The sequence below is a fragment of the Streptomyces sp. V1I1 genome (assembly GCF_030817355.1).
GTDB lineage: Bacteria > Actinomycetota > Actinomycetes > Streptomycetales > Streptomycetaceae > Streptomyces.
This window is the reverse complement of sequence record NZ_JAUSZH010000001.1, coordinates 4433174-4487405: the sequence shown is the minus strand read 5'-3', so window position 1 is coordinate 4487405 and position 54232 is coordinate 4433174. Positions and strand designations below refer to the sequence as shown.

The 54232-nt window shown below is 69.1% G+C and carries 59 protein-coding genes, 1 tRNA gene and 2 pseudogenes (2 of these 62 cut by a window edge); 32 read left to right on the top strand and 30 right to left on the bottom strand.

Annotated features, from left to right (window positions below):
- Together QFZ67_RS21225 and QFZ67_RS21220 are read right to left on the bottom strand one after the other, a co-directional pair.
- Positions 1-84: the beginning of a GNAT family N-acetyltransferase gene (locus QFZ67_RS21225; RefSeq protein WP_307662651.1), read on the bottom strand. 387 nt of this gene lie to the left of the window's left edge; only the first 84 of its 471 coding nucleotides appear in the window; it begins with the start codon at positions 82-84; its stop codon lies beyond the left edge, outside the window.
- 25 nt (positions 85-109) lie between these two features.
- Positions 110-1007 (bottom strand): annotated as a pseudogene (locus tag QFZ67_RS21220) (aminoglycoside phosphotransferase family protein).
- 117 nt (positions 1008-1124) lie between these two features.
- Here QFZ67_RS21220 and QFZ67_RS21215 point away from each other — a divergent pair.
- Positions 1125-2522 (top strand): FAD-binding oxidoreductase, encoded by a 1398-nt coding sequence (locus QFZ67_RS21215; protein WP_307662650.1) that lies wholly within the window; start codon positions 1125-1127, stop codon positions 2520-2522.
- A 120-nt stretch (positions 2523-2642) separates the two neighbouring features.
- Here QFZ67_RS21215 and QFZ67_RS21210 read toward each other — a convergent pair whose 3' ends face one another.
- From QFZ67_RS21210 to QFZ67_RS21200, 3 genes are all read right to left on the bottom strand, one after another.
- Entirely contained in the window at positions 2643-4352 is a 1710-nt protein-coding gene (locus tag QFZ67_RS21210) for a VCBS repeat-containing protein (protein ID WP_307662649.1), read from the bottom strand.
- Positions 4353-4492: 140 nt separating this feature from the next.
- Positions 4493-5779, bottom strand: a complete 1287-nt coding sequence (locus QFZ67_RS21205; protein WP_307662648.1) for a VCBS repeat-containing protein — start codon at positions 5777-5779, stop codon at positions 4493-4495.
- Positions 5780-6179: 400 nt separating this feature from the next.
- On the bottom strand, positions 6180-6323 hold the full coding sequence (locus tag QFZ67_RS21200; RefSeq protein WP_307662647.1) for a hypothetical protein: 144 nt from the start codon (positions 6321-6323) through the stop codon (positions 6180-6182).
- Between the two features lie 513 nt (positions 6324-6836).
- Here QFZ67_RS21200 and QFZ67_RS21195 point away from each other — a divergent pair.
- Positions 6837-8240, top strand: coding sequence for an MFS transporter (locus QFZ67_RS21195; protein ID WP_307662646.1), 1404 nt, complete (start codon positions 6837-6839; stop codon positions 8238-8240).
- Positions 8241-8712: 472 nt separating this feature from the next.
- Here QFZ67_RS21195 and QFZ67_RS21190 read toward each other — a convergent pair whose 3' ends face one another.
- The 3 genes from QFZ67_RS21190 to QFZ67_RS21180 all read right to left on the bottom strand — a co-directional run bounded on the left by QFZ67_RS21190 (position 8713) and on the right by QFZ67_RS21180 (position 11817).
- Positions 8713-9264 carry a tellurite resistance TerB family protein gene (locus tag QFZ67_RS21190; protein ID WP_307662645.1) on the bottom strand — a complete coding sequence of 184 codons (552 nt, stop codon included), beginning with the start codon at positions 9262-9264 and terminating at the stop codon, positions 8713-8715.
- Between the two features lie 632 nt (positions 9265-9896).
- Positions 9897-10505 (bottom strand): hypothetical protein, encoded by a 609-nt coding sequence (locus QFZ67_RS21185; protein WP_307662644.1) that lies wholly within the window; start codon positions 10503-10505, stop codon positions 9897-9899.
- A gap of 844 nt (positions 10506-11349) precedes the next feature.
- Positions 11350-11817 (bottom strand): NUDIX hydrolase, encoded by a 468-nt coding sequence (locus tag QFZ67_RS21180; RefSeq protein WP_307662643.1) that lies wholly within the window; start codon positions 11815-11817, stop codon positions 11350-11352.
- 18 nt (positions 11818-11835) lie between these two features.
- On the opposite strand from QFZ67_RS21180, the gene QFZ67_RS21175 reads away from it, so the two are divergent.
- The 14 genes from QFZ67_RS21175 to QFZ67_RS21110 all read left to right on the top strand — a co-directional run bounded on the left by QFZ67_RS21175 (position 11836) and on the right by QFZ67_RS21110 (position 19918).
- The gene (locus tag QFZ67_RS21175; protein WP_307662642.1) at positions 11836-12615 is read left to right on the top strand and encodes a GntR family transcriptional regulator; all 780 of its coding nucleotides are present in this window, start codon (positions 11836-11838) and stop codon (positions 12613-12615) included.
- Positions 12616-12753: 138 nt separating this feature from the next.
- The gene (locus tag QFZ67_RS21170) at positions 12754-13086 is read left to right on the top strand and encodes a hypothetical protein (protein WP_307662641.1); all 333 of its coding nucleotides are present in this window, start codon (positions 12754-12756) and stop codon (positions 13084-13086) included.
- Between the two features lie 3 nt (positions 13087-13089).
- Positions 13090-14436 carry an FtsK/SpoIIIE domain-containing protein gene (locus tag QFZ67_RS21165; protein ID WP_307662640.1) on the top strand — a complete coding sequence of 449 codons (1347 nt, stop codon included), beginning with the start codon at positions 13090-13092 and terminating at the stop codon, positions 14434-14436.
- Between the two features lie 4 nt (positions 14437-14440).
- Entirely contained in the window at positions 14441-15064 is a 624-nt protein-coding gene (locus tag QFZ67_RS21160; protein WP_307662639.1) for a DUF2637 domain-containing protein, read from the top strand.
- Positions 15065-15076: 12 nt separating this feature from the next.
- Positions 15077-15319: a hypothetical protein gene (locus tag QFZ67_RS21155; RefSeq protein WP_307662638.1), complete on the top strand. Its 243-nt coding sequence runs from the start codon at positions 15077-15079 to the stop codon at positions 15317-15319.
- Between the two features lie 14 nt (positions 15320-15333).
- Positions 15334-15522 carry a mobile element transfer protein gene (locus QFZ67_RS21150; protein WP_307662637.1) on the top strand — a complete coding sequence of 63 codons (189 nt, stop codon included), beginning with the start codon at positions 15334-15336 and terminating at the stop codon, positions 15520-15522.
- Between the two features lie 20 nt (positions 15523-15542).
- Positions 15543-15698: a hypothetical protein gene (locus QFZ67_RS21145; protein WP_307662636.1), complete on the top strand. Its 156-nt coding sequence runs from the start codon at positions 15543-15545 to the stop codon at positions 15696-15698.
- Positions 15699-15721: 23 nt separating this feature from the next.
- Complete coding sequence (locus tag QFZ67_RS21140) at positions 15722-16009, top strand: SpdD protein (protein WP_307662635.1); 288 nt, start codon at positions 15722-15724, stop codon at positions 16007-16009.
- A gap of 85 nt (positions 16010-16094) precedes the next feature.
- Positions 16095-16652 carry a GGDEF domain-containing protein gene (locus QFZ67_RS21135; protein WP_307662634.1) on the top strand — a complete coding sequence of 186 codons (558 nt, stop codon included), beginning with the start codon at positions 16095-16097 and terminating at the stop codon, positions 16650-16652.
- Between the two features lie 96 nt (positions 16653-16748).
- On the top strand, positions 16749-16946 hold the full coding sequence (locus tag QFZ67_RS21130) for a hypothetical protein (protein ID WP_307662633.1): 198 nt from the start codon (positions 16749-16751) through the stop codon (positions 16944-16946).
- The gene (locus tag QFZ67_RS21125; RefSeq protein WP_307662632.1) at positions 16946-17164 is read left to right on the top strand and encodes a hypothetical protein; all 219 of its coding nucleotides are present in this window, start codon (positions 16946-16948) and stop codon (positions 17162-17164) included. Before QFZ67_RS21130 ends, QFZ67_RS21125 begins: the two co-directional genes overlap by 1 nt.
- Positions 17161-18582, top strand: coding sequence for a replication initiator protein RepSA (repSA, locus tag QFZ67_RS21120; RefSeq protein WP_307662631.1), 1422 nt, complete (start codon positions 17161-17163; stop codon positions 18580-18582). Before QFZ67_RS21125 ends, repSA begins: the two co-directional genes overlap by 4 nt.
- Positions 18579-18767, top strand: coding sequence for an AlpA family transcriptional regulator (locus QFZ67_RS21115; RefSeq protein ID WP_307662630.1), 189 nt, complete (start codon positions 18579-18581; stop codon positions 18765-18767). The genes repSA and QFZ67_RS21115 overlap by 4 nt, the downstream gene beginning before the upstream one ends.
- The gene (locus tag QFZ67_RS21110) at positions 18767-19918 is read left to right on the top strand and encodes a site-specific integrase (protein ID WP_307662629.1); all 1152 of its coding nucleotides are present in this window, start codon (positions 18767-18769) and stop codon (positions 19916-19918) included. The genes QFZ67_RS21115 and QFZ67_RS21110 overlap by 1 nt, the downstream gene beginning before the upstream one ends.
- Positions 19919-19986: 68 nt before the next feature.
- Here QFZ67_RS21110 and QFZ67_RS21105 read toward each other — a convergent pair.
- Positions 19987-20063: transfer RNA gene (locus tag QFZ67_RS21105), tRNA-Thr, on the bottom strand.
- 176 nt (positions 20064-20239) lie between these two features.
- Here QFZ67_RS21105 and QFZ67_RS21100 point away from each other — a divergent pair.
- The 3 genes from QFZ67_RS21100 to QFZ67_RS21090 all read left to right on the top strand — a co-directional run bounded on the left by QFZ67_RS21100 (position 20240) and on the right by QFZ67_RS21090 (position 22806).
- A complete protein-coding gene (locus QFZ67_RS21100) occupies positions 20240-21376 on the top strand; it encodes an ABC transporter ATP-binding protein (RefSeq protein WP_307662628.1) in 1137 nt (378 codons plus the stop codon).
- Between the two features lie 211 nt (positions 21377-21587).
- Positions 21588-22010, top strand: coding sequence for a hypothetical protein (locus tag QFZ67_RS21095; protein WP_307662627.1), 423 nt, complete (start codon positions 21588-21590; stop codon positions 22008-22010).
- A 73-nt stretch (positions 22011-22083) separates the two neighbouring features.
- Entirely contained in the window at positions 22084-22806 is a 723-nt protein-coding gene (locus QFZ67_RS21090; protein WP_307662626.1) for a nucleotidyltransferase family protein, read from the top strand.
- 118 nt (positions 22807-22924) lie between these two features.
- Here QFZ67_RS21090 and QFZ67_RS21085 read toward each other — a convergent pair whose 3' ends face one another.
- From QFZ67_RS21085 to QFZ67_RS21060, 6 genes are all read right to left on the bottom strand, one after another.
- Positions 22925-24700 carry a DoxX family protein gene (locus tag QFZ67_RS21085; protein WP_307662625.1) on the bottom strand — a complete coding sequence of 592 codons (1776 nt, stop codon included), beginning with the start codon at positions 24698-24700 and terminating at the stop codon, positions 22925-22927.
- An 85-nt stretch (positions 24701-24785) separates the two neighbouring features.
- Positions 24786-25736, bottom strand: coding sequence for a 23S rRNA (guanosine(2251)-2'-O)-methyltransferase RlmB (gene rlmB / locus QFZ67_RS21080; protein WP_307662624.1), 951 nt, complete (start codon positions 25734-25736; stop codon positions 24786-24788).
- A gap of 115 nt (positions 25737-25851) precedes the next feature.
- Positions 25852-27252 (bottom strand): cysteine--tRNA ligase, encoded by a 1401-nt coding sequence (gene cysS, locus QFZ67_RS21075; protein ID WP_307662623.1) that lies wholly within the window; start codon positions 27250-27252, stop codon positions 25852-25854.
- A 149-nt stretch (positions 27253-27401) separates the two neighbouring features.
- Positions 27402-27887 (bottom strand): 2-C-methyl-D-erythritol 2,4-cyclodiphosphate synthase, encoded by a 486-nt coding sequence (gene ispF, locus QFZ67_RS21070; RefSeq protein WP_307662622.1) that lies wholly within the window; start codon positions 27885-27887, stop codon positions 27402-27404.
- Entirely contained in the window at positions 27877-28623 is a 747-nt protein-coding gene (ispD, locus tag QFZ67_RS21065; protein WP_307662621.1) for a 2-C-methyl-D-erythritol 4-phosphate cytidylyltransferase, read from the bottom strand. Before ispD ends, ispF begins: the two co-directional genes overlap by 11 nt.
- Before the next feature lie 287 nt (positions 28624-28910).
- Complete coding sequence (locus QFZ67_RS21060) at positions 28911-29393, bottom strand: CarD family transcriptional regulator (RefSeq protein WP_003953493.1); 483 nt, start codon at positions 29391-29393, stop codon at positions 28911-28913.
- 587 nt (positions 29394-29980) lie between these two features.
- Here QFZ67_RS21060 and QFZ67_RS21055 point away from each other — a divergent pair.
- The gene (locus tag QFZ67_RS21055; protein WP_307662620.1) at positions 29981-30670 is read left to right on the top strand and encodes a DUF461 domain-containing protein; all 690 of its coding nucleotides are present in this window, start codon (positions 29981-29983) and stop codon (positions 30668-30670) included.
- A 97-nt stretch (positions 30671-30767) separates the two neighbouring features.
- Here the strand turns inward: QFZ67_RS21055 and QFZ67_RS21050 are convergent, their stop codons facing one another.
- Positions 30768-31448, bottom strand: coding sequence for a response regulator transcription factor (locus QFZ67_RS21050; protein ID WP_142217884.1), 681 nt, complete (start codon positions 31446-31448; stop codon positions 30768-30770).
- Positions 31445-32719 (bottom strand): cell wall metabolism sensor histidine kinase WalK, encoded by a 1275-nt coding sequence (locus QFZ67_RS21045; RefSeq protein ID WP_307662619.1) that lies wholly within the window; start codon positions 32717-32719, stop codon positions 31445-31447. Before QFZ67_RS21045 ends, QFZ67_RS21050 begins: the two co-directional genes overlap by 4 nt.
- Before the next feature lie 211 nt (positions 32720-32930).
- On the opposite strand from QFZ67_RS21045, the gene phoU reads away from it, so the two are divergent.
- Positions 32931-33608, top strand: a complete 678-nt coding sequence (gene phoU, locus QFZ67_RS21040) for a phosphate signaling complex protein PhoU (RefSeq protein WP_307662618.1) — start codon at positions 32931-32933, stop codon at positions 33606-33608.
- Between the two features lie 114 nt (positions 33609-33722).
- Positions 33723-33872: a hypothetical protein gene (locus QFZ67_RS21035; RefSeq protein ID WP_307662617.1), complete on the top strand. Its 150-nt coding sequence runs from the start codon at positions 33723-33725 to the stop codon at positions 33870-33872.
- An 89-nt stretch (positions 33873-33961) separates the two neighbouring features.
- Here the strand turns inward: QFZ67_RS21035 and QFZ67_RS21030 are convergent, their stop codons facing one another.
- A complete protein-coding gene (locus QFZ67_RS21030) occupies positions 33962-34723 on the bottom strand; it encodes a phosphoglyceromutase (protein ID WP_307662616.1) in 762 nt (253 codons plus the stop codon).
- 122 nt (positions 34724-34845) lie between these two features.
- Here QFZ67_RS21030 and QFZ67_RS21025 point away from each other — a divergent pair, with 122 nt between their 5' ends.
- The gene (locus tag QFZ67_RS21025) at positions 34846-36183 is read left to right on the top strand and encodes an MFS transporter (RefSeq protein ID WP_307662615.1); all 1338 of its coding nucleotides are present in this window, start codon (positions 34846-34848) and stop codon (positions 36181-36183) included.
- Between the two features lie 38 nt (positions 36184-36221).
- On the opposite strand, the gene QFZ67_RS21020 is transcribed toward QFZ67_RS21025, so the two are convergent.
- The 3 genes from QFZ67_RS21020 to mshA form a co-directional block, all read right to left on the bottom strand.
- Entirely contained in the window at positions 36222-37916 is a 1695-nt protein-coding gene (locus QFZ67_RS21020) for a glycosyl hydrolase family 28-related protein (RefSeq protein ID WP_307662614.1), read from the bottom strand.
- A gap of 126 nt (positions 37917-38042) precedes the next feature.
- Positions 38043-38558, bottom strand: a complete 516-nt coding sequence (locus QFZ67_RS21015; protein ID WP_307662613.1) for a YbjN domain-containing protein — start codon at positions 38556-38558, stop codon at positions 38043-38045.
- Positions 38551-39891: a D-inositol-3-phosphate glycosyltransferase gene (gene mshA / locus QFZ67_RS21010; protein ID WP_307662612.1), complete on the bottom strand. Its 1341-nt coding sequence runs from the start codon at positions 39889-39891 to the stop codon at positions 38551-38553. The genes QFZ67_RS21015 and mshA overlap by 8 nt, the downstream gene beginning before the upstream one ends.
- A gap of 157 nt (positions 39892-40048) precedes the next feature.
- Here mshA and QFZ67_RS21005 point away from each other — a divergent pair, with 157 nt between their 5' ends.
- The 3 genes from QFZ67_RS21005 to QFZ67_RS20995 all read left to right on the top strand — a co-directional run bounded on the left by QFZ67_RS21005 (position 40049) and on the right by QFZ67_RS20995 (position 43571).
- Positions 40049-40831, top strand: coding sequence for a trans-aconitate 2-methyltransferase (locus tag QFZ67_RS21005; RefSeq protein ID WP_307662611.1), 783 nt, complete (start codon positions 40049-40051; stop codon positions 40829-40831).
- A gap of 205 nt (positions 40832-41036) precedes the next feature.
- Complete coding sequence (locus QFZ67_RS21000) at positions 41037-42095, top strand: C40 family peptidase (protein WP_307662610.1); 1059 nt, start codon at positions 41037-41039, stop codon at positions 42093-42095.
- A gap of 237 nt (positions 42096-42332) precedes the next feature.
- Positions 42333-43571: a PP2C family protein-serine/threonine phosphatase gene (locus QFZ67_RS20995; RefSeq protein ID WP_307662609.1), complete on the top strand. Its 1239-nt coding sequence runs from the start codon at positions 42333-42335 to the stop codon at positions 43569-43571.
- A gap of 57 nt (positions 43572-43628) precedes the next feature.
- Here the strand turns inward: QFZ67_RS20995 and QFZ67_RS20990 are convergent, their stop codons facing one another.
- The 5 genes from QFZ67_RS20990 to QFZ67_RS20970 form a co-directional block, all read right to left on the bottom strand.
- A complete protein-coding gene (locus tag QFZ67_RS20990) occupies positions 43629-43967 on the bottom strand; it encodes a DUF2516 family protein (RefSeq protein WP_307662608.1) in 339 nt (112 codons plus the stop codon).
- 197 nt (positions 43968-44164) lie between these two features.
- Entirely contained in the window at positions 44165-44782 is a 618-nt protein-coding gene (locus QFZ67_RS20985; protein WP_307662607.1) for a hypothetical protein, read from the bottom strand.
- 32 nt (positions 44783-44814) lie between these two features.
- Positions 44815-45252 carry a helix-turn-helix domain-containing protein gene (locus tag QFZ67_RS20980; protein WP_307662606.1) on the bottom strand — a complete coding sequence of 146 codons (438 nt, stop codon included), beginning with the start codon at positions 45250-45252 and terminating at the stop codon, positions 44815-44817.
- Positions 45253-45551: 299 nt separating this feature from the next.
- The gene (locus tag QFZ67_RS20975) at positions 45552-46220 is read right to left on the bottom strand and encodes a class I SAM-dependent methyltransferase (RefSeq protein ID WP_307662605.1); all 669 of its coding nucleotides are present in this window, start codon (positions 46218-46220) and stop codon (positions 45552-45554) included.
- Between the two features lie 195 nt (positions 46221-46415).
- On the bottom strand, positions 46416-46628 hold the full coding sequence (locus QFZ67_RS20970) for a hypothetical protein (RefSeq protein WP_307662604.1): 213 nt from the start codon (positions 46626-46628) through the stop codon (positions 46416-46418).
- A gap of 614 nt (positions 46629-47242) precedes the next feature.
- Between QFZ67_RS20970 and QFZ67_RS20965 the strand changes: the two genes are divergently transcribed.
- From QFZ67_RS20965 to QFZ67_RS20955, 3 genes are all read left to right on the top strand, one after another.
- The gene (locus QFZ67_RS20965) at positions 47243-47734 is read left to right on the top strand and encodes a VOC family protein (protein WP_307662603.1); all 492 of its coding nucleotides are present in this window, start codon (positions 47243-47245) and stop codon (positions 47732-47734) included.
- Positions 47731-47943 (top strand): bleomycin resistance protein, encoded by a 213-nt coding sequence (locus QFZ67_RS20960; protein ID WP_307662602.1) that lies wholly within the window; start codon positions 47731-47733, stop codon positions 47941-47943. The genes QFZ67_RS20965 and QFZ67_RS20960 overlap by 4 nt, the downstream gene beginning before the upstream one ends.
- A 483-nt stretch (positions 47944-48426) precedes the next feature.
- Positions 48427-48885: a hypothetical protein gene (locus QFZ67_RS20955; RefSeq protein ID WP_307662601.1), complete on the top strand. Its 459-nt coding sequence runs from the start codon at positions 48427-48429 to the stop codon at positions 48883-48885.
- Positions 48886-49185: 300 nt separating this feature from the next.
- On the opposite strand, the pseudogene QFZ67_RS20950 reads toward QFZ67_RS20955, so the two are convergent.
- Positions 49186-49540: pseudogene (locus QFZ67_RS20950) on the bottom strand (transposase); the annotation flags it as partial.
- Positions 49541-49635: 95 nt separating this feature from the next.
- Here QFZ67_RS20950 and QFZ67_RS20945 point away from each other — a divergent pair.
- Positions 49636-49875 carry a hypothetical protein gene (locus QFZ67_RS20945; RefSeq protein WP_307662600.1) on the top strand — a complete coding sequence of 80 codons (240 nt, stop codon included), beginning with the start codon at positions 49636-49638 and terminating at the stop codon, positions 49873-49875.
- A 254-nt stretch (positions 49876-50129) separates the two neighbouring features.
- On the opposite strand, the gene QFZ67_RS20940 is transcribed toward QFZ67_RS20945, so the two are convergent.
- Positions 50130-51353, bottom strand: a complete 1224-nt coding sequence (locus QFZ67_RS20940; RefSeq protein WP_307662599.1) for a S9 family peptidase — start codon at positions 51351-51353, stop codon at positions 50130-50132.
- A 302-nt stretch (positions 51354-51655) separates the two neighbouring features.
- Positions 51656-52306 carry a TMEM175 family protein gene (locus QFZ67_RS20935; protein WP_307662598.1) on the bottom strand — a complete coding sequence of 217 codons (651 nt, stop codon included), beginning with the start codon at positions 52304-52306 and terminating at the stop codon, positions 51656-51658.
- 216 nt (positions 52307-52522) lie between these two features.
- Here QFZ67_RS20935 and QFZ67_RS20930 point away from each other — a divergent pair, with 216 nt between their 5' ends.
- Positions 52523-53119: a dihydrofolate reductase family protein gene (locus QFZ67_RS20930; RefSeq protein ID WP_307662597.1), complete on the top strand. Its 597-nt coding sequence runs from the start codon at positions 52523-52525 to the stop codon at positions 53117-53119.
- Positions 53120-53311: 192 nt separating this feature from the next.
- Positions 53312-53668: a YciI family protein gene (locus QFZ67_RS20925; RefSeq protein ID WP_307662596.1), complete on the top strand. Its 357-nt coding sequence runs from the start codon at positions 53312-53314 to the stop codon at positions 53666-53668.
- 235 nt (positions 53669-53903) lie between these two features.
- Here the strand turns inward: QFZ67_RS20925 and QFZ67_RS20920 are convergent, their stop codons facing one another.
- Positions 53904-54232, bottom strand: the 3' portion of a protein-coding gene (locus QFZ67_RS20920; protein WP_307662595.1) for a carboxymuconolactone decarboxylase family protein. The gene runs 127 nt beyond the window's last position; the window shows 329 of its 456 coding nt (coding positions 128-456); its start codon lies beyond the right edge, outside the window — the gene reads right to left on this strand; it ends in the stop codon at positions 53904-53906.

The window sequence follows — 54232 nt, the reverse complement described above, 5'->3', positions numbered from 1 at the left end:
TTCCAGGGCCTTCTCGTACTCGGCGAGTTCGCGGATCATGCGGTGGATCTCGGGGACATCGGCGGGTGTGGCGTGACGAATCATGTGGCCAGGATGGATGCCGACCCGGCTACCGTGCCAGCAGCTTCCGACCGATGGACACCTGTTGCTCCTGGAGACGGGTCTCTCCGCCCTTCACGTCCCACAGGCTGTTCTGCAGAACGCGCCCGAGCGTCCAGGCCCGCGCCGTCTCGCGGTCGAGGCCCAGCACCTCCGTCATCAGATCGAAGCGCCACAGGACTTCCGCCGGGTCGAAGCGGTTGCCGAGGGCGGGCAGCAGATCGAAGCCCGGATCGCCGGCGAGCGGCTTGGGGTCGATGGCGAGCCATGGCTCACGCGCGGATCCGGGGTGCAGCGGCCAGCACGTTGTCGTAGTGCAGATCCCAGTGCAGCAGCCGGTCGCCGGGCTCGTCGGCGACCTCCCGTACCGCCGCCGCGCAGTCCCTCAGCAGCCGCCGCTCGTCCTCGTCCGCGAGGGCTGTCAGCGCGCGCGGCACGCCGTCGAGCATCCGGGCCGCGATGTCACCGAGCCGCCGCAGCCCGTCCGGCGCCGGTACGGACGTCAGCCGGGCCAGCAGCTCGGCGAGGATCCGCACCGCCTCCCGGCTCTCGGCCACGACGGACAGATGACGCGATGAGTCCAGCCGCTCCAGCAGCAGTGTGCCGGTCTGCTGCTCGTACTCCAGCAGCCGTACGGCCCCGTCCCCGTCCCAGGTCCGCAGCGCGAGCGGCTCCCCCTCGCTCTCCTCGTCGACGGCCTGGAGCTTGAGGGCGGCGGGCATACCGTCCGCGCGCTCCACCGGCAGGACGAGCGCGCACCAGCCGTGCATGGGGCGGCCGGTCTGCCGCAGCTCCCAGCGGTCCAGGAAGTCGGCGGCACGCTCCGGCAGCGCGGCGAGGAAAGCACGGCCCGCCTCACCGCCGTACTTGATCTGCGTGGCCGTCAGTTCTTCCGGAATGTCGATCACGCCCGGATCCTACGACCGTGCGGAGACCGGTCCTGGGTACGACCATGAAAGGGCCTACGAGTACCCTCCCGCCACAACAGGCGCACAGTGGCGGCCGGATCAAGCAGCAGGGACATCATGAGCACCAGCACCGTCAACGGCGGCATATCGTTCTGGTACGCGCAGGACGGCACCCCCGTCCCCCGGGAACCCCTCCCCGGAGACGCCACCGCGGACGTCTGCATCGTCGGCGGCGGATACACCGGTCTGTGGACGGCCTACTACCTCAAGAAGGCCGTGCCCTTCTTGAACATCACGGTCCTTGAGGGCAAGTTCTGCGGCTACGGCGCCTCCGGCCGCAACGGCGGCTGGCTCTACAACGGCATCGCCGGCCGCGAGCGCTACGCCAGGCTCCACGGCCACGACGCCGCCGTCCGCCTCCAGCAGGCCATGAACGACACCGTCGACGAGGTGGTGCGCGTCGCCGCGGAAGAGGGCATCGACGCCGACATCCACCAGGGCGGCGTACTCGAAGTCGCCCGCACCCCCGCCCAGTTGACCCGCCTCAAGGCCTTCCACGCCGTCGAGATCGCCTTCGGCGAGAAGGACCGCGTACTGCTCGGCGCCCGCGAGACCGCCGAACGCGTACGCGTCACCGGAGCCGTCGCCTCCACCTGGACCCCGCACGGCGCCCGCCTGCACCCAGTGAAACTCGTCAAGGGCCTGGCGGCGGTCGTCGAAGCACTGGGCGTCACCATCCACGAGTCGACGCCCGTCACGGAGATCAAGCCCAAGCACGCCATCACGCCGTACGGCACGGTCCGCGCCCCGTACATCCTGCGCTGCACCGAAGGCTTCACCGCGAACCTCAAGGGCCAGAAGCGAGACTGGCTCCCCATGAACTCCTCCATGATCGCGACGGAACCCCTCCCCCGGTCCGTCTGGGACACCATCGGCTGGGACGGCCACGAGACCCTCGGCGACATGGCCCACGCCTACATGTACGCGCAGCGCACCGCGGACGACCGCATCGCCCTGGGCGGCCGGGGCGTCCCGTACCGCTTCGGCTCGAAGACCGACAACGACGGCCGCACCCAGCCCGCCACGATCGAAGCCCTCCGCGAGATCCTGGTCCGCTTCTTCCCGACCACCGCGGGCGTCCGCATCGACCACGCCTGGTCGGGCGTCCTCGGCGTCCCCCGCGACTGGTGCGCCACGGTCACCCTGGACCGCTCCACCGGCCTCGGCTGGGCGGGCGGCTACGTCGGCTCCGGCGTGGCCACCACCAACCTCGCGGCCCGGACCCTGCGCGACCTGATCCAGCAGGACTCGGGCCAGGCGGGCGGCACCGAACTCACCTCGCTGCCCTGGGTGAACCACAAGGTCCGCAAGTGGGAGCCGGAGCCGCTGCGCTGGCTGGGCGTGCAGGGCATGCACGCGGCCTACCGCGCGGCGGACCGCCGCGAGGCGGGGGCGCGCACGGCGGAGACCGACCGCATCGCCCGGGTGGCGGACCGGATCGCGGGCCGGCACTAGGGAGTTGCCCGGCCGCCTCAGACCTCCAGCGGGGCGCGTTCGGCACTGAGCGCACGAGGGCCCCGGACGCATCGTCCGGGGCCCAGTCGGCTGCTCAGCGGCCGTACGTCAGAACAAGGATCAGAGCAGGCTGTTCAGCGAGCGCCCCTCGACGCCGCCCCAGCCCGTACCCACCTTCGTACGAGCCGAGAACGGCGCCGTCGCCTTGCCCGTGCCCTTGTAGAGCCAGAAGACCCCGGCCGCGTCCCGCGCGATCAGGTCCGCCCGGCCGTCGTCCGTCAGGTCGCCCGGGCCCGACAGCAATGCGTACGCACCCCAGCCGGTGCCGACCTTGGTGCGGGCGGCGAACGGGGACGCCGCGTTGCCCGTGCCCTGGTACAGCCACTGCGCGCCCGACGCGTCCCGCGCGATCAGGTCCGCCCTGCCGTCACCCGTCAGGTCACCAGCGCCGGTGAACTGGTTGTAGACGCCCCAGCCGCTGCCTACCTTCGTACGCGCGGCGAACGGCGCGGAGCTGCTGCCCGTGCCCTTGTACAGCCACAGCACACCCGCACCGTCGCGGGCGAGCAGGTCCGCCTTGCCGTCACCCATGACATCGGCGACGCCGGTCAGCGAGTTGTAGACACCCCAGCCCGAGCCGACGCGTGTCCGCGGGCCGAAGGCCGGGTAGTAGTCGCCGCTCATGCGGTAGTGCCACAGGACACCCGTGCTGTCCCGGCCGACGACGCCCGCGCCCGTGTTCTGGACGGTCAGCGGCGAGAGCTTGGTCAGCGCGTTGTACGCGTTCCAGCCGCGGCCCATCGGCTCGGCGAAGTCCCCGAACGGCTCCGTGGCCTTTCCGGTGCCCGAGAAGGAGTGGAGCGTGCCGCCGGTGTCCCGGGCGAAGAGGGTGTGGTGCGTGGGGACCGGGCGCGAGCTCTGGACCGCGAAGGTGCTGCGCGCCTCCGGGTTGCCCGTGCCGAACGTGTAGACGTTGTAGACCGCGTTGACGTCGATCTTCCAGGCCGCGGCCGTGGCGGCCGCCTTCAGCGTGTACGAGACGGTGACGTCGCCCGGCGTGACGGCGCAGGTGACGCCCCCGTAGCCGAGGTCGCCGAGCACATGGTCACAGGTCGCGGTCGGACCGCCGGTGGCGGAGGTGATCTCGACCTGGAGCTCGCCCTCCTCCCACCAGCGCTGGCCCTCGGACGGCTCGAAGAACACCTCCAACTCGCCCTTGTCCACGGCGTGGACGGTCACCGACTGGGTGACGGACCCACCGGCCGGCAGCGCCGGGGTGTCCAGTTTCAGGGTGTTCTGGGCGACGTGCTCGGCCGACCTCACGGTCACGGTACGGGCGGCGTGCCGGCCGTCCTCCGGAAGGCTGCCGACCGTCTGCGCCTCCTTGACGGCCTTGTTGATGTCCGCCCCGCGGGCCGCGTAGACGACGCCGTAGTGGAGCGTCGTGTCGTGGGCGGCGGACGCGGCGGCCTCGACGGTCAGCCCCGGGAAGGGGTTGTCGTCGTTGATGGGGCAGGTGTAGACCCCGACGACTCCGGCCGCAGGCTTGCAGACCTCCTGCGCCTCCGCGGTGATGCCGGCCGGCAGCCCGGCCCCGCTCCACGTCGGGTCGGTCAGTTCCTTCTTGCTCAGGGCGAACACGAGCGTGCCGTCCGGAGTGCCGTCAAGGCCGGTCGGAGTCAGCTCGCCCCAGCCGTCGCCGGGCTGCAGAACGATGTCGTCGATAGTGAAGCCGATGAACTCGTCCGCGGCGACGGCCGGTCCGGCCGTGCCCACGACGGCGGCGACCAGCAGGGCCGCGCTCCCCCCGAAGGCGAAGAGTCTTCGCATGAAGCGGTTCCTCAAGATGAAAAGGCGGCACTGTGCTGCCGCGGCAACGCCAGGCATCCCCCCATGGCGTTCCCGGAACGTACAGCACAAGGGCCCCCGGCGATCCGCCAGGGGCCCCGTGCACCACGGACTGCCTGCGTCTACGTCAGCGCGTCGAACCGGTCCCAGTCCCTGGCGGCCTGGGCCCGCGCCTTGAACGGCAGTGCCGCGTCACCCGTGCCCATGTACATCCACATCACCCCGGCCGCGTCCCGGGCTACGAGTTCCGGATGCCCGTCGGCGTTGATGTCACCGAGCGGCACCAGCGAGTTGTAGATGTTCCAGCCGTTGCCGATCTTCGTACGCGGCTTGACCGGCAGGGATCCGTCCCCCGTGCCCTGGTACAGCCACAGGTCACCGGCGCTGTCCCGCGCGATCAGATCCGGTTTTCCGTCACCCGACACATCGATGCCGCCGGTCAGCGAGGTGTAGATGTTCCACCCGGTCCCGATCTGCACCCGCGCGGCGAACGGCGTCGCCCAGCTGCCCGTGCCCTTGTAGAGCCAGAGCGCACCGGAGCCGTCCCGCGCGATCAGATCCGCCTGGCCATCGCCGTTGAGATCACCGGCGCCGCGCAGCAGGGTGTACGCATTCCAGCCGCTGCCGACCCGTACCTCCATCCGCATGGGGGTGTTCATGTCCAGACCGGGCATCTGGTAGTGCCAGAGCACGCCCTCCTTGTCCCGGGCGACGACGCCGCCGCCGAGGAACCACTCCTTGATCGGGGAGAGTTTGGTGAACGCGTTGTACTTGTCCCAGCCGTTCAGGCGCCAGAAGTAGCGCTCGACGTCGAGGCCGTGCACTCCGTACGCGCCATGCATGGTGAGAGCGCCGGTGCCCTTGTCCCGGCCGAGGACGAGGTAGTCATCGGCGACCGGGACGGAGCTCTGGACCGCGAAGTCGCTGGTCGCCGAGCCCAAGAGGTCCGAGCCCACGCTGAAGACGAGGTGAGCGGTGAGCTTCCAGGCCGGAGTGTTCGCTGCCGCCTTCAGGGTGTACGCCACGGTGGTGGTGCCCTCGGGGAGCCTGCAGTGCAGGGACTCCTCCACGACGTCCGACGGGTAGGAGCAGTCCGCGGTCGACCCGTCGACGGCGGCGACGCTGAGCCCAGTGCCCCACCGGTCCTCCTCGCGCCAGGAGCGCTGCCCCTTCTCCGTCGTGAACCGCAGGTCCAGATCGCCCGCCATCGTGGTCCGCACGGTGACCCGGTGGGTGACCGTGCCACCGGCCGCGACGTCCGGTGCCTCCATCGTCAACTCGGCCGATTCGTCCACCACCGTCGACGCGGCGGCTGTTCCTGCCAGTCCGGCGGCCAGCAGCGCCACCGCCCCCGCCATGGCGGCAAGGCGTCGTCCGCCCCCGCCCAAGAATCCACGCGTAGTACGCACAGCACGTCCCCCTGTCGCTCCCCGATGGGCGGCATCCCCTGCCGCTCCCGCACCAGGCGTCCCCCCGGCGCACATATGAACGTATACGCGAAAGTCCCGGAGCGAGGTTCGCTCCGGGACTTCCCGTACGCCGAGCCTCCTGTCGGGTTCGAACCGACGACCCCCGCTTTACAAGCGAGGTGGGGCGATCACGGGCGTGACCTGCGGAATGCCGATCTCGGTGGATGCTGGCCGCTGCCCCTGCCGGTCACTGGAGTTCCCCGTGATTCCCCGCCTGATCTGGCGCGGTTGTGGCACGGGTGCTGAGTCACCCGATCAGGTGCCGAGTTGAGAGGCTCAGTGTGACGGCCTCCCGACAGACCGGCAGGCCGTCACAGAGTCCACCGGCCGAGGGCGCTGCCTACGGCGCGACCCACTCCGCCTGGAGCTGCGGAGCAACGACTTTGCCTCCAAACACGGCGAGCGACGAGGCGTTGCTTCCGGTGGTCTGGATGGCGCTGAGGGAGATCACGTCACCGGCATTCAGCTGAACAATCGTGGACACCTCCTGCGAAATTCCAGAACCATCGCTCGCGATGTCTGCGGTGTCCTGCTCGTCGAAGGCGAAGGGACTGCCGTTGACCTCGACGGCTAGGTCACGCCCCCGGAGTCGGAGTGAAGCTCCAGAGAAGTCTTCCCTTGAGGAGGTAGCGCCCGGCAGTGTTGACCACCAGAGTGTCGGACGCGTCATCGAACATCGTGTCCGTTGTCGTAGTCGGCGCCGTCGAAAGCGATCTGGATCTGCTACTGGCAGACTTGCCAAGTGAGATGGCCTCGAAGACCGGGGCGCGTGAGCGCCGTCCGACGAGCGTGGGTCGTTGACGGGACTGGTGAGGGCGAGCTGTATAGGGTCCTGGCAACCGTCCTTCTCGGCGAGGCCCGCCCGCCCGACCCGAATCAGACGGCCTTTCCCGGCAGGCCGTAAGCGCAGACTTGACCGATCGTCAGGAGTGCTGCCGTGCGACCCAAAGAGACATCATCTGCGCCCGGCGGCCTCGGTTGGAACCGTGAAACAGCGATGCTGGCGCTCCTGTCCTTCGCCATGCTGATCGTTTCGCTCGACCAGTACATCGTGGTCGTGGCACTCCCCGACATCGCACGCGACCTTGGCTATTCCGCGCAGACGCTCCAGTCGGTCATCAGCGCCTATGCAGTAGCCTCGGCCGGCTTCCTGCTGTTCGGCGGGCGTGCCGCCGACCTGCTCGGACGACGCCGCATCCTGGCCACCGGCCTCGCACTCTATGCCGTGGCATCGCTCGCGGGAGGATTCGCGACCGGCCCCGGAATGCTCCTCGCCGCCCGCGCATTCCAAGGACTCGGCGGAGCCCTCGTCTTCCCCACCACCCTGGCACTCATCAACACCACCTTCGTCGAAGGCCGCGCCCGCAACCGCGCATTGGGAATCTGGGGAGGGTCAGGCGCGGCAGGACTCGTCATCGGTGTGCTGCTCGGCGGTCTTCTGACGCAGGCGTTCGGCTGGGAAGCGGTCTTCCTCGTCAACGTCGCCCTGGCCGGCCCTGCGCTGCTGCTTGCCTTCGTATTGATCCCCCGGGACGGTGTACGCGAAAAAGGCCGCAAGTTCGACCTACCCGGTGCGCTCAGCGTCACCTTCGGTGTCACACTCATCGTGTTCGCCCTCGTGCAAGGCCCCGGATTGGGCTGGCTTTCGCCGGGCATCCTGGTCAGCGCAGCGGCGGGCCTACTCCTGCTCGGAGCTTTCGTCATCATCGAGCGGCGCAGCCACGACCCACTCATGCCACCCCGGCTGCTCTCCAACCCCAACCTGATCACCGGCGTCGTCATCGCGTTCATGTTCATGGCGACCTTCGGCTCCGTGCTCTACTTCCTGTCCATTTACTTCCAGGAGATTCTGGGCTACGACGCTTTGCAGACCGGCGCCGGCTTCCTCATCCCCACGGCAGTGGTGGTGGCCGGTTCGACAACCGCAGGCCAGTTCGTGACGCGGTTCGGTCTCAGGCGCACGTTGGCCGCGGCCCTCGCCGTCGGTGCGCTCGGTGCGGTCGCACTCGGCCTCGCGATCTCGCCGAACGGCACATACATCGAACTCATCCCCGGCCTCGTGGCGCTCAGCATCGGCGACGGGGTGGTCTTCACCACCATGTTCATCGCCGCCGCCACCGGAATCTCCGACCGGCAGCAAGGCATCGCCTCCGGCATCGCCTCCACCGGCTCAGGCGCGGGCGCAGCTGTCGGCCTCGCCCTCCTCGTCCTGGTAGCGACTGCCGGCCTCGATGGCCTCTCCGGTGAACAGCTTCGACTCGCCACCGCCGACGGGATCAGCACCACGCTCTTCGTCGTGGCAGGCGGAATCGTGCTGACCTTCCTCGTCGCCCTGAGCCGGTGCCCGACACCGCCCGAACCGGTACCCGCCCCCGTGCCGTACCAGACCCGTCGCTGCTGACAGCGTCCAGGACCTGCCTGGACGAGGAAAGCGGCTCGCAGCGACTCCGACGGTCGGAAGTGATGCGGGGCCTCTTTGAACAGGGGCCATCTGAGCGATCAGCGCGATGAACTGCGGATCAGCCGTGGCAAGTTGTCAACGTTGGTCGACCCTTATGGCCTTCGGACGGCCCAGGAACGGCCCAGCTTCAGCCACCGAGCGCCGACCGGGATGCAGGCGTGCCGAATACGCGGGTGGCCCACCGACGCTATGCCGCCTTCCTGGGCCAGCGTGTCCCGACCGGCTTGACGATGCGGTCACCGACAGCGAACAAGGCGTACACATCGTTTTTCACGTGCAAGGTGAACTGCCATGGATGTGGCCGCAGGAGCTCCGGTCACTCAGGTCGCGGCCCGGTATGGGGCCTTAAGGCAGTCGGTGCACTCCTGGACTCCGCAGGCCGACGGCGACAGGCGGTGCGCTGGGCAGGTGGTCAGATGCCGAACTCCTGCGGGGACAGGCCGAGCACAGAGCATGCCTCTCGCAGGACCTGCTCCTCAGCCGACGCGACGAATCCGTCCGCACCGGCGACGACGAAGCCAGTCTGCACGACCGCCCTGGCCTCCGTCGGCTTCTTCGCCGCCTTGGCGATTTCCTGCATGACCTCCGCCTTGCCCTGCTGGAAGTTCAACGCCAGCTGGTCGACGTGCTTGTTGAACCGCTGCCGCAACTGGTCGGAGGGGAAGTTCTGCAGGACGTCGTTGTTCAGGATCAGCGACTCCACATGCTGCCGCTCGGCGGGGTCGACATGCCCGTCGGCGGCCGCGACCAGGGCGCACATCGCCATGCTGGCGTCCCGGTAGGCGCCGCTCTTCAGCTCCGCCTTGAGGGAGGTGAGCTGGGACTTGAGCGTATTCACCAGCTGAGCCCGCGACCCGCCGGCGGACCCCGCACCCGGCCGCCCGTGTCCGCCAGAGCCCCGCGTCCCCTGCGACTGCTGCTGCAGATTCTTGGCCTGGTCCTTGATCCGATCCCACATCGCCACTCGTGCCACCTCGGCTTCTGCCCGTGTCGTTCCGGTCGTCCGCGCGCTTTGCGCCCGGCCTCGTGCCAACGCCTCCCGGCCCCCCGAAGTTCCGCGGACGGCCTGTCGGCGCGCCCGGTGCGCGAAGGACAGACGTCAGATCTGGATGTCAAAGACCCCCAGCCTTGATCGGCTGGGGGTCTTTTCGCTGGAGCCTCCTGTCGGGTTCGAACCGACGACCCCCGCTTTACAAGTTCGATCGGGCGGGCCTTGCAGAGCACTTGGCCGGGTGAGGCCCGATCGCTCACGGCCGCTCAACGCCGGGACTGTCTGGTGTCGTTGATGTCAGCCCTGGATGTCAGCTGCGACCGCTTGGCCTGATGGGGCGGCAGGCGCGAGCGACAAGACGTGCACGCACGACTTACCCGAGACGTTCCCCTGCCTCGGGAGCAGCCGTATCCTCCAGCCAATGACTGCGGAGGTACGAAATGGCGCTCAGCGAGCTCCTGTCGGCAGGAGGTCGGTGGAACGGCTTTGGCCGGTGTCCTGCCCGGTTTGGGGTCGAGCATGATCAGGGGGCCGTACGCTTGCGGCTACTCGGGCAGGCTTCACCCCTGCCCGCATGCCGCGTATTACTACGCCATCACGGCACCCTACGAAGGGTTAGCTACGACGCAGCTCGCGTAGACATTGAAAGTCACATCGCCGCCGCTGCTGTTGCGGATGCCGATGACCCATCGCTCGGGGGGGTCGGTGGGGCCGGGGCGGTCGTCTGTTACAAGGACGCCAGCGGGTGCGTCGGGAGCGACGAAGTTGTAGCCACCGGCGATGGCGATCTTACCGTCAGGACATACCGCGCTGAAGAGCTGGTTCGCGGTGGGGTCGTTGGGAGCCGTGACCTGTTCCTGTACTACCTCGAACCCGCTAACTCCCGCGGGACCGGTCGCCCCGGTCGGTCCCGTCGCGCCGGTTGTACCCGTCGCGCCGGTTGTACCCGTCGCGCCGGTCGGACCAGCGGGACCAGCGGGACCGGTGGCACCCGTCGCACCCGTCGCACCCGTCCCTCCCTTGCAACGGTCCCTGTCGCCGAGGATCGATACGCCCTCGCACTTGTCGTCTCCGCCGCCCGGGCCGCTCGACGCGCTTACGCGTTCGCCCATGCTCTGAGCCGCGGCCGCGACCGGACTGACCACCCCGGCCGCCAGGACCAGCGCGAGCGAGACGATCGTGCCGCTGGCCTTCCACTTGTCTCGACGGGGCACAGGTCCCAGCGGGGACCTTGTCCTCTTGTCAGGACCCATGCACTTACTCCTACTTCAGTCGATTTTGTCCGATTCCAGGGGTGAGCTTGACCCATGCGCAGCCGATCGATCGTCACGTTCGATAGGAACGCGCTGATTGTCAGCAGATCGGAGTATTCGACATATCTGGATGGGGTGCTTTCGTCCGCCGATACGTACCCCCGGGGGCGTGCGGTCAATTGGGCTGAGTGTCCAACTTCGTGAGGTCGGTGGAACGGCTTTGGCCGGTGTCCTGCCCGGTTTGGGGTCGTGCATGATCAGGGGGCCGTACGCTTGCCAGCTACTCGGGCAGGTTTCACCCCTGCCCGCAATGTGTCCGAGTGGCCCCCTGGTCTTGCTCGACGCGGGACCCGAATCGGGGAGTGTGGGTAAAGCCGTGGAGCCGACCGCCCACCCCCGGCCTGGTTCTTTTCGCCCCCTTGTGGGCGCGGGCGGGCGACGACGTGCGGCCCCGGTGGCGTAGACATGGAGGGGCAAGCGCGGCGGCGTCCGGCCGGCGCCGCCGCGCCTTGGCGCGGCACTCTCTGATCTCTGATCAGACTGCTACCGCAGTTCAGGAGGCCGGGAAAGCAGACGTTCGATGCGTCAAATGTGGTGTTCTCCCGAGCGTCCGCCTCTTCCCCCGGGCCTGGTGCGCTGGTGTCTTTGAAGCCTTCTGGGGGCCAGCCGGGCGCATGGCAGGCATGGGACAGGGCCGGTCCCGTGTGGCTGGGCAACGGATGGTGGCTGGGTCGGCAATGATCTGCGCTCGCCGAACGCCGGTCGGGCAGCGAGCGCAGCGAGCCTTGATCCAGTAGAGAAAGTTCTACCGCGCTGGGATCAGGCGCTTGCCGTCGTGACTTCGCACATGAGGGCCGTGCTCGTCCAAGGCGTCCAGGAGCCGTACCGCGTAGACCTCGGACATGCACTCCGCGACTTCTTCGGGCGTGAGCCAGGCAACTGCCGTCGACTCGTCGGAGGTTCGCTCGGTGCCCCCGGAGGGCTTGCAGCGGAAGACCAGGGCGACGATGCCGCGCGTCGTGTTCTTGTACACGCCCGAAAGCTCGTCCACCTCGACGTGGATGCCGGTCTCCTCCAGGACCTCGCGGCTGACGCCTGCTTCGGGTGACTCGGAGAGCTCCAGAACTCCGCCCGGCAACTCCCAAGTCCCGTTGTCCGCTCGGCGGATCGCCAGCAGTCGGCCGTCTTCGCGCACGACGGCCCCGGCCACGGACACGGAGTGCAGTGGCGTTGACTGACCTTCGCGGGCGCTGTTACTCATGTACAGGAGCATAGGAGAGTGAGAAGGACTATGGGAACCGCGGTAGGAGGTGGCACGAACGGACCTCGATACGTGCAGATCGCCGAGGAGATCGTCAAGCAGATCCGGGCTGGTGTCCTGAAGCCTGGTGACATGGTGCCGAGCGAGTCCGAGCTCGTCGAGCGCTACGGGGTCTCCGGCGGAACGATTCGCAAGGCCATGGTGGAGGTTCGGGCCAGTGGGCTCGTCGACACCCGCCACGGCAAGGGCTCGATCGTGAAGGATCGTCCGCCCGTGCGGCTGCGGTCGTCGGACCGGTTCCGGGCATCGCATCGGAGGGGCGGTAAGGCCGCGTATCTGGCCGAGTCCGCGCAGTCCGGTGCCACCGCCAAGGTGAGCGTCCTCTACATCGGACCGATGGAGGCCCCCGAGGACATCGCGGAACGGCTCGGCGTTGAGGCCGGCACCCAGGTGCTCGCGCGCAGACGGCTCTACTTCCGCAACGGCACACCCGTTGAGACGGCGACCTCGTACCTTCCGTGGGACGTGGTCAAGGACATCCCCGAACTGTTCGCCGAGAACCCCGGCCCCGGCGGCATCTACGCCCGGCTGGAGGGCGACGGCCATGTCTTCGCCGAGTTCGTCGAGACGCTGCAAGCGCGCCCGGCCGCGAAGGCGGAAGCCTCCGAACTCGCCCTGAGCCCCGGTGCTCCGGTCGTTCATCTCATCCGCGAGGCAGTGACCGAAGAGGGCCGCGTGGTCGAGGTCTGCGACACCCTCATGGCCGCTGACCAGTTCGTTTTCAGCTACCGCATTCCGGCAGCCGACTGACGCTCGCTCAACTCCCCACAGCCCGCCGCGACTTCTTCGTCTCGGCGGGTTGACTCATGTATAGGAGTCATGCACTCTTCTTCATGTCACTCATATACATGAGTGACGAAGTCCAGCACCTCTAGAGGAGTGATCTCTGTGCGTCTGATCCCTGTGGACATGACGGGTGTCACCGTCATGGTCGCCCAGCCCCCGCAGCCGAAGATGAAGGACAAGAAGAATGGTCTGATCGCCGTCGACACCGAGACGAGCAAGCCACTGATGACGGTGGACGTGCTCTTCGTCGGGAACGGCAACGCCGAGGTCGTCACGGTGACTGTGATCGAGGACGACATCTCCGGTGAGCTGGCCATGGGCACGCCGGTGGCATTGACTGGCCTGATCGCCCGGCCCTGGGAGAACGAGTTCAACGGTCAGAAGCGGCACGGGATTTCGTTCCGCGCGGCCGCTGTCACCTCCCTGGCTGGCTGACCGATGACCGGCGGACAGATCACCGCGTTCACCGGCCTCGCGCTGATAGTCGCCGGACTCCTGGTCCTGCGTCGGCTGCGGCCCGTCTGGTACTGGGTCGCCTTCGGTGCCCCGGCGAAGCTCGTCCGAATCGCGATCACGTACCGCTCGGTGATGGAGGCATGCGGCCTTACCGAGCCTCCGTCACGACTGCGGCTCGCCGTCGCGGCAGCCACCAAGCGGACACCGTCTCGCATGGTGCCGCGCCTCACCCGGACCCGCATCACCGCCAGCGGGCTGGTGCTGCGGATCAAGATGCAACCGGGCCAGGAGGTACACGACTTCGAGACGGCGACCGAGCGTCTGCGCCACTCCTGGCGCTCGTACGCCGTGCACGTCACCGCCCTCACACCGGGATGGCTTCAGGTCCGGGTGATCGGTTACGACGTGCTGCGCCGGGTCGTCATGCCTCGCACCGCAACGCCGAAGCTGCTGAGCGTCCCGGTAGCGCTCCGCTCCGACGGCGCCGTTCATACGCGGGACTTCCGGACCATCGCCCACGAGCTCGTGATGGGCGCGACGGAGTCGGGGAAGTCGGTCTATCTGCGTGGACTGCTGACGGGGCTCGCTGCGCAGCCAGTCGCGCTGGTCGGTATCGACTGCAAGTGGGGCGTGGAACTGGCCCCGTTCTCCCCGCGGTTGTCTGCCCTGGCCTGCACACCCGGCGAAGCCGCCGACCTGCTGGACGCATTGGTCACGGAGATGACCGAGCGATACGAGCTGATCAGGACCGTTCAACGGCTCGCGCCCAGCTCATCACTGGAATCGATCACCTCGGACATCTGGGGTCTGCCCGAGGACACGAGGCCGGTGCCGGTCGTGGTCTTCATCGACGAGGTCGCGGAGCTCTTCCTCACAGCAAGCGCCGCCGACGAGAAGCGCCGGGACCAGATGGTCACGCAGCTCGTACGGCTCGCCCAGCTCGGCCGCGCAGCTGGCATCTACCTGGAGGTGTGCGGACAGCGCTTCGGAGCCGAACTCGGCAAGGGAGCAACCGCGTTGCGTGCCCAGCTCACGGGTCGGATCTCGCACCGCGTGAACGACGAGACCACGGCAAAGATGGCGCTCGGGGACATCAGCCCCATGGCCGTCGTCGCCGCGACCACCATCGGGCCGGACCAACGTGGCGTGGCGGTGGCCGGTGACTCGTCCGGTGGCTGGTCTCTCGTCCGCAGTCCGTTCACAAGCCTGGCTGATGCCGTCGCAGCCTGCTCCGAGCACGCCGACCTGACGCCTTCCGTCCCGAGCCTCGACCCGTTCCGTCCCGCAGCACCTTCCAGGGTCTTCGCCCTGGTCCCGGACAAGGACTGACGCCATGAGGTCATCGCTGCGACTGGACGCCGTACTCGTACAAGCCGTGATCGCGGGTGCTCTGTCCTTCTCCCACCTTCACGACCTCGCCGAGGCTGCTGGGCAGACCGGTTGGAAGGCCTGGGCCTACCCGGTATCCGTGGATCTGCTGCTCGTCGCCGCATGGCGTCGGCTCCGAACCCTGCGGGACTCCGACGCTCCGAGGCGCGGCGCGTGGTCCTGGTTCGCGGTGGCGCTCGCTGCCTCACTCGGCGCGAACATCGCCACAGCCGGGCTGCTCGACCTCAGCGACGTACCGGACTGGCTCCGCATCCTCGTCGCCGGGTGGCCGGCCCTCGCCTTCCTCGGCGGCACACTCCTGGTGCACAGCCCCACTCTGGAGCACGCGGAACCTGAGCCGCTCGAATCCGTCGACGCCGGGCCCGAGGTCGTGCGGGAGCAGGTCGCCGAGCCTGCCCAGGCGCTGCCTGCTGCTCCGGCTGTGCCGCCCGCCCTGATCTCCCACGCGCGGAAGCTCGCCGACGCTCACCACTCGGCAACCGGCCGTGCCATCGACCCCGACACCCTGCGCGCTCGCCTCGGTGTCCCCGCCCCGATGGCCGAGGCCATCGCCGCCCAACTCGCCTGACGGAGGCCCCTGATGTCCAGTCCTATCGGCGCTTCGATCAGCTTTCACCTGACCGAGAAGCCGTTCGTCATGTGCCACGAATACGGCACTAAGCGCACTCCGATCCTCGCCGTGCAGGACAAGCACGCGGCGCTCACGCTCTACGCCCGCGACAACCTCGCCCCGGCCGAGCAGCTCAAGTTCGCGCGAGAGCTGCTCGCCGCCGCCACCGCGTACGCCGCCGCTGTCGAGATGTACGCCGCCCAACTCGCCTGAGAGGAGGTGTCCCGATGCCCCGTAACCGCTTCTGGGACGTCGACCGCATCGGCCCCGTCCAGATCGGCACCCACCACGACCGCCACGGCCGGGAAGCGCACGCCGCCGCCTGCACCGCACCTGGCTGCGACTGGTCGGCCGACTACCTGAGCCGCGCCGCCGCCGAACTCGCCGCTCGTACGCACCGCTGCAACCCGCGCTGACCGCCGAGGAGATCACCGCCATGAACGTTCCGCTCTGGCTCGCCCTGATCGCCGTCGGCTGGCTCGGCATCAAGCTCGTCCGCCCGCCCATCTGGCTCGTGGTCGTCCTGCTCCTGGGCGGCTACCTCCTCGCGGACAGCCTGCTCGCCCCGGTCATCGACCCGCTCGCCAAGTAGTGCGCCCTGGAAGGAGAACGGCCATGTTCAAGCCCAAGTACCCGACGCCCGACACGTACGTCCCGACCGCTCACACCCACGCTCCGGTCCCGGTCGAGCAGCCCGCCCCGCCGGCACCCGCGCCCGCCCGCTCCGGCCTGGTCGACCTGGTCCGCAGCAACCCCGCCGCCGCGGTGACGGTTGTCGTCGTCACCGGCGTGGTGCTCACCTCGATGGCCCTCGCGGTCGCCATCACCGGACTCGCTCTCTCCATCAGCGGCGTTGTCCTCCTGGTCCTCGTACGCATGCTCCGCCAGGAATTCCGCCGCTGACCGGCCTCCGGGCAATGCCACAAGCCGCCAAGCATCGCCGTTGCCCGGACGGCCCAAGCCCTTCCAACCGCAACGAAGGAGAACCGTGGACACGCAAGCGCTCGCCTTATCCGTGCCGTTGATCGGCTGGGCTACCCACTCCGCCTACCTTGCCCAGAGGCTGGCCACCGCTCGCCGCGACCCGCTCACCGGTCTCCGCACCCGCGCCGGGTGGACGGCCCGCGCCGAACGCATCATCCGTCGCCACCGAGACGCCGTCGTTCTGCTCCTGGACCTCGACGACTTCAAGAACCTCAATGACGCTCACGGCCACGCCGCCGGTGATGTGGCGCTCACCGCCACCGCGAAGCATCTGACTGCCTGGTGCGGCCGACAAGGCATCGCAGGCCGCCTCGGCGGAGACGAGTTCGCTGCCGTCATCAGCTCGGACGGCGGTCCCGACCTCGGCTCGCTCACCCGCGCCCTGCATCAGCCGCTCGCGTACGCCGGACGACGACTGCCGCTGTACGTCTCCGTGGGTTCCTGCTGCCTCGCCGACCTTCCGGTCCGCAGCCTGTCCGACGCGCTCGCCGCCGCCGACTCCGCGATGTACGCGACCAAGGGCAAGACCGGCCGTCGTGGCACCCGCACCCTCTCGCACTGAGCACTGACCGGCCTCCGGGCGGCGCACAAGCCGCCAAGCATCGCCGCCGCCCGGACGGTCCGGCCCCTTCCAACCGCAATCGAAAGGACCACCATCATGGCCCAGCACAGCCCTGCCCGGACGCGCATCTGCCCCGACTGCGACGGCTTCGCGGCCGTCAAGGTCACCCTCGGCGGCCGCGGCCGCCACGGACACCTCCGCACCATCACCGCCTACTGCCTGGCCTGCCACGGCACCGGCACCACGCCCGCTGTGCGCCGACTCAGCGCTGCGGGTTCGGAGGTGACGGTCTGATGGGGCTCTTCAGCGGCAAGGGCAATGGCCGCGATCGCGACATGGGCGAGGAGATCGAGAGGGCCAAGCGCGAGGGCAGTCACCTGGAGAGGGTGGCTTACGCCCACCAGCGGTACGACCAGCAGCGCCCCGCCCCGACCCAGGACAGCCGGTCCGCAGCATCGAGTGGGCCTCGCTGCGACTCGGCCAACGACCGTCAGCGGGGGCGTCGCTGGTGAACAAGCCTCCCGTGCCTCCGACCGCCGTCGCTGATGTGGCGGCGGTCGCGGGCACTGACCCTCTGACCTTCGTCGACATGCTGCGCGTCGCCAGCTCCTCCGACTTCGACCGCTGGCGCGACCAAGTCCGCCGCACCGGAGGCTGCGCCAACCCCATCCACCTGACCGGCTGGACCCTCACCAAGGACAAGGCCACCGGCGAGACGTTGCACCGCTACTCCACCGAGGACGAGCCTGATGGGCGGCTCCGCGTCGCCTGCGGTAACCGCCGTGCCTCCCGCTGCCCGGCCTGCGCCTGGATGTACGCCGCCGATACCTACCACTTGATCCGCGCCGGTCTCGCAGGTGATGAGGACAAGGAGGTACCGGCCACTGTCCGCGACCACCCGCGCGTATTCGTCACGCTCACGCCCCCGTCGTTCGGCCCCGTCCACAACCGCCCGGACTCCGGCCGCTGCCGCTGCGGCAGCACCCACGCGCCGGACGACGACTCCCTCGGTACGCCGCTTGACCCGGCGAGGTACGACTACGCCGCCGCCGTCCTCTTCAACAACCACGCGGGCCAGCTCTGGCAGCGCTTCACCAACCGGCTCCGCCGCGAGATCGCCGCCCGCGCCGGGCTCTCGCAACGCGAACTCAAGGAAGTCGCACGGGTCTCCTACGGCAAGGTCGCCGAGTTTCAGAAGCGCGGGGCGGTCCACTTCCATGCCGTCGTGCGCCTGGACGGACCGGACGGGCCCGAGGATCCACCGCCCTCCTGGGCCACAGTGCAGCTGCTGACCGACGCCATTCGCGCCGCCGTCGACCACGCGTATACGACCGTCACCGTCCCGGCCGTCGCCGACCAGCCCGCCCGCTCTCTGCGTTGGGGCGAGCAGCTCGACATCCGACCTATCCAGGCCTTCGGGTCCGGCACCGACATCACTGAGCAGAAGGTCGCCTCTTACGTCGCGAAATACGCCACCAAGGCGGCCGAGACGACCGGCACGGTGGACCGCCGCGTCGGCAACCGCGAGGTCCTGGTGCTTCTCGATGTACCCGAGCACCCGCGCCGCCTCATCGAAGCCTGCTTCGAACTCGACGCCCTGTACCCGGATCGGAGGCTGCGCGCCTGGGCCCACATGCTCGGCTTCCGCGGCCACTTCTCCTCCAAGTCCCGCCGCTACTCAACGACCCTCGGCGCCCTCCGCCAGGTCCGCGCCGACTACCGCGCCGCCCAGCAAAACGAGTCACTCGGCCTCGTCGATACCGAACCGGACTCCGTGCTCGTCCTCGCCTCCTGGCAGTACGCCGGTCAAGGCCACAGCCCCGGCGAATCCGTCCTCGCGGCCTCCATCGCGAGAGACCTCCAGCTCAACCGCGAAACCGCCCGCGAAGCCCTCCGCGACCAACTCGCCCTGGAAGGAGCCGCAGCATGACCACCGCCACCGACCAACTGTTGACCGTGCCCGAGGTCATGGCGCGGCTCAAGTTCGGACGCTCGAAGGTCTATGACCTGATCCGCTCGAAGCGTCTTGTCTCGATCACCGAAGGTCGCGCCCGGCGGATCCCCGAAATCTCCCTGCAGGACTACATCCGCGATCGGATCGAGGAGGCTGCCTGATGGCCTCGCAGCGCAAGCGCAACCCCAACGGTGCGGGCACGATCACTAAGCGCAAGGACGGCCGCTACCAGGCCGCGGTCTACGTCCTCCAGCCGGACGGCACTCGCGCCCGCAAGTTCGCCTACGGCAAGACCTGGGCGGAGTGCGACGCCAAGCGCCGCGACCTACTCGACAAGGTGGCGAGCGGGACCCCGGTGCCCACTCGGTCGGCCAAGCTCTCGGAGTGGCTGTCGTACTGGCTGGACGACGTGGTCAAGCCACGGCGCAAGCTCAGCACGTACGACAAGTACGAGGCACACGTGCGTCTCTACCTCACCCCGATGCTCGGTACGAAGCGGCTGGAGTCTCTGAGCGCCCCGGACGTTCGGCACTTCCTCCTCCGGCTCGAGAAGCGGACGACCGCGGCGACCGCCAAGGAATCTCACCGCGTGCTGCGTACAGCCCTCTCCGGAGCCTGCCGCGAGGAGCTCATCACCCGGAACGTGGCCAAGCTCGTAGAGCCCCCACGGGCCGCTGCACGGGAGCTGAGCCCCTGGTCCCTCGATGAGACCCTGGACTTCCTCGCAGCGGCTCGCAGGGACCCGCTGTACGCCGCGTTCGTGCTCGCGATCGCCATGGGCCTCCGTCGTGGGGAGATCGTCGGTCTGCGCTGGCAGGACATCGACCTAGAGAACCGCGTGCTCCTGGTGCGGCAGCAAGTACAGCGCCGCCGAGGTGTCCTCTACAACGACGAGACCAAGGGGCGTCGTGCCCGCGCCGTGCCGCTGCCCGCGATGTGCATCGCTCCCCTGCGCTGGCACCGGATGCGGCAGCGCACGGTGTACGAGGGTGCCGGGATCGACTGGACCGGCAAGGGCTACGTCTTCACGACGCGGACCGGCCGGCCGATCGAGCCGCGGAACCTGCATCGGTCCTTCGTCCGCGTCAGCGAAGCGGCCGGCCTCCGGCTCGTCCGGCTGCACGATGCCCGGCACGGGTGCGCGACCCTGCTGACCGCCGCTGGCGTCGCGCCCCGTGTGGTGATGGAGATCCTTGGGCACAGTCAGATCAGTCTCACGATGGACGTCTACACGCATGTGGTGCAAGACACACAGCGCGAGGCCATCAGTCACATGGACCGACTGCTCAAGCGTCGTCCGCGCCTTGAGTGATCAGGGCCGTTGATGTCACATTTGGATGTCAAAGACCCCCAGCCTTGATCGGCTGGGGGTCTTTTCGCTGGAGCCTCCTGTCGGGTTCGAACCGACGACCCCCGCTTTACAAGAGCGGTGCTCTGGCCAGCTGAGCTAAGGAGGCAGCCGTAGCAGTGTAACCAACCCCCGCACCGCCCCGGTCGAAAATTCCATCGCCCCTCACCTACTGACAGACCGGGCACCGCCAGGTAGCGTCACGGCAGGTCCACACAGGTGGACTACACCACTCCCTTACTCGGATCGTCCGGCACGTTCCTGCCGGTGAAGGAGAACATCACCATGGCCACTGTCACGTTCGACAAGGCAACCCGGATCTACCCGGGCACCGAGAAGCCCGCCGTCGACCAGCTCGAGATCGAGACCCAGGACGGCGAATTCCTCGTCCTCGTCGGCCCCTCCGGCTGCGGCAAGTCGACCTCCCTGCGCATGCTCGCCGGTCTCGAGGACGTCAACGCCGGTTCCATCCGCATCGGTGACCGCGACGTCACGCACCTGCCGCCCAAGGACCGGGACATCGCCATGGTGTTCCAGAACTACGCGCTCTACCCCCACATGTCCGTCGCCGACAACATGGGCTTCGCGCTCAAGATCGCCGGCGTCAACAAGAGCGAGATCCGCAAGAAGGTCGAAGAGGCCGCGAAGATCCTCGACCTCAGCGAGTACCTCGACCGCAAGCCCAAGGCGCTCTCCGGCGGTCAGCGCCAGCGTGTCGCCATGGGCCGGGCCATCGTCCGTGAGCCGCAGGTCTTCCTGATGGACGAGCCGCTGTCGAACCTCGACGCCAAGCTCCGCGTCTCCACCCGTACGCAGATCGCGAGCCTGCAGCGCCGTCTCGGCATCACCACGGTGTACGTCACCCACGACCAGGTCGAGGCCATGACCATGGGCGACCGGGTGGCCGTCCTCAAGGACGGTCTGCTCCAGCAGGTCGACTCGCCGCGCAACATGTACGACCGCCCGGCCAACCTCTTCGTCGCCGGCTTCATCGGCTCCCCGGCCATGAACCTCGTAGAGGTCCCGATCACCGACGGCGGCGTGAAGTTCGGCAACAGCGTCGTCCCGGTCTCCCGCGACGCCCTGACCGCCGCCGCCGACAGGGGCGACACCACCGTCACGGTCGGCGTCCGCCCCGAGCACTTCGACGTGGTCGAGCACAACGGCTCCGCCGCCAAGTCCCTCACCAAGGACAGCGAGGACGCCCCGGCCGGCCTCGCCGTCTCGGTGAACGTCGTCGAGGAGCTCGGCGCCGACGGCTATGTGTACGGCTCCGCCCAGGTCGGCGGCCAGCACAAGGACCTCGTCGTCCGCGTCGGCGGGCGCTCGGTCCCGGACAAGGGTGCCGAGCTGCACGTCGTCCCGCGCCCGGGCGAGATCCACGTCTTCGCGACCTCGACTGGCGAGCGCCTCAGCGACTGACCCGGCTCACCCCACCCCGATTCCGCGAAACGGCCCCGCACTTCACTGCGGGGCCGTTTCCCGTATGTCGACAAATACCCCGGCACATCGGTCATTTCCTGGTCATTTCGACCCCGTACGTCAACACCTGATTCGAAAAGCATCATCGAACCATCCCCCGGCCGAGTGACTAAATGTCGCCAAATCATTACTGACCGCTACGCTCGCTCGCGTGACCCACACAGCCCGCCGAATCGGCCGCACTCTCGCTCTTGTTCTGCCCGTCGTCCTGGTGCTCTCCGGAACCCTCGCGGTCACCAGCGTCCCGTGGGCAGGCCGGAGCACCGAGTCGCAGATGCTCACCGCCTCATCGGAGAACGTCTCCGTACGCGCCAAGTCCCGCGCCCCGCAGGACGTTCTGCGCGACCAGCTCCTCACCGAACTCCAGGAGAAGGACGCGGGCACCGCCCTCACCCACCTCCAGCGCGCGGTCGAGGAGCGCCCCTCGCTCGCCAGGCACTGCATGGCGCTCGCCCGCGCGCTCGGCCGCGCCGCCGTCGACCGGTACGGCCCCACCCGCGCCCAGACCTTCTCCCGCCCCGTCTGCGACACCTCCTTCGCCTCCGGCGTCTCCCAGCAGACCCAGGGCAGCTGACCAGGCAGATGACCGGGCCGCCGACCGGGGACTGCCCGGCGGATCCCGGCCCGCGCCGCATATCGTTCACGGCATGCATACGCCTACGTATCCGACGCAGGCCGTGGTCCTGGCGGGCGGCCAGGGCTCGCGGCTGCGCCCGTACACCGACGACCGCCCCAAGCCGATGGTCGAGATCCCGGGGACCGGGACCCCGATCATCGGCCATCAGCTTGCCTGGCTGGCCGCCGAGGGCGTGACCGACGCCGTCGTCTCCTGCGGCCATCTCGCCGAAGTCCTCCAGCAGTGGCTGGAGACCGCCGACCTGCCGTTGCGGGTCACCACCGTCGTCGAGACGGAGCCGCTCGGCCGCGGCGGCGGCCTCAAGTACGCCGCCGCCAGCCTCCCGCACCCGGACCAGCCCTGGTACGCCACCAACGGCGACATCTGGACCCGCTTCTCGCTGCGCGACATGGCCGCTTTCCACGCCGAGCGGGACGCCATAGCAACTCTGGCCCTGGCCCGCCCCAGGATCCCCTGGGGAGCCGTCGAGACGGACGCCTTCGGCCACATCACGGACTTCATCGAGTCCCCGCCGTCGCCGTATCTCATCAACGCGGGTGTGTACGTCTTCTCCTCGGCCTTCACCGCGCTGCTGCCCGACCTGGGCGACCATGAGCGCACCACCTTCCCCCGTCTCGCCCGCGAGCGCCGGCTGGCTGGCTTCCCGCTGCCGAACGGCGCGTACTGGCGGGCGATCGACACCGCCAAGGACCTCACCGAGGCCGCCAAGGAGCTTGCCGCGCAAGCACGTTGACGGCTCCCCGGCTCCCCCGGCCCGGGCCCTCCCGGCTCTCCCGGCTCACAGGGATCCACGCCGAAGAGGCGGCCACCGCACACCGCGGAGGCCGCCCCTTCTGGCTGCGTACTCAGCCTCAGCCGAGCAGGCCGCCGATCACCCGGCCGCCGCCCGACCCGCCGTTGTCGCCTCCGCCGGAACCGCCCTCGCTGCCACCCGAGCCGCCGCCCGAGCCGCCACCGCTGCCCGTGCCGCCGCTGGACGAGGGCCCGGAGCTGCTGGACGGCGGCTGGACCGGCTGCGACTGTCCGGGCGGCTGCTGGCCCGTGCCCTGCGTATGGCTGGGCTGTCCGCCGATCTGGCCGGTCTCGCGGACCGTGTCCTCGGAGGGCGTGGGCTCCTCGTCCTTCGGGCTGTCGGAACGGGTCGCGGACGGCGACGGACTGCCGTCGTCGCCGCTGGTGCCCGAGGAGCTGCGTTCGCCGCTGGGCTCCTGCGGCAGCGGGGACCCGGGAAGATGGTTGGTCGGGTCCTGGTTCGGCCCCGGGACCGTCACCATGTCCGTCGAGCGCACCGCCCCGCCGAGCATCGAGCCGATCAGCAGCGTGAGGCCGACCACGACGGCGGCGACGACGCTGCCGCGCCGCAGTACGCGCCGCCGCAGGTCCCACAGCTCCGAACGCGGCCCGAGCTTGCGCCAGGCCTCGCCCGCGAGCCGCCCGTCGATCGAGTAGACCGGGGCGCCCGCGATGATCAGCGGGGACCAGGCGGCGAGATAGATGATGTCGGGCGCGTCGTACGCCGGCACGGTCTTCCAGCTCACCGTGAGGATCAGCGCCGCCGACAGCAGCGCGCCGATGACCGCGGCCACCCGCTGCCAGAGCCCGAGGACCGTGAGCACGCCGACGACGACCTGGAGGAAGGCGACGGTGAGGCCGGCGCCCACCGGGTGGGACAGCGCGAAGTCACGCAGCGGCTCGGCGAGCGCCCACGGGTGCAGGGAGTTCAGCCACTTCACCATCGAGCCGCGCTCGCCGCCGTCGAAGTAGACGGGGTCGCAGAGCTTGCCCATCCCGGCGTAGATGGAGATGAAGCCGAGGAACACCCGCAGCGGCAGCACCACCACTCCGAGGTTCATCCGCCGCCCGGGGTAGTACGCGTGGCGGACGCCCCCCGCGTCAGCCGCTGATGTTCCCGTGGCGCCGCGCCGATGCGAGTGCGGCGGCCCGTTACCGGTCCGCTCGAAGCTGCCGGTCCGTTCGAAGCTGCCGGGACGTTCGAAGCTGCCGGGCCGTTCCGAGCTGCCAGTCCGCTCGAAGCTGCCCGTCCGCTCCAGGCTGCTGGGCCGCTCCAAGCTGTCCGTCCGCTCGAAGCAGTCGGTCCGCTGGAAGCTGCTGGTCCGCTCGAACTCCTCATCCTCGTACGGCTCCTGGCCGTAGGAGTGGTACGAGTCGTACGCGCCGACCGCCTTCCGCATCGGCGGCAGCAGCGGCCTGTCCCGGTCGCGGGGAGAGCCTGGCGAGTCGTACGCACCGACGGTGGGCGTCTGCGCGGTGTCGCCGGCCAGGTCGATCCGCGGGATGACCTGCGTGGCGCCGGTGTCGAAGGGGTCGTGCTCCGCGGTGGAGTTGCGCACGGCCTGCAGCAGGCCGGTCGCCCCGACGTCACCGGGCGCCGACTTGCCGCTCCATACAACGGGCGCCCGCCGCCGCATGCCCGTCCCGGCTCCGCCGAGGACAGGGATGCGCGCGGTGTCCGCCAGGGCACGTGCGGGGCGCGGTCTCTGGGCGAGCTGCACCCGGAAGCTGGCGTGGTTCACGATGACCTGCGCGGGATCGCAGTCCACCTTGACCATGCTCAGCGCAGGCTGATCATCAAACCCGGGCCGGGGCGTTCTGGTGTCCACACTCATCTAACCGAGTGACTTGTGATTAGGACACTGCCCTGACTGGCCCAATCTGTCCGAGACCCGTCAAGCCCTGCCAAGGCCCCCTATTTCAGACCCGGCGCTTGGCCGCCTCGTACAGCACGACACCAGCGGCGACTCCCGCGTTCAGGGACTCCGCGCCGCCCGGCATGGGGATCCGGACCAGGTAGTCGCACGTCTCGCCGACCAGGCGGGACAGGCCCTTGCCCTCGCTGCCGACGACGATCACGACTGGGCCGCCCAGCGCCTCGAGGTCGCCGACCTCGTGCTCACCGTCCGCCGCGAGGCCGACCACCGTGAGGCCCGCCTTCTGGTACGACTCCAGGGCCCGCGTCAGGTTGGTCGCGCGGGCGACCGGGGTGCGGGCCGCCGTGCCGGCCGAGGTCTTCCAGGCGCCGGCCGTCATGCCCGCCGCCCGGCGCTCGGGGACGACCACGCCGTGGCCGCCGAACGCCGACACCGACCGGACGACGGCGCCCAGGTTGCGCGGGTCGGTCACACCGTCGAGCGCGACGATCAGCGGGTCCTCGTGGTCGTCGAAGGCCGCGGCCGCGAGGTCCTCGGGGTGCGCGTACTCGTACGGCGGGACCTGGAGCACCAGGCCCTGGTGGTTGAGCCCGTTCGTCATCCGGTCGAGCTCGGGGCGCGGCGCCTCCATGATGTGGATGTTGCCGCGGCCGGTGGCGAGCTGGAGCGCCTCGCGCACCCGCTCGTCGTTGTCGATGAACTGCTGGACGTAGAGCGTGGAGGCGGGCACGCCGTCACGCAGCGCCTCGAAGACGGGGTTGCGGCCGACGACCATCTCGGACGTGCCCTTGCCGCCGCGCCGGGCGACGGGGCGGCGCGTGGCCTGCTTTGCCTGGGCGTTGGCGATGCGGTTCTTCTTGTGCCCCTTACGGGCGGAAGCCGGCGGCGTCGGGCCCTTGCCCTCGAGGCCACGGCGTCGCTGGCCACCGCTGCCGACCTTCGCGCCCTTCTTGTTGGACGTGCGGCGGTTCCTGCGCTGGCTGTTCCCGGCCATGACTACCTGTTTCCTGAAGCTTCGAATACGTACGTATGTAGAAAGTGTGCCCCCGGGAGTCCGGGCGGGCTGTTTTTGTCCCGGGGGACACCCCCGGACCCCCGGCTGTCGCCGGTCAGCGGGGTCCGAGGGTCCAGCGCGGCCCGTCAGGACCGTCCTCGATGACCAGGCCCGTCTGCTGCAGCTGGTCGCGGATGGCGTCGGCGGTCGCCCAGTCCTTGCGGGCGCGGGCCGCCTCGCGCTGCTGCAGCACCAGCCGGACCAGGGTGTCGACGACGCCGTGGAGGTCTTGGCCGCGGTCGGCCTCGCCCGCCCAGTGCTCGTCCAGCGGATCCAGGCCGAGGACGCCGAGCATGGCCCGCACCTCGGCGAGCCGGGCGACGGCGGCTTCTTTGTCGTCGGCGGCCAGTGCGGAGTTCCCTTGGCGGACCGTGGTGTGGACGATGGCGAGCGCCTGCGGGACGCCCAGGTCGTCGTCCATCGCCTCGGCGAAGGCGGGCGGGACCTCGGGCGCGGCATCGACCGGGCCCCCGGCCTTCTCGACGACGCGCTGCACGAAGCCCTCGATCCGCGCGAACGCGGACTCGGCCTCGCGCAGGGCCTCCTCGCTGTACTCGATCATCGAGCGGTAGTGTGGCGTACCGAGGTAGTAGCGCAGCACGATGGGCCGCCAGCGCTTGACCATCTCGGAGACGAGCACGGAATTGCCGAGCGACTTCGACATCTTCTCGCCGCTCATCGTGACCCAGGCGTTGTGCACCCAGTACTTCGCGAACTCGTCGCCGAAGGCCTTGGCCTGGGCGATCTCGTTCTCATGGTGCGGGAAGATCAGGTCGATCCCGCCGCCGTGGATGTCGAACGCCTCGCCCAGGTACTTGTGCGCCATCGCCGAGCACTCGAGGTGCCAGCCGGGGCGGCCACGGCCCCACGGGGTCTCCCAGGAGGGCTCGCCGGGCTTGGCCGCCTTCCACATGGCGAAGTCGCGGGGGTCGCGCTTGCCGGTCTCGCCCTCGCTCTCCGGCTGCAGCAGGTTGTCCAGCTCCTGGTTGGACAGCTCCAGATAGCCCTCGAAGGAGCGCACGTCGAAGTAGACGTTGCCGTCGGCCTCGTAGGCGTGCCCGCGCTCGATGAGGCCGCGCATCATCTCGACCATCTCGGTGATGTGGCCGGTGGCGCGCGGTTCGTACGTGGGCGGCAGGCAGCCGAGGGCGTCGTAGCCGTCGTTGAAGGCGCGCTCGTTCTCGTACCCGATCGACCACCAGGGGCGGTTCTGCTCCGCCGACTTCTTGATGATCTTGTCGTCGATGTCCGTCACATTGCGCACGAACGTCACGTCATAACCGCGGTACTCGAACCAGCGGCGCATGATGTCGAAATTCAGACCCGACCTGATGTGCCCGATGTGCGGGGCAGCCTGCACCGTAGCGCCGCACAGGTAGATCGAGACACAACCCGGCAGGAGCGGGGTGAAGTCACGGATCTGCCGGGTGCTGGTGTCGTACAGGCGAATGGTCACGCATCAAGGGTAGTGGCCCGATGCCAGTGCCCCGTGCCCCTTCTGGGCCGCGGGGACAACTTTGTGACTATGTCCGACCGGAATACGAGTGGGCGCCGGGTCTTCCTGTCAACAACTCGCCCCCCGTATCGGGCATTTCACGCCGGGTTTCAGCCGGCCGTCCGGAACACCAGTGCCGTGGCGATCGCGGCCAGTCCCTCGGCGCGACCGGTAAGCCCGAGCCCGTCCGTCGTGGTGCCCGACACGGAGACGGGCGCGCCGACCGCCTCACCCAGCGCCTTCTGGGCCTCGTCACGCCGCTTGCCGATCTTCGGGCGTACGCCGATGACCTGGACGGCGACATTGCCGATCTCGAAACCCTCGGCCCGTACGATCCGCGCCGCCTCGGCGAGCAGCGTGACACCGGAGGCACCGGACCACTCGGGGCGGTCCGTGCCGAAGTGTGCGCCGAGGTCGCCGACGCCGGCCGCCGAGAAGAGCGCGTCGCACGCGGCGTGGGCGGCCACGTCGCCGTCGGAGTGCCCGGCGAGCCCGTCCTCGCCCTCCCACAGCAGTCCGGCGCACCACAGTTCGCGCCCCGGCTCGAAGGCGTGGACGTCGGTCCCGATGCCGATCCGGGGCACCTTAAAAGCCATCGTTGGCCCTCCTCCGGGCGAGGACCGCCTCGGCGAGTACGAGATCGAGGGGGCGGGTCACCTTGAACGCCTCCTCATGGCCGGGTACGACCACGACGGGCTCGCCGAGCTGCTCGACCATGCCCGCATCGTCCGTCGCGCCCTCGCCGTTCAGCACGCCCGTCTCGTGCGCGCGCACGAGCGTGTCCCGGTCGAAGCCCTGCGGGGTCTGTACGGAGCGCAGCCGGGCCCGCGGGGGAGTGGCGACGACCGGCTCGGGCGCGCCCTTCTCGCCCGGCTCGACCTCCTTGACGGTGTCCGCGAGCGGCAGCGCGGGCACGACGGCCGGCGCGCCGTCCCGTACCGCCTCGATGACGGCGTCCACGGTGTCGACGGGCACCAGCGGGCGGGCGGCGTCATGGACGAGGACGATGCTGATGTTGTCCGGGAGCGCGTCGAGTCCGAGACGTACGGACTCCTGGCGGGTGTCACCGCCCGGCACGACCAGATAGTCGGTCCTCTGGGGCAGGGCGTGCTCGTCGAGGAGGTTCTTGACCTCGGGTGCGCCCTCGGGCGGGGCCACCACGACGACGAGCGAAACGGCCCGGGACGCGGCCATGGCGCGTACCGCGTGGATGAGCATGGGCGTGCCGTTCAGCGTACGGAGCGCTTTGGGGGCGCCTGGGCCGAGCCGTACTCCCCGGCCGGCCGCCGGGATCACCGCTGCGGTGCGGTACGGGCGCGATTCGTCTGACATCGGTTGCACTCCCGCAGGTTTGTTTCCTCGGCCGACATGGGTATGGCCACAGCGTGCCGGGCGCGACGCCTTGACCGGACCCTTCCGTGACAACTGGTCTGCGCCAGCCGCCCGGGCCCGGCACACCAAAGGGTCGGGGTGTTGTGCGTGCTGTGAGCGGCGGCGAAAAGCAGAGGCACGTCAAGTAGAGACACATGGAGATGGACATGCCGCAGCGCCCGGCGACAGGACTGTAGTAGTCACAGCATGTCAGCGGGCACCGCGGCATTTTTTGTGCGTTGTGTGCGTCAGGACGCGAGGACCTCGTCGAGCAGAGCCTCGGCCTTGTCTTCGTTGGTGTTCTCCGCGAGGGCGAGCTCGCTCACCAGGATCTGGCGCGCCTTGGCGAGCATCCGCTTCTCACCTGCGGAGAGCCCACGCTCACGCTCACGACGCCACAGGTCACGCACTACTTCGGCGACCTTGATGACATCGCCGGAGGCGAGCTTCTCGAGATTTGCCTTGTAGCGACGGGACCAGTTCGTCGGCTCTTCTGCATACGGTGCGCGCAGCACCTCGAAGACCCGGTCGAGCCCGTCCTGACCGACCACATCGCGTACGCCTACGAACTCCGCATTGTCCGCCGGCACGCGAACCGTCAAGTCGCCCTGGGCGACCTTGAGCACCAAGTAGGTCTTGTCCACGCCTTTGATCTGGCGAGTTTCGATGGCCTCGATCAGCGCGGCCCCGTGATGGGGATAGACCACGGTGTCGCCAACCTTGAACGTCATGTGACAGGTACCCCTTCCGTGGCTATCCAGAGTAACACGAGAACCGCTTCTTCTGAATGGCGTTTTCGCAGGTCAGGGCATATCTCGGGGCTTGACAACTGCAACACGAACGTGCTGCGGACGACTTGTGGAGGGGGGTATTCGCAGGTCGGAGCGGCTCTACGGGCGGACAGAAACGCGCGCGTTACACACCGCAAGACCCCCCTCAAGGGGTATGAACGTCCCGATTTGCCTGGTTCCCAGTGGTGAACTTCCCGTACTCCGTTCGGCGGTCGGTCACCCGTACGGACGGATCCGCGCCGAATCCGGAATTGATCACCGGCAGGTATTCGGCAAGGAATGTGCGGTGGCCCGGGGAATTGATCACCGCTGTTATGTGAACGGAGTACGAAACGGCGAGAGCACGGGGCGGCGGACCGGCCGGGGCGGGCGAAGGGGCGGGTCGGGTGCGGGGCGGGCACGGGCGATCGGTAACCTAAGCGCGAACTGACACAGGCTTGGCGATCTGCGGGCCGGTTGGCACGCCAGTTCACCAGCCCGTCCCCAGCCAGTCAGACCGTCCGTACGCCCAAGGAGATGCCGCCGCCGTGAGCCGCAGCCTTCGACGCGGTGCCCTCGCCGCCACTGCCGTCGTGTTCTCGATCGCCTCGCTCGCCGCCTGCGGCGCGGGCAACAACGCGGAGACTCTCAAGGTCAAGCCGGACAATGCCGCGACGGCGGTCGACACCATCGAGATCCAGAACGCGACGGTGATCACTCAGCCGAAGGTGGACGCCGAAGGCCCTGCGGCCGTCTCCGCGACGGTCTTCAACAACGGCTCCAAGCAGCAGACGCTCGACGCGATCACGCTGCCGGGTTCGAACACCGCGGTGAAGCTGTCCCCGGCCCAGGGCTCGGGCCCGATCACCGTTCCGGCGCAGGGCTCGGTGATCATCGGCGGCGCGGGCAACGCGTCCGCGGTGATCGAGAACGGCCAGGAGGTGGCGAAGAACGCGGGCGGCGTGCAGGAGGCCGTCTTCCGCTTCAGCGAGACGGGCGACGTGAAGTTGCAGGCGTTCGTGGTGCCGGCGACGAGCTTCTTTGCGAGCTACGGCCCCAGCTCGCTGCCGAAGCCGCCGGCGCAGGAGGGCGAGCCCTCCGGCACCCCGTCCACGACGCCGTCCGGCACCCCCTCCCCGACGGCCACGGGCCAGGCGGGCACGCCGGGCAACGGCGAATCGGGCGAGCCGGGCACCCCGTCGGACTCGTCGTCGGCGTCCCACGACGCGGGCCACTGACGCAGCGGTACGCGTACGCATACGAGGGCGCCCCGCCAGAAGCCTGGCGGGGCGCCCTCGTATGTTCCTGGCCGGTTTGGCTCTGTTCCGGGCCGGGTTACGGCTCGAACTTGTAGCCCAGACCACGCACCGTCACCAGGTACCGCGGCGCACCCGGGTCCGGCTCGATCTTGGCTCGGAGGCGCTTGACGTGGACGTCCAGCGTCTTGGTGTCGCCCACGTAGTCCGCGCCCCAGACGCGGTCGATCAGCTGCATACGGGTCAGCACCCGGCCCGCATTGCGCAGCAGCATCTCCAGCAGGTCGAACTCCTTCAGTGGGAGATCGACCTTCCCGCCCGAGACCGTGACGACGTGGCGGTCCACGTCCATCCGGACCGGGCCGGCCTCCAGGGCCGCCGGGGTGACCTCCTCCGGCTCTCCGCGGCGGCGCAGGACCGCGCGGATGCGGGCGACCAGCTCCCGCGAGGAGAAGGGCTTGGTGACGTAGTCATCGGCTCCTATTTCCAGCCCGACGACCTTGTCGATCTCGCTGTCCTTGGCGGTCACCATGATGACCGGGACGTTCGAGCGGCCGCGCAGCTGGCGGCACACCTCGGTGCCCGGCAGCCCGGGCAGCATCAGGTCGAGGAGAACGAGGTCGGCGCCATTGCGCTCGAACTCGTCGAGCCCCTCGGGCCCCGTGGTCGCGATGGCGACCTCGAAGCCCTCCTTGCGGAGCATGTAGGACAGGGCGTCGCTGAATGATTCCTCATCCTCGACGACGAGCACTCGGGTCACGGAAGGACCTCCGGGGCAGGGATTTCGGCGTTCGGATCGGTGTCGAAAGGCCGGTCGTCGTCCTCGTCGACGCGATCCGGTCCGTTGGATGAGCGTTCCCGGCCGGCGCCCGCTTCGGGCAGCCGCAGGGTGAATGTGGAGCCCTGGCCCTCGGAGCTCCACACAGTGACCTCCCCGCCGTGCGAGGCGGCCACATGCTTGACGATGGCCAGGCCCAGGCCGGTGCCTCCGGTGGCCCGGGAGCGGGCGGGGTCGACGCGGTAGAACCGCTCGAAGACCCGCTCACGGTCCTTCTCGGAGATGCCGATGCCCTGGTCGGTGACGGCGATCTCGATGAGATCCCCACCGGGCGCGGAGACACGGCGCGCGGATACGCCGACACGGGTGCGGGCCGGCGAGTAGTTGACGGCGTTCTCGACCAGGTTGCCGAGTGCCGCGGCGAGCTGGCCGCGGTTGCCCCAGATGCGCAGGTCGGCGGTGGATCCCCCAGGGCCTCCGCCCCCGACGGCCATCGTGATCTGTTTGGTGGAAGCGGGGTGCCGGGAGCGGTCGATGGCCTCGGCGACCAGTTCGTCCACGCGTACCGGTTCGGCGTCCTCCAGCGGGTCGTCGTTCTGCACCCGGGAGAGGTCGATGAGCTCCTGTACGAGATTGGTGAGCCGGGTCGCCTCGATCTGCATCCGGCCAGCGAAACGGGTGACCGCCTCGGGGTCGTCCGAGGCGTCCATGACCGCCTCGGAGAGCAGGGAGAGCGCACCGACCGGGGTCTTGAGCTCATGGCTTACGTTCGCGACGAAGTCCCGCCGTACCGCTTCGATCCGGCGGGCCTCGGTGAGGTCCTCGACCAGCAGAAGGACGAGCCGGGAGCCGAGGGGGGCCACCCGGGCGGAGACGGCGAGGGCCTCGCCGCGGCCAGTGCCGCGCCGGGGCAGGTCCAGTTCCACCTGCCGTATCTCGCCGTCGCGACGGGTGTCGCGGGCCATGTGCAGCATCGGCTCGACGGCGAGCTTCCCGCCGCGGACCAGACCGAGGGCGTACGCCGCGGAGCTGGCCTTGACGACGGAGTCGCTCTCGTCGAGTACGACAGCGGAGGAGCGGAGCACGGACAGGACCGTGTCGACGCCGGGCGGCAGCACGGCGTCGGTGTGCAGGGAAGTGCGAGTGGGTCTCGCCTGGTCGCGTTCGCTCCAGCGGAACGCCAGCATGGCGATGACACCGGTACACAACCCGGCGATCGCTGCCGCTGCGGCGACCGCCGCGTTCACGTCCATGCATCCAGGTTATGCGTGGTCGGCGAGATGCTCCCAGCCATTCGGGTGGCACCTCGAACAGTCGTCGCCCAGAGTTCACCAAGGGGATAGTGCCGGTTCATTTGCGAGGGAGACTCCGGACGCGTAACGGACAGAACGTGGGAGCGTGGGGGTCCACAGGGGCACCCCTGACCCCACCCGGACCCCGGTCACATCTAGAGAGGGACACCCCATGCGGGACGCGTACCACGAGGAACTGGACTCGATCGGCGAGGGCCTGGTCGAAATGGCCCGGCTGGTCGGGTCGGCGATCGGGCGCGCCACCACGGCCATGCTCGACGCCGATCTCAAGCTCGCCGAGAACGTGATCGCCGCCGACCAGAAGGTCGACGATCTGCAGCACGACCTGGAGGCACGGGCGATCGCCCTGCTGGCCCGGCAGCAGCCGGTCGCGACGGACCTGCGGATCGTGGTGACCTCGCTGCGGATGAGCGCCGACCTGGAGCGCTCGGGCGACCTGGCCCAGCATGTGGCCAAGCTGGCCCGGCTGCGCTTCCCCGACAAGGCCGTGCCGAACGACCTGCACGCCACCATCCTGGAGATGGGGCAGCTGGCACAGCGGCTGATGGCCAAGGCGGCGGAGGTCATCATCACCAAGGACGTCGACCTGGCGCTGCAGCTGGAGACGGACGACGACGAGATGGACCTGCTGCACCGCACGCTCTTCCAGCACCTGATCGACGACCGCTGGAAGCACGGCATCGAGACGGCGGTGGACGTGACGCTGCTCGGCCGCTACTACGAGCGCTTCGCCGACCACGCGGTGTCGGTGGCGAAGCGGGTTGTGTACCTGGTCACGGGCGAGCACGCGGACGAGCTCCAGCCGCCGACGCAGGTCGAGGGCGCGTAACCGCCGCGGAGGCCCGGCGGGCGGGCCATGCCTCCGCGCGCTGTTGATGCGCCCGCCGCAGTGGGCATGGGATGGGCAGAGGCGGCACATCTCGTACGCCCATGAGGAGGGACCATGGCCGAATCCCCCACGACCGAACTTCAGCAGGACACACCTGTTGAAGTGGTGTTCCTGCCCGTCCTCGGCGCCTGCGGCTGCGGCTCCGGCTGTGGCTGCGGCTGCCAGTCGGGCGCGCCCTGCCAGTGCGGCGGCTGCTGCGGCTAGCCGAACGCTAGTACGACTTCGTATGGCATCGTACGCATACGAGAGGGCCCCATCCTCAACGGACGGGGCCCTCTCGCGTACGTACCGCGCTACTTCTTCTTGCCCTGGTTCTTGACCGCCTCGATCGCCGCCGCCGCGGCGTCCGGGTCGAGGTAGGTGCCGCCCGGCTTGAGCGGGTTGAAGTCCTCGTCGAGCTCGTAGACCAGCGGGATGCCGGTGGGAATGTTCAGGCCCGTGATGTCGGCGTCCGAGATGCCGTCGAGGTGCTTGACCAGTCCGCGCAGGCTGTTGCCGTGGGCGGCGACCAGGACCGTGCGGCCCGTCAGCAGGTCCGGGACGATGCCGTCGTACCAGTACGGCAGCATCCGCTCGACTACGTCCTTGAGGCACTCGGTGCGCGGGCGCAGCTCGCTCGGGATCGTCGCGTAGCGCGGGTCGTCGCTCTGCGAGAACTCCGTGCCGTCCTCGAGGGCCGGCGGCGGGGTGTCGTACGAACGGCGCCACAGCATGAACTGCTCCTCGCCGAACTCGGCCAGGGTCTGCGCCTTGTCCTTGCCCTGGAGCGCGCCGTAGTGACGCTCGTTCAGCCGCCAGGAGCGGTGGACCGGGATCCAGTGACGGTCCGCGGCCTCCAGCGCCAGCTGCGCCGTGCGGATGGCGCGCTTCTGCAGTGAGGTGTGCAGTACGTCGGGGAGCAGGCCGGCGTCCTTCAGCAGCTCACCGCCGCGGACTGCCTCCTTCTCGCCCTTCTCCGTCAGGTTGACGTCCACCCAGCCGGTGAACAGATTCTTCGCGTTCCATTCGCTCTCGCCGTGGCGGAGGAGGATCAGCTTGTACGGTGCGTCGGCCATGTGTCCGAGCCTAATAGACGCCGCCGACGGTTGACGGCCCGCGTCAATTGGCTGGCGGCCGGGGCCCGGCGTATGTAACTTGCGGATGCGCACTAAGCCACTTACACCCGGGGGGAATCCGTATGTCAGTCGCCGGTCTGAGACGTGCCGCGAGAGAGAGCGTCTCGGGACTCCCCCGCGAGTTCTGGTGGCTGTGGACGAGCACTCTGGTCAACCGACTTGGGGCTTTTGTCGCCACTTTCATGGTGCTCTATCTGACTTTGGACCGGGGCTATTCGGCCTCGTACGCGGGGCTGGTGGTAGCTCTCCACGGGCTCGGCGGCGTCGTCTCCTCCCTCGGCGCGGGTGTGATGGCCGACCGGCTCGGACGGCGGCCGACCCTCCTGATCTCGCAGAGTTCGACGGCCGTCTCGGTGGCCGTACTCGGCTTCATGCAGCACCCCGCCGCCATCGCGGCCGTCGCCTTTGTGGTGGGCATGGCGAGCAACGCCTCCCGGCCCGCCGTGCAGGCGATGATGGCCGACATCGTCCGGCCCGAGGACCGGGTGCGGGCCTTCTCGCTCAACTACTGGGCGATCAACCTGGGGTTCGCCGTCTCGTCGGCGGCCGCGGGCTTCATCGCCGAGTACAGCTACCTCGCAGGCTTCCTGGGCGAGGCCGCGATGACGCTGATCTGCGCGGTCGTCGTCTTCGTCAAGCTTCCGGAGTCGCGGCCCGAGCGGGCGAAGGCGACGGCGGCGGGGCCCGCGGAGCCGGAGATCAGCCTGGGGACCGTGCTGCGCGACGGGCGGTTCATGAGCGTCGTCGGGCTTTCGTTCCTCATCGCACTGATCTTTATGCAGGGGCCTGTCGGACTGCCGCTGGCGATGGGCGCGGACGGCTTCTCCAGCTCGGACTTCGGCATGGCGATCGCCGTCAACGGCGTGCTGATCGTCGCCCTGCAGATCCCGGTCACCCGCCTCATCGAGCACCGCGATCCGCGTCGGCTGCTGATCATCTCCTCGCTGCTTGCGGGGTACGGCTTCGGGCTCACCGCCTTCGCCGGGTCGATCGCCGTGTACGCGCTGACCGTCTGCGTCTGGACGCTGGCCGAGATCGTCAACGCGCCCACCCAGACCGGACTTGTGGTGCGGCTTTCGCCGGTGCACGCCCGCGGCCGCTACCAGGGCATGCACACCATGTCCTGGTCGGTGGCGGCGCTGGTCGCGCCGCTGCTGGCCGGCTTTGTCATCGACCGGTTCGGCGCGGAGTGGCTGTGGGGCGTGTGCGCGGTGCTGGGGACGGTGGCCGGGCTCGGGTACTGGCTGCTGATGCGCGGGCTGCCGGCGAATGACGAGGACGCAAAGGGCGAGGACGCGGAAGACGAGGACGTGGAAGACGAGGATGTGGCGGCCGAGGATGTGGCGGCCGAGGACAAGCCGGTGCGGGACACGGTCAGTCCGCCTGCTGCCGTTCAGTAGACGCCGCCTCCTGCCGCACCCCCGCGCTCGTCGATCGCTCAGGTGCGCAGCGCCCGCTGGGCCTCGTACAGATTGCGGGGGCGTACGGCGCCGGGGGCGCCGTACGCCTCCAGGCGGGAGTTGAGGCTCCCCTTGAAGTCCGGGACGTCGATCTGGTCGAACTCCCGGACCGTGGAAATGGCCACGGTCGCGCTGTACGGGGCGATCTCGTCGATCTTGATCAGTCCGGCGCGCTCATTGGCGACCGTCACATTCCAGTGGGTGAAGCGAGCGCCATAGAGGGGGCCGGCGGAAGCGTCGCCGCCGTGGCGGCCGTTGTTGTTCACGGTGATCTCGGTGCGGACGTTGGCGAACGGCATCCCTCGGTGGGTGTCGAAGGTGCCCATCTCCATCCGGCCGCGCGACCACACGTTGTAGCTGGACAGGCCTTCCACATTGATGCCGTGGAGCTGTGTGTTCGCGGGCGCCGCGACGGTGCGCTGCGCGATGGTGAAGTCCTCGATGAGGTTGTCGTGCGAGCCCTCGCGGCAGAAGTACGGGTGGTGCGAGCCACGGCCTTCGACGCTGGTGCGGCGCAGCGTGCAGGCGGAGGCGGCGACCAGGCCGAAGCCGTTGTCGACGTGGCGGACGGTGATGTCGTCGGCCCAGCAGTCGTACGCGCACTGGAAGGTAACGCCGTTGTACCCCTTGTCGAGGAGGTGCTGGGACTGCGGGGTCTCGACGGCTTCCAGGGTGAGCCCTTCGACGCCGGAGCCGGTGAGGGGGGTGACGAGGGTGGTGATTCTCGGGTCCCATTCGGGGCGTAGGTCGAGCGGCAGCGGCCGCTCGAAGGGGACCGTGCTCCGCTTGACGGCCGCGATGCGGACGGGCCATTCATAGGGGACGTACGAGGTCAGCTTGGTCTTGTCGTCCCAGACGTACGCCTCGGGGCCCGCACCGCCGCCCGCCATGTGCTCGAGCAGGGTGTGGCCGGCGTCGTCGGCGAGGCGGAGCAGGACGAGCTGTCCGCGGCGGAGCTGGGAGGCGTCGGGGACGGTGACGGACCAGTCGCCGCGGCTCGCGGGTCGGACGGTGGCGAGGGTGCGCCACTCGTCGCGCTTGTTGCCGGTCCAGCCCTCGAAGGGCCAGGCCTTGGCCTTGATGGCATCGGTGAGGCTGTTCCAACGCGCTTGCGGGCAGAGCCAGATGAGGCCGCCGGCCCAGGACCAGGAGGACTTGTCGCCGCCGTAGCGGCTGCCGTACGGGCCGATGAGCTCGGTGAGATTCTTTGTGGCGTACAGCGTGGTGCGGGCGCTGCCCGCGCCGCGTAGGACGACGTTGCTGTGGCCGATGCGGATGACATCGTCGATGCGGTAGGTGCCGACGGGTATATGGACCGTGCCGCCGCCGCGTTCGCCAACAGCGGCGACGGCACGGTTGATCGCGGGGGCGGCGTCGGCGGAGCCGTCCGGTTTCGCCCCGTACGCAAGGACGTTGGCGACGACGGGCCGGCGGGGGAAGTTCTTGGCACCGCCTCGCTGTCCGGCCCGTCCCACGTACGGGATCTGGGGGTGGTTGCAGGGCGCGCGGCGGAACTCCGTCCACAGGAGGGAGGTGGCTTTCCTCTCACCGGCGACCGCGGTTCCGGCGCCCGTGATGCCGCCCGTGATGCCACCCGTGACGCAGGCCGTCGCGACGGCTGTGGCACTGCCGAGCAGACTCCGTCTGCTGATGGCGCGTTGACCGGTCCCCATGAGCCCGCCTTCCATAGATGTGAACTACGTTCAGGTGTGCGTCGGCGGCGAGCATGCCACGAGGCCGCGGCGCACGGAAGGGGTCGAGCAGCAGGGAACCGTAAGGTAACCGGGTCTGGATCCGGCTCAGTTGGCCGGGCGCTGAGTCAGATGTGTGAACGCGTCCAGGTTCCGCGTCGACTCGCCCCGCGACACCCGCCACGCGTACTCCTTGCGGATCGCGCTCGCGAAGCCCAGCTCCAGCAGTGTGTTGAAGGAGCCGTCCGCCGCTTCAAGGACCGTGCCCAGCAGGCGGTCCAGCTCCTCCGGGGTGACGACGGACAGCGGGAGCCTGCCGACCAGGTAGATGTCGCCGAGCCGGTCGATCGCGTAACTCACTCCGTACAGGCGGAGGTTGCGCTCAAGCAGCCAGCGGTGGACCGCCGCGTCGTTCTCGTCCGGGTGGCGGATCACAAAGGCGTTGATGGACAGCGAGTGCTTGCCGACAAGCAGCGAGCAGGTCGTCGACAGCTTGCGGGTGCCGGGGAGTTTGACGACGTACGAGCCGGGTTCCGGGCTCTCCCAGTCGAGCTCTGCGTCCTTGAGGGTGCGCTCGATGACCTGCGCGGCCTGCTGTACCGCGGCCTGCTGTACGTCAGCCATGGTGCGAGCGTACCCGTCGGCGGTGTTCGGACATCGCCGCCGTGTAGACGTCCGCCGTCGCCGACGCCGCCGTGTCCCAGCCGAAGGACTCGGCGTGCCGGGCGGCCGCCGCGCCCATGCGGGCGGCGAGGGCCGGGTCGGCGAGGAAACGGTGCAGCGCGGCCGCGTAGTCCGCCGGGTTGTGGCCCTGGACCAGGATGCCGGTCAGCTCGTCGCGTACCGCCACCGGAAGGCCTCCGACGGCGGCCGCCACCACGGGCGTGCCGGTCGCCTGCGCCTCGATCGCCACCAGGCCGAAGGATTCGCTGTACGAGGGCATGACCAGCGTCGACGCGGCCCGGAACCAGTCCGCGAGCTGGTCCTGGCCGACCGGCGGCTTGAAGTGGACGAGGTCGGCGATGCCGAGGCGGGCGGCCAGTTTCTGCAGGCCCTCCGGCTTGGCGAGGCCGCTGCCGCTCGGACCGCCGACGATCGGCACGTAGAGCCGCGAGCGCAGCGAGGGGTCCTGCTCAAGCAGCAGCGCGACCGCGCGGAGCAGGATGTCGGGGGCCTTCAGGGGCTGGATGCGGCCCGCGAAGAGGGGCACGAAGGCGTCCTGGGGCACGCCTATCCGGGCCCGCGCGGCGGCGCGCCCGTCAGCCGGACGGAAGCGGTCCAGGTTCACGCCGGGGTGCACGACGGCGACCTTCGCCGGGTCGGCGTCGTAGAAGCGGACGAGCTCGTCGGCCTCCTCCGCGGTATTCGCGATCAGCCGGTCCGCGGCGCTGACGATCTGCGTCTCGCCGATGACGCGGGACGCCGGCTCGGGTGTGTCGCCCTCGGCGAGCGCGGCGTTCTTGACCTTGGCCATGGTGTGCATGGCGTGCACGAGCGGGACGCCCCACCGCTCGGCCGCGAGCCAGCCGACATGGCCGGAGAGCCAGTAGTGGGAGTGGACCAGGTCGTAGTGGCCGGGGCGGTGGCCTGCCCATGCCTGCATCACGCCGTGTGTGAAGGCACACAGCTGGGCGGGGAGGTCCTCCTTGGCGAGGCCTTCGTAGGGCCCGGCGTCGACATGGCGTACGAGTACGCCGGGAGCCAGCTCCACGACCGGCGGGAGCCCGCCCGCGGTCGCCCGCGTGAAGATCTCGACCTCGATGTTGATGGCGGCGAGGCGCTTGGCGAGTTCGACGATGTAGACGTTCATGCCGCCCGCGTCGCCCGTCCCCGGCTGGTGCAGCGGGGAGGTGTGGACGCTGAGCATGGCGATCCGGCGCGGCTTGCGATGGCCACCGGGGAACCTGATGCGCGGAGCCACCAGACCGCTGCCGAGGCGGGAGACGTACTGGCTCACGTCGAAGGTCCTCCTCGTTCCGGGCAGGGCAAGCTGCGGAAAAGCAGCCCTCCACCAGCTGACAACAGCGGACTCTGCCCTTCCATTTCCCGCCCTCTTCCGATTTGCCAAATCATTACCTTCGGACCGCCGTGTCGCGAACGCATACCCTCGCTCCATGACCCGTCCCGTCGGCACCGCGACCCGCGGGACGACCAACCCCAACCGGCTGCGCCGAATGGACCGCTGGATCGCGGCCACCCACGGCCCCGCCCTGCGCCGCGGCGAGGCGCCCGTCGCCGTCGATCTCGGCTACGGCGCCGCCCCCTGGACCGCCCTGGAACTGCTCCAGCGGCTGCGCACCGCCGACCCCCGCTGCGAGGTCGTCGGCATCGAGATCGACCCGGCGCGAGTTGCGGCAGCGAAGCCGTACGAGCGCGAGGGGCTCAGCTTCCGGCACGGCGGCTTCGAGGTCCCCCTCCCGGCGCGGCCGACGCTGATACGGGCCGCCAATGTGCTGCGGCAGTACGACGAGGGCGAGGTCGCCGCCGTCTGGGCGCGGCTCTGCGCGCGCCTCGCACCCGGCGGGCTGCTGGTCGAGGGCACCTGCGACGAGATCGGGCGGCGGCACGTCTGGGTCGCGCTGGGCCCACAGGGGCCGCAGACAGTCACCTTCGCGACCCGGCTCGGTTCGCTGGAGCGACCGTCCGACTTGGCGGAACGCCTCCCCAAGGCGCTGATCCACCGCAATGTGCCGGGCGAGCCGGTGCACGCCTTCCTGCGGGACTTCGACCGGGCGTGGGCGGCGGCGGCTCCGTACGCCTCGCTGGGCGCCCGGCAGCGCTGGATCAAGGCCGTGGGGGACCTGGCGGGCGACTGGCCACTGGCGGACGGCCGGCGGCGGTGGCGGCAGGGGGAAGTCACGGTGAACTGGGCCGCGCTCGCACCCAATTCTGTCTGAACAGGCGCGAACGGGGGAACGCAGAGGGAGCGTTGTTCGTCCCTGACGGGTGGGATTGATCGGCCGATCGGCAGCGATGTGCCGGGGGACCCTGTCACTTTTGCGGACGTCGTGGCACCATCTCGACGTCAACCGTAAGTTACTGACGGTAAATCATATTTAGGTTCTGGCGCTCGTACTGAGTCCGGAGACCGGAGGGGAAGTCGTGAACCGACGCCGCTGTGCCACTGCCGCGATCACTTTGGTCTGCGCACTGACTGTGCTGGCGTCACCCGGCCAGGCGTTCGCGGCTCCCGAGCCGCCGCCGGCAGCCGGCCCGGTCGCGCCGAAGAAGTCGCTGGAAGAGGTACGCCTCGAGCTCGACGGGCTCTACCGCAAGGCGTCGTCCGCGACCGACGCGTACAACCTCGCCGAGGAGCAGGCCGACAAGCAGTCGGCCGAGATCGTCAAGCTGGCGCAGGAGATCGTGAAGGGCCAGGCCCGTATCGACGAGTTGAAGAACCGCGCCGGCGCCGCCGCCCGCGCCCAGTACCGCGACGGCGGACTGCCGCCCGAGGCGCAGCTGGTGCTCACCGACGACCCGCAGCTCTTCCTCGACGGGGCAGGCAGGATCCAGCAGGGCCAGAAGGCGACCAAAGACCTCCTGGGCGAACTGACCAGGACGCAGGCCGACTTGGCGTCGTACACCAAGGACGCGAGCGCCCACTGGCAGAAGCTGGAAGCCAACCGCGTCAAGCAGGCCAAGGCCAAGAAGGAGATCAACGACCGGATCGCCGCGGCCAAGAAGATAGAGGACCGGCTGGAGAAGGAGGAGCGCGAGTGGCTGCTCCAGCTGGAGCAGCAGGCGCAGTACAAGGCGCAGACGGCCTGGTTGAGCTCCGGCGCGCTCAAGGACGTCAACAGCAAGTCGAGCGCGCAGGGCAAGAAGGCGATCCGGTTCGCGACGGCGCAGATCGGCAAGCCGTATGTGTGGGGCGCGGAGGGCCCGGGGTCGTACGACTGCTCGGGGCTTACGTCACAGGCATGGGCGGCCGCGGGGCGCGGCATCCCGCGCACCTCGCAGGAGCAGTGGCGGCTGCTTCCCCGGATCGCCATCAAGGACATGCGGCCGGGCGACTTGATCATCTACTGGGCGGACGCCAGCCATGTGGGGATGTACATCGGCGACGGCGCGATCGTGCACGCCCCGCGTCCGGGGCGGAATGTGACGATTGCGGGCGCGGGCTCGATGACGATTCTCGGAGTCGTACGCCCCGACAAGTGACGCATATGACCCTCGTGATGTTCGTCATGGCCGCCTTCAGGTGATGTTCGTCATGGCCGCCTTCAGGGACGAAGGGGCAAGTACCGCCCCATGCGCGGCATATGACAGTGACTCTTTGCGGTACGCCGTGTCGTACGCCATTCCGCTCGGCTGCCGGTACCGCTAGTGTCCTCGTCCGGTGGGGCGTCGAACGTCGCTCGACCGCGCCCTCGGGGGGAGGGAAGGAAGACCAGTCAGATGCCCGTACCTGTACCGCGACAGAGGAACGCCTCCGTCGCGGCCCCCGCCCATGGGAGCACCAATGGCGGCGACCTCACCCTCCTGGTGATCGAGGACGACCCGGCGGGCACCTTCACCGTCCCCGAGCTGCTCGACGCGGCCGGGACCCGGGTCCGTATCCGCACCGCCCGCAATCTCACCGAGGCGGAGCGGCTGCTCACGGACGACGTCCACTGCATCCTCGTCGACCTGGCGCTGCCCGGCGCCGGCGAGGAGGAGCTCGGCCCGCTCAAGCACGTGCTGCGGCTCGCGCCGCGCCACGCGGTCCTCGCCCTGACCACATCGGGAGACGCCGAGCGCGCCGCGGAGGCGGTACGTGTCGGCGCCCAGGACCATCTGTTCCGCGACGAGCTCGACGGACGGCTGCTGAGCCGCGCCATCCGGTACGCCGTCGAGCGCAAGCGCGCCGATGTGACCCAGGTCAAACTCGCCGAGTCCCGGATGCGCGCCCAGGAGAACGCCCGCCTGGAGCGCGGACTGCTGCCCACCCCGCTGCTCGAGGGCTCGAACCTGCGGTTCGCGGCGCGCTACCGGCCGGGCCGCTCGCGGGCGCTGCTCGGCGGCGACTTCTACGACACGGTCCGCACCCCGGACGGCACGGTCCACGCGATGATCGGCGACGTCTGCGGGCACGGCCCGGATGAGGCGGCGCTCGGCGTCGAGCTGCGCATCGCCTGGCGGGCCCTGACGTTCGCAGGCCTGTGCGGGGACGAACTGCTCTCCACGCTCCAGCAGGTCCTGGAGCACGAGCGGGAGAGCGAGGAGATCTTCGCGACGCTCTGCACGGTCGACATCGCGCCGGACGGCCGTCGGGCCGGCCTGTGCCTGGCGGGCCACCCCGCGCCGCTGATCGCCCGGCAGGGGCGCGCGGCGCAGTTGCTCCCGTACGAGGACGGCGGCCCGGCGCTCGGCCTGCTGCCGCGGGCCCGCTGGCCGCGCCGCCAGGTGGAGCTGGGCGGCGCCTGGAGCCTGATGATGTACACGGACGGGCTGATCGAGGGCCGTCTGGGGCCGGGCGCGAAGCAGCGGCTCGGCCAGGACGGGATGGTCGAGATGATCAACCGGCAGCTCGCGGCGGGACTGGACGGCGAGGCGCTGCTGGAGTCGGCGGTCGCGGAGGTGCGCGAGCTCAACGGCGGGGAGCTGACGGACGACGTGGCCGTGCTGCTGCTCAGCAGAAACGGTTCGCGGAGCTAGCGCGCCCGGGTCTGGGCGGCTGCGCCTGGGGGCCTGGGCCCGGGGGCCTGGGTCTCGCTACCGGCCGCCGTTGTACGGACCGTACGGACCGTCGCTGCTGGAACCGCCGCCCTTGCGGCCGCCGCCGGAGACCTGCTTGAGGGCGGGCCGTACGTCCACGAAGAAGACGATCGTGGCGATCAGCCCGGCGATCGACAGGAACAGCACGGAGACGAACACGTTCAACGCGACCGTGACGCCCAGGATGATCAGCCAGAAGGACTTCTTCTGCTTGTCGGCGGCGCGGTAGGCGTCCTCGCGGGCCAGGGCAGCCATGACCAGTGCGGTCACGGAGGAGACGAGGAAGACCAGGTCGAGGATCAGCCAGAGACCGAGGTCGAATCCCGCACGCAACATGCTGAGCACCGCCTAAGAAGTGGTTTCGTAGCGCCTCGCGGCCAAGGTACCGGGAGAACGCGCCGGGCACCCCGAAGGGGCCCGGCCCGTCCGCTCGATACTGCTGGCCTACCCAGCACTGGCCTACCCAGACCTGGCCTGCTGGCGCTGGGCCTGCCGGCGCTGGGCCTGCTCGCGCTGGCCCTGCTCGCGCTGGCCTACTTGGTCGGCGGGGTGGCCTTCTTCGCCGCGGGCTTGCGCGACGGCGGGGCCTTGCGGGCGGCCGGAGGAGCGGGCTTCTTCGACTCGGCCTTGGGCTCGGCCTTGGCCTCGGTCTTCGCCTCGGTCTTCGCCTCGGTCTTCGGCTCCGCCTTCACCTCGGCCGCGGGCTCGACGGCGACAGCGATCTCGGCGATCTCGTCGGCCGCCTCGCCGCGCCACGCCCGCACGGTCTGCTCGCCGTGCTCGGCGACCTTCTCGTACGCCTCACGGGCCTTGACGGCGTACTCGGCGGCCACGCCGACGCTGCGCAGCGCCAGGTCCTGAGCGCTCTCGCCCAGCTTCTTCAGGTCGGTGTCGAAGGTCTCGAGCACCTCGGTGACCTTGGCCTGAACGGTGGCCTGGGCCTCCTTGGCCTGGATGGTCACCTTCTCCTGGACGGCCTTGGGGTCGGTGTTGCGTACGGCATCGATACGGCTCGGGGCCTCGGCCTTGAGCTGCTCGATCAGCGCGGGGACCTTCTTCGCCTGCTGAACGGCGAGATCGGCCGTGCCGGCCGCGAAGTAGAGGGGGGTCGGGTCGGTGAGGGTCTTACGCAGGTCATCGGTGATGGCCATGACTGTGGTCCTCCCGGATCGCAAGTCGGTGTTCAGGCTGAGGGTTTGTCGGCATCACTGCCGTCGGCCGTGCGGGGGCCGTCATCGTCGGCATCCATTCCATGTGCATCCGTGCCGCTCACATCTATGCCGTTTTCCCTGCGGAAGGACTCGTAGATCTGCAGCAGCACTTGCTTCTGCCGCTCGTTGATCGAGGGGTCGGCGAGGATGACGGCGCGCGTCTCCAGCTCGTCCCGCTCCCGCTCGTCGAGAATCCCGGCCCGCACGTACAGCGTCTCGGCGGAGATCCGCAGGGCCTTGGCGACCTGCTGCAGCACTTCCGCGCTCGGCTTGCGCAGCCCGCGCTCGATCTGGCTCAGATACGGATTGGACACCCCGGCGGCATCGGCGAGCTGCCGGAGCGAGAGCTGCGCGGTGCGCCGCTGCTCGCGCAGGTACTCGCCGAGATTGCCGACGTTGAGTGATGCCATGCCTTGATGGTGCACCAGGCGTGCTAACTATTGCAAGCACATGCTTGCAATAGTGTTCCAAGGCACATGTGACTGGGTGCTACTCAGCACGCCGACTGTCGTGCTGTCCCGTCTCAAGCGACCCGCTCCAATCTCACCAAAGCTGATCTGATCCGGGCCTGCGTCTCACTGAACCTGCTCTGCGACTGACTACCGTGAGTCGAGGGCGTTTCGGGGGCTGATACTGGTGGGCGGCGTCGCGACCGTCCGGAGGAGCCTTGCCCGGCACGGGACCCTGTGCCGCTTCCGGCGCCGGATTCTCAGCCGGGTTGCTTGGCCATGACGACCAGACCTGGCCCGCTTTGCTCATCTGCAGGGAGCCGAAGTTCGGCGACCGGGCGCAGTCCAGCCTGCTCGATCAGGTCCACGAGTTGTTCCGGCCGCCATTTGTGCGTCGTCCAACGAACGGGTACACCTCCGTAGGCCTCGGTGCGCACCGCGTCTTCGTCGCCGACGTGTGTAGCGGTGATGAAGTGTCCGCCTGGCTTCAGGGCGCGCGCGAACAGGGCGAGAACCTGAGGAAGGACGTCACGGGGGAGGTTGAACAGTGACCACCACCCGAGCACGCCGCCAAGGGACGCTTCACCAAGGTCGAGGTCGGTCGCAGAGGCAACGCTGAAGCGGCATTGCGGATGAAGACGGCGCGCGTTCTCAATCATGCGAGGAGAGAGATCGACCCCGGACACGTCGAGTCCGCGTTCGGCAAGGTAGGCGGTCACCGTTCCGGGTCCGCAGCCGACGTCGAGGACAGGCCCAAGCTCGCTCACGGTGTCAGCGAAGGCGTCGATTGATGCCTTGAGCCATGGATGGCTACGGATGTCGCCGACTCCCGTCGTCACCACCATGTGGGCGTAGTTGTCGGCCACGCGGTCATAGGACTCACGGACCACGTCGAGATCGGCTGGGCGGTCAATATGGTGGGCGCGCATCAGCCGACGATAGTGTGCGACGGCCTACTGGTGGGCTCTCGCATTCAACTGTCACCAGTTCCCCGTGGAACCCAACCGGCCGGTGACCGTGTGTGATCTCCAGCGTCGTATCGGCTCCACGTCCTACCGGTCTCATTGCGCAGGCGGGTAGTGGTCTCATCGGGCTGGAAGCGTCAACCCCTCGATCCCTGACCGTCAGCCCTCGCCCGACTCCCGGGCCCGCCGCTTCAGCCCAACCTCGACGTCGTGCCGGTTCTGCCCGGTCGCCGCCGCGTGCGCCGTGATCGCAGCCGTCAGCGCCTCGGCCGCGTCCAGCCACGGCCGCCACGCTTCCGACGAGTAGCCGTGTTCCGTCGCTTCTTCGCGCGCCCGGTTCGCTGCGCGCTGCAGCTCAATCAGCTCATCCACTGGCCCTGGACCGATGTCATCACCGCCGGATCCAGCGACTCGAAGCCCTTCCCGGCCCCGGCCGACCGGCAACACCTCACCCCGACGAATCGGCAGCACCTGCCGGAGCAGTGGAATCCGGTGCCCACCCGACGCGACATCCGGGCCCGCAGTCTGTCCACTACCAGTCCGGCCAGCCGAATCAGGCCGCCGAAAGAACTCACGACCCGTCACGAAGGTTCGAGGTTAGTGCGTTTACGAATTCTCGACATCCGGGTGGGCCCGTGCCACCGCTTCCTAGGAAGTCCAAACCCCCGGCGGTGCAGCCACGGGACGCACCCCGGGGTTCTTCCCGGGTGCATCGTGTACCCCATCGGTCTAACGTGGAGATGTAGGTGGCACGGGGTTGACACTGCAACAAGCTGCCCAAGGACGGGCACTTCGCCGCCTGGGAGCAGCCGGAACTCCTCGTGGAAGAGTTGCGCACGGCCTTCCGCTCCCTCCGGTAGACCGTGCCCGACCGACGACACATGCCCTCGCGCGGCGGGGCGTCAATACCGAGCCGCTCGGCCGCCCAGGGCTGCGCGGCCACGTCGTCCTCATGGATTTCTGGGCATCGGGCGCAGGAGAACGATATGAGCACTCAAGAGCAGGGCGGCGCACAGGGCGGCGCACAGGGCGGCGTCAAAGAGCCGACCGTGGATATGAAGATCGAGGTCCACATTATCCCCGTCGCTGACGTCGACCGTGCCCTGCGCTTCTACCAGAGCCTGGGATGGCGGCTCGATGCGGACTTCGAGGCCGGCCCAGAATTCCGGATCGTTCAGCTGACGCCGCCTGGGTCGGAATGCTCGATCATCTTCGGCCGCGGGGTCATCTCCGCGGCGCCTGGATCCGCAGAGGGCTACCTCGTGGTCTTCGACCTCGACAAAGCCCGCGCCGACCTCGCCAGCCGCGGTGTTGAGGTAAGCAAGATCTTCCACAAGGTCTACGACACCGGCGCTGAAGTACGGGTCGACGGCCGCGATCCAGACGGCCGCAGCTACGCCTCCTACGCCTCGTTCAGCGACCCGGACGGAAACGGGTGGGTACTGCAAGAGGTGCAGGAGCGACTACCTGGACGGTGACGACTCAGGAGGCTTTTGCCGTGGACGTAGCCGCGTTGACAGAACTTCTGCACGAGACGGCGGAGCACCATGGCCCGTACGAGGCATCCGCCCCCGAGCACAACTGGTGGGACTGGTATGCCGCGTATATGGTCGCCCGTGAGAACGGCCGGACACCCGATGAGGCGTCCGACGACGCCGCGCGCCACATGGAAGCACTATTGCGATAATGGCCGACTACGAGGGCGTCTCTCTGCAAGGACATCGGCCCCCTCATATGCCTAACCTTGGGCTTTCACCAGAGGTGCTGTCCGATAGGTGATCGAGAAAGCAGAGTCCCTCTGAGCTGCAACGGTAGGACTTGCTGAGGGTCCTGTACGTGTGGCGAAAGAGGCACTCGCCAAGCGAAGAAGAGTAGCGGGCCCTACCGCGTGTCCGCGTCGAGGGCCGCGGGCGCGGGGGGGCAGGCCGGCTCGGTGCTGCTGTCGAGACGATCCGAAGTCCGGTCTGGACGGCGCGATATCGGCAGCGTCGGCGCCGTAGCGCAAGCCGTCCCTTTGCACGATCGTCGACCACGGCCAGGCCGGGTCCGGGGAGCCAGTGGCCGCCGTGCTGCGAGAGGCGCCGTCCAGTCGGCTGCACGTCGTCCGTGATCCGAGTGGGCTGGTGCCTGTGCTGTTTGGGTGCGGGCAGCGGCGGGGATTGCGTGGAGCATGATCCGAACCATTGTGCGCGGCTGCGCCGCGGGGGCCGCGGGGACGACCGCATTGAACGCCGTGTCCTATGCCGACATGGCTTTGCGCGGCAGGCCCGCCAGCAGTGTGCCGGAAACTTTGGTGGACACGATCGCTACCCGGATGGGGCTTCCGCTCCGGGACTCGGCCGAAAAGGGCAACCGGCTCATCGGTCTCGCAGCGGTGACGGGTGTCGCCGTGGGATGCGGGACGGGCGCCGCTGTAGCGCTGGTCCACCGGGCAGGCGCTCGGATGCCCCTGTGGTTGGGAGGGGCTCTTACCGGAGCATTGGTGATGGTCGTCGCCGACGTGCCGATTGCCCGCCTCGGGGTCAGCGATCCTCGCACCTGGTCAGCCGGCGACTGGGCCTCGGACGTGGTACCGCACTTTGTTTTCGGCCTGGTCACCTACGGCCTGGTGACCGCATGGGATCAGTAGCCGTGATTCGCCGCCACCATCTGACCTGCTTGGTGGGTCGGCGCAGCCTCGGGCCTGCGCGACATCCCTGGGAGCGCCCTGATCTCGGGGCAATCGGCCCACGTCTCGACCGCGCCGTGGGCGGCCCACGCCCCGAGCACGAAGGGCGGACACCGCGCGCCTTCCCGCTGACGACAACTCTAGTAGGGCTTTGTCAGGTGGTGTCGTAGGGCTGCCATGGGGTGGCTTGTCGGCAGGTGGGGCAGGTGCCGGTCCAGGTGGCCAGGAGTTGTTGGATCAGGTCCAGGTCCTGGTAGAGGGTCAGGCCCTGGCAGGGGCTTTTGGGCAGGTCCGCTGTTCGGTCAGGGAACAGGTGGGCGGCGGTGACGAGGGTGACGTGGCGGTGCCAGCCGTCGAAAGACCGGCCTTCGAAGTGGTCGAGCCCGAGGGTGGTCTTCAGCTCGCGGTAGTCGTGCTCGATGCGCCAGCGTAATTTCGCGAGCCGGACCAGGTCGCGGGCTGGAATGTCGGCGGGCGGGTTCGAGATCCAGTACTTGACCGGCTCGTTGTGGTCCGGGGGCCACTGCGCGATCAGCCATGTGGCCGGGATGGTGCCGTCGGCCGCGGGTTTCGGCCGGCGTCCTGCCAGACGGACCCTCAGGAACACGAACGACGAGGTCACGATCACTCATCCTCGATGAGCACCTCCCGGCAAGCACTCCGCGTGAGCCCTTCGAACTTCTCGGTGTCCCGGCCGACTTCTGCTGGCTGATGGAGAGCACACCCGGCATCGAGCTATTCGTCCAAGAGATCCGAAGGACCGTCAATCCCTACTTCCACTGGCACCCGTACTCGCACTACAGGAGTTATCCGGGCTTCACCAAGTGGGTCCTCGACGAACTACGCGAGCGCTTCAACCCGTCCCCCTACCGGCACCTGCTGCGGCCCACCCCGGAGGTCTTCGGTGAAGACGTACCACGTGGAGCAGATTCCGTGAGACGCGGCCAGTAAAGCTGCACGATGAAGCAGATTGGATGACACACACCCGGTTCCGCCAGTCTCAACGGAAACTGCTCTGACCTGGTCGGGGGGCCTAACATCCGAGCAGCTTCAATGAGACAGGACAACTGTCGTGCGCCGGGCAGCGGCCAGGCCGACCGCCCGGTCTGACGGCCGAGCAGGTCTGCCAGACCCGCGCCACCGCGTACGGGTCGCCGCATCTCCCCGCTGAGCAGCGCACCCATGGACCCGCAGCTGCACAGAAGTCAGCTGCCTGACAGCTTCTCCTGCAGCCAGTCGAAGACGACCTCGCAGTGCTGCTGCGGGGCCATCGGGGAGCAGTGCAGCTGCGCGCCGGTGGCCGTGGTGAGCTTCACGTAGTCCTTGGGAGCCGTCAGCTTGTCGAACATCTGGCGCGGCTGGCCGGGATAGAACTGCTCGTAGTCGTAGTCGAGGACCAGCGTGGGCGTCTTGATGCGGCCCACGACGTTCGTGATGTCCAGCGACTCGATGAGTCTGGCGGGGGTGTAGAAGTCGGTGAACATTTTGCCCTCGCGGGCGTCGAGCATCGCCGGCACGGAGAAGGGCTCGATGCGCTTCTTCATCGTCGCGGCCGCGGACGGAGGCAGCTCGGGGACAACCTCCTTGTTCCAGACATTGTTGGTCTCCTCCTTTTCCGGGGTGAGGATCTCCCGGAGCTCCGGAGGAAAGCCCAGCCACGGCGACAGCGTGCCGGGCATCGCCACCAGAGCGGCGATCCTGTTCTCGAAGGCCGCGGCCCGGGGGGCCAGGTTCCCGGCCATGCTCAGCCCGGTCAGGGCGATCTTGCCCCTGTCCACGTCCGAGCGGGCGGCCAGCCAGTCGACGAGCGGCGTGACCACGGTCTCCCAACGCGGCGTGAAGACCACCCGGTCCACGAAGAGCAGCTGCCCCTGGCCGGGCCCGTCGTACACGAGTGCGTTCCATCCGCGCTCCAGAGCGGCCGAGACGCCGTAGGTCCACATGTCGACGTTCTGTCCGTCACTGCCGTTGGTGAGGATCACGGTGGGGCGGCGCCCGCCGGAGTCGGCCGGCCGGAAGAACCACACAGGCAGCGGGGTCTTCCCGTACGGGACCTTCGCCGTCACCGGCGCCGGGTCGCACAGCTCACAGAACTTGTCCCAGGCGCCGCGCCCGGCCTTGTACAGCTGCTCCTCGCTGCCGGGGTCGTCGGAGCCGAGGACGAAGAACAGCGCCTGGCCGTAGTACTGCGCGGCCCGCAGCGCACGGAAGCGTGTGGTCTCCGTCCCGGGCTTGCTGCCCTGGGGCGCCTCCATCAGCTGATCGCCGAGTTTCCTGAAGGCCTCTGTGTACGTCTGCGCGGAAAGGCCGGCCTTGTTGATCGCGTTCACGGCGGTGAGCACCTCGCCCACCTCACCGGCGCCGTAACCGGACCCGCCGAGCGCGAGGAGCCCGTTGAAGTTGAAGGCCGGGTCCTTGAAGAGTGTCATCACCCCCGGCGTGGGACCGCCCGCCGAGGCGGGGGCCGACGCCGTGCGACTCGGAGTGGGCGCATTCGCGGGCGCCGCGCCCGACGGGGTGCACCCAGCGGCCAGCACGGCCCCGGCCCCACCGACGAGCCCGGCAAGCGCGGTGCGGCGCGTGGGGCCGGATGCGCGATCACTCGATACGTACGTCATGCCAACCGAAAGTACGAGCCGCGCCTCCGGGCCCCTCTCCGCGACACCCACCGATCCCCCGAACGGCGCTTCACACAATCCTTGGGTGCCACAACCGCGCGGAGGCAGGAGTCCTACCGGGCGCCGAGCTGCTGGGCGGCCGCGCGCAGGCGCTTGCCCCGCCTGCCCGTCACCGACTTGACCGGGATCAGCATCGCCCACCACAGCTTCGCGCCCGTCGGGGAGACGAAGGCCAGCGGCACGGCGACGGCGAAGACCAGGACCGTCGCCGCCAGATCGGCCACATCGTTGCGTGCGACTGGATCGGGCAGCGCCGCGCTACCCAGCCACGGGCGCTTCCACAGTGCCACCGCCAGCGCGAGCTGTGTGGCGCCCATGGCCGCGACCGCGCCGGAGTAGACGGCCACCGACTGCGACAGGTCCCCGTACTCGGCCAGCAGAGTGGTAGGGAAGGGCATCAGGGCGACCAGCCCCAGGCTCAGCAGCCCGAGCCTGATGACCGTCCCATCCACCTCCCGCACGTACCGGAAGATCTGGTGGTGGCCCCGCCAGAACGCCGCGATGACCAGAAAACTGAGGGCGTACGCCCACACGTTGGGCATCACATCCCCGAGCGCGTGCTCGAAACCGGCGGGGTCCAGCCCGGCGGGCAGCGTGAGGTCCAGCGCCAGCAGCGTCATCGCGATGGCGAACACGCCATCCGACAGCGCGAGGAGTCGGGCCGCGCTCCCCTCGTCGTCCCGCACCCGCTGATGGCCGTTCACAACAGCCCACCCTAGGGTCAAATGCCCCGTAATCCTCCGATTGAGCCCATGATGACGGCACACTGCCGCCATCGGGGCGGCTGCACGGAGGCGGTCGCTGACGTCGAGCGACGGCCCCGGACTCCTGTCTCGGACTCCAGCCGGGTGCGATGATTTTGGAGCGGCGCGACAGTCTCCATCGCCGTACCCCTGCAGCGAGAAAGAGGAGCGAGTCCCATGCGCATCGTCATCAGTGAGTTCATGAGCTTGGACGGCGTCGTGCAGGCGCCGGGCGGACCCGACGAGGACACCGACGGTGGCTTTGCCCATGGCGGCTGGTCGCACCCGTTCTTCGATCCGGAGGTGGTGGGCGGTGCCTTCGACGGCGCGTTGACCAAGGCCGAGGCGCTGCTGTTCGGGCGCCGTACGTGGCAGTCGATGGCCGCGGCGTGGCCGGAGCGGGCCGGTGACCCGTTCGCCGACCGGATGAACGCCATCCCGAAGTACGTCGTGTCCCAGACGCTGGGCGACAACGAGCTGACGTGGGACAACACCACGCGCATCCCCGGCGACAAGGCCGTCGCCCGCATCCGGGAACTGCACGAGACCGACGGCGGCGACCTGTTGGTCATGGGGAGCCCCACCCTCGCGCGCACCCTTCTCAGCGAGGGCCTGGTCGACGAGCTACGGCTCATGATCGAGCCGGTGATCCTCGGCGGCGGCAAGACGATCTTCCCCAGCGACGGTGCGCTACGCACGCTCGAGCTGGTCTCCACTGTCACCAGCGGCACGGGCGTGCACGTGTGCACCTACCGGCCGGTCGCCAAGGAGTAGGCCGGGCCGCCGGGGCTACACGCGGCCGCGATACCGCTCGGCCGGATGGGACGCCCCGGGACCGGACCACTCCGGTGGTCGCCCCGGAAAATTCTCTGAAGAATTCCGGGGGAGCTGTCGATCCGGCCTTCTGCCGTTCGACGCATGGATGAGAGGCAGGGAAAGCCCCGTCCTCCCGACCGAGGAGTCACCATGCCGCGTTACCTGACGATGATCCACATCGACGAGCAGAACGCCCCCGCCGAGGCCAACGGCCCCGAGTTCGATGAGCGCATGGGCGCGCTGTTCGAGGAGATCACCAAGGCCGGGGTCATGCTGGACACGGCCGGGCTCTCCCCGACGTCCGAGGGCACCCGGGTCACCTGGTCCGGCGGCAAGCTCCGCTACACCGACGGGCCCTTCACCGAGAGCAAGGAAGTCATCGGCGGTTACTCCATCATCCAGGCCAAGGACAAGGCCGAGGCTGTGGAGTGGGCCAAGCGGTTCCTGCAGGTGCATCCGGAGCACTGGACCGTCACCGCCGAGGTCCGCGAGATCGCCGAGGGCTGATCAGGCCGGGCTTGCCCCGCCCCATGCGGCTGAATTGAGCAGTCACCGTGGCCTCGCTGACGAACAGCGCCCGGCTGAGCCTCGACCACGCACAGGACGTCGGCTGACCTTCAGACATGGCGAAGGGCGGCTGGTCACCGCGACAGCTCGCGGTGACCACGCCGCCCGGCGCTGATCGAGCGTCGACCCTCGCGTGCCGGCGCTCGACCGCCGACGCTCAACTACAGCCGCTCAACTACCAAGTGGCGCCCGCGGGCTGCCTGGTCGTGGCGTTGAGGCGGTTGAAGAGGTTGGTCACGCCGATCATCAGGATGATGGCCGCGAGCTGCTGCTCGTCGTAGTGATCGGCTGCGTCGTCCCAGATCTGGTCCGGTACCGCGTCGGGCCGGTCGGCCAGCCGGGTGGCGGCCTCCGTGAGCGCGAGCGCGGCACGCTCGGCGTCGTTGAAGAACGGCGCCTCGCGCCAGGCCGCGACCGCGTGCAGCCGCTCATCGGTCTCGCCCCCCTTCTTCGCACTGGCCACGCCCCCGACCACGCAGTAGCTGCAGCCGTTGATCTGGCTGG

Bases quoted from the DNA above. Each gene is read 5' to 3' on its own strand.
- QFZ67_RS21215 (WP_307662650.1), top strand. From the start codon at position 1,125: ATGAGCACCAGCACCGTCAACGGCGGCATATCGTTCTGGTACGCGCAG.
- QFZ67_RS21210 (WP_307662649.1), bottom strand. From the start codon at position 4,352: ATGCGAAGACTCTTCGCCTTCGGGGGGAGCGCGGCCCTGCTGGTCGCC.
- QFZ67_RS21195 (WP_307662646.1), top strand. From the start codon at position 6,837: ATGCTGGCGCTCCTGTCCTTCGCCATGCTGATCGTTTCGCTCGACCAG.
- QFZ67_RS21180 (WP_307662643.1), bottom strand. From the start codon at position 11,817: ATGCTCCTGTACATGAGTAACAGCGCCCGCGAAGGTCAGTCAACGCCA.
- QFZ67_RS21175 (WP_307662642.1), top strand. From the start codon at position 11,836: ATGGGAACCGCGGTAGGAGGTGGCACGAACGGACCTCGATACGTGCAG.
- QFZ67_RS21165 (WP_307662640.1), top strand. From the start codon at position 13,090: ATGACCGGCGGACAGATCACCGCGTTCACCGGCCTCGCGCTGATAGTC.
- QFZ67_RS21160 (WP_307662639.1), top strand. From the start codon at position 14,441: ATGAGGTCATCGCTGCGACTGGACGCCGTACTCGTACAAGCCGTGATC.
- QFZ67_RS21155 (WP_307662638.1), top strand. From the start codon at position 15,077: ATGTCCAGTCCTATCGGCGCTTCGATCAGCTTTCACCTGACCGAGAAG.
- QFZ67_RS21150 (WP_307662637.1), top strand. From the start codon at position 15,334: ATGCCCCGTAACCGCTTCTGGGACGTCGACCGCATCGGCCCCGTCCAG.
- QFZ67_RS21145 (WP_307662636.1), top strand. From the start codon at position 15,543: ATGAACGTTCCGCTCTGGCTCGCCCTGATCGCCGTCGGCTGGCTCGGC.
- QFZ67_RS21140 (WP_307662635.1), top strand. From the start codon at position 15,722: ATGTTCAAGCCCAAGTACCCGACGCCCGACACGTACGTCCCGACCGCT.
- QFZ67_RS21130 (WP_307662633.1), top strand. From the start codon at position 16,749: ATGGCCCAGCACAGCCCTGCCCGGACGCGCATCTGCCCCGACTGCGAC.
- QFZ67_RS21125 (WP_307662632.1), top strand. From the start codon at position 16,946: ATGGGGCTCTTCAGCGGCAAGGGCAATGGCCGCGATCGCGACATGGGC.
- QFZ67_RS21115 (WP_307662630.1), top strand. From the start codon at position 18,579: ATGACCACCGCCACCGACCAACTGTTGACCGTGCCCGAGGTCATGGCG.
- QFZ67_RS21110 (WP_307662629.1), top strand. From the start codon at position 18,767: ATGGCCTCGCAGCGCAAGCGCAACCCCAACGGTGCGGGCACGATCACT.
- QFZ67_RS21100 (WP_307662628.1), top strand. From the start codon at position 20,240: ATGGCCACTGTCACGTTCGACAAGGCAACCCGGATCTACCCGGGCACC.
- QFZ67_RS21090 (WP_307662626.1), top strand. From the start codon at position 22,084: ATGCATACGCCTACGTATCCGACGCAGGCCGTGGTCCTGGCGGGCGGC.
- QFZ67_RS21085 (WP_307662625.1), bottom strand. From the start codon at position 24,700: ATGAGTGTGGACACCAGAACGCCCCGGCCCGGGTTTGATGATCAGCCT.
- rlmB (WP_307662624.1), bottom strand. From the start codon at position 25,736: ATGGCCGGGAACAGCCAGCGCAGGAACCGCCGCACGTCCAACAAGAAG.
- ispF (WP_307662622.1), bottom strand. From the start codon at position 27,887: ATGGCTTTTAAGGTGCCCCGGATCGGCATCGGGACCGACGTCCACGCC.
- ispD (WP_307662621.1), bottom strand. From the start codon at position 28,623: ATGTCAGACGAATCGCGCCCGTACCGCACCGCAGCGGTGATCCCGGCG.
- QFZ67_RS21060 (WP_003953493.1), bottom strand. From the start codon at position 29,393: ATGACGTTCAAGGTTGGCGACACCGTGGTCTATCCCCATCACGGGGCC.
- QFZ67_RS21045 (WP_307662619.1), bottom strand. From the start codon at position 32,719: ATGGACGTGAACGCGGCGGTCGCCGCAGCGGCAGCGATCGCCGGGTTG.
- phoU (WP_307662618.1), top strand. From the start codon at position 32,931: ATGCGGGACGCGTACCACGAGGAACTGGACTCGATCGGCGAGGGCCTG.
- QFZ67_RS21035 (WP_307662617.1), top strand. From the start codon at position 33,723: ATGGCCGAATCCCCCACGACCGAACTTCAGCAGGACACACCTGTTGAA.
- QFZ67_RS21030 (WP_307662616.1), bottom strand. From the start codon at position 34,723: ATGGCCGACGCACCGTACAAGCTGATCCTCCTCCGCCACGGCGAGAGC.
- QFZ67_RS21025 (WP_307662615.1), top strand. From the start codon at position 34,846: ATGTCAGTCGCCGGTCTGAGACGTGCCGCGAGAGAGAGCGTCTCGGGA.
- QFZ67_RS21020 (WP_307662614.1), bottom strand. From the start codon at position 37,916: ATGGGGACCGGTCAACGCGCCATCAGCAGACGGAGTCTGCTCGGCAGT.
- QFZ67_RS21015 (WP_307662613.1), bottom strand. From the start codon at position 38,558: ATGGCTGACGTACAGCAGGCCGCGGTACAGCAGGCCGCGCAGGTCATC.
- QFZ67_RS21005 (WP_307662611.1), top strand. From the start codon at position 40,049: ATGACCCGTCCCGTCGGCACCGCGACCCGCGGGACGACCAACCCCAAC.
- QFZ67_RS20995 (WP_307662609.1), top strand. From the start codon at position 42,333: ATGCCCGTACCTGTACCGCGACAGAGGAACGCCTCCGTCGCGGCCCCC.
- QFZ67_RS20990 (WP_307662608.1), bottom strand. From the start codon at position 43,967: ATGTTGCGTGCGGGATTCGACCTCGGTCTCTGGCTGATCCTCGACCTG.
- QFZ67_RS20985 (WP_307662607.1), bottom strand. From the start codon at position 44,782: ATGGCCATCACCGATGACCTGCGTAAGACCCTCACCGACCCGACCCCC.
- QFZ67_RS20980 (WP_307662606.1), bottom strand. From the start codon at position 45,252: ATGGCATCACTCAACGTCGGCAATCTCGGCGAGTACCTGCGCGAGCAG.
- QFZ67_RS20975 (WP_307662605.1), bottom strand. From the start codon at position 46,220: ATGCGCGCCCACCATATTGACCGCCCAGCCGATCTCGACGTGGTCCGT.
- QFZ67_RS20965 (WP_307662603.1), top strand. From the start codon at position 47,243: ATGAGCACTCAAGAGCAGGGCGGCGCACAGGGCGGCGCACAGGGCGGC.
- QFZ67_RS20955 (WP_307662601.1), top strand. From the start codon at position 48,427: ATGATCCGAACCATTGTGCGCGGCTGCGCCGCGGGGGCCGCGGGGACG.
- QFZ67_RS20945 (WP_307662600.1), top strand. From the start codon at position 49,636: ATGGAGAGCACACCCGGCATCGAGCTATTCGTCCAAGAGATCCGAAGG.
- QFZ67_RS20940 (WP_307662599.1), bottom strand. From the start codon at position 51,353: ATGACACTCTTCAAGGACCCGGCCTTCAACTTCAACGGGCTCCTCGCG.
- QFZ67_RS20930 (WP_307662597.1), top strand. From the start codon at position 52,523: ATGCGCATCGTCATCAGTGAGTTCATGAGCTTGGACGGCGTCGTGCAG.
- QFZ67_RS20925 (WP_307662596.1), top strand. From the start codon at position 53,312: ATGCCGCGTTACCTGACGATGATCCACATCGACGAGCAGAACGCCCCC.